The sequence below is a fragment of the Lacticaseibacillus brantae DSM 23927 genome, from assembly GCF_001436115.1.
Classification (GTDB): Bacteria; Bacillota; Bacilli; order Lactobacillales; family Lactobacillaceae; genus Lacticaseibacillus; species Lacticaseibacillus brantae.
Genome location: NZ_AYZQ01000001.1, coordinates 229,733 through 287,403 on the forward strand (window position 1 = coordinate 229,733; position 57,671 = coordinate 287,403).

At 47.4% G+C, this 57,671-nt stretch carries 57 protein-coding genes and 1 riboswitch (2 of these 58 running past the window's edge); of the genes, 46 read left to right on the forward strand and 11 right to left on the reverse strand.

Annotation, left to right across the window (positions count from 1 at the left end; translation table 11 throughout):
• A protein-coding gene (locus FC34_RS01145) for a toxic anion resistance protein (protein WP_057893544.1) crosses the window boundary here: on the reverse strand, positions 1-822 show its 5' portion. The gene continues 336 nt to the left of window position 1, outside the view; 822 of the gene's 1,158 nt are visible here — the first part of the coding sequence; its start codon is at positions 820-822; its stop codon lies beyond the left edge, outside the window.
• The gene (locus FC34_RS01150) at positions 809-1,510 is read right to left on the reverse strand and encodes a 5-bromo-4-chloroindolyl phosphate hydrolysis family protein (RefSeq protein WP_057893545.1); all 702 of its coding nucleotides are present in this window, start codon (positions 1,508-1,510) and stop codon (positions 809-811) included. Before FC34_RS01150 ends, FC34_RS01145 begins: the two co-directional genes overlap by 14 nt.
• 173 nt (positions 1,511-1,683) lie before the next feature.
• Here FC34_RS01150 and FC34_RS01155 point away from each other — a divergent pair, with 173 nt between their 5' ends.
• The 10 genes from FC34_RS01155 to FC34_RS01200 all read left to right on the forward strand — a co-directional run bounded on the left by FC34_RS01155 (position 1,684) and on the right by FC34_RS01200 (position 11,203).
• The gene (locus FC34_RS01155) at positions 1,684-2,229 is read left to right on the forward strand and encodes an NUDIX hydrolase (protein ID WP_235803379.1); all 546 of its coding nucleotides are present in this window, start codon (positions 1,684-1,686) and stop codon (positions 2,227-2,229) included.
• The gene (locus tag FC34_RS01160; RefSeq protein WP_057893547.1) at positions 2,216-2,461 is read left to right on the forward strand and encodes a hypothetical protein; all 246 of its coding nucleotides are present in this window, start codon (positions 2,216-2,218) and stop codon (positions 2,459-2,461) included. The genes FC34_RS01155 and FC34_RS01160 overlap by 14 nt, the downstream gene beginning before the upstream one ends.
• A gap of 89 nt (positions 2,462-2,550) precedes the next feature.
• Positions 2,551-3,243, forward strand: a complete 693-nt coding sequence (locus FC34_RS01165) for a 5'-methylthioadenosine/adenosylhomocysteine nucleosidase (protein WP_057893548.1) — start codon at positions 2,551-2,553, stop codon at positions 3,241-3,243.
• Positions 3,244-3,264: 21 nt separating this feature from the next.
• On the forward strand, positions 3,265-4,425 hold the full coding sequence (locus FC34_RS01170) for a cysteine desulfurase family protein (protein WP_057893549.1): 1,161 nt from the start codon (positions 3,265-3,267) through the stop codon (positions 4,423-4,425).
• A 116-nt stretch (positions 4,426-4,541) separates the two neighbouring features.
• Positions 4,542-4,883, forward strand: a complete 342-nt coding sequence (locus FC34_RS01175) for a DUF1831 domain-containing protein (RefSeq protein WP_057893550.1) — start codon at positions 4,542-4,544, stop codon at positions 4,881-4,883.
• 135 nt (positions 4,884-5,018) lie between these two features.
• Entirely contained in the window at positions 5,019-6,152 is a 1,134-nt protein-coding gene (gene mnmA, locus FC34_RS01180) for a tRNA 2-thiouridine(34) synthase MnmA (protein ID WP_057893551.1), read from the forward strand.
• A 132-nt stretch (positions 6,153-6,284) separates the two neighbouring features.
• Positions 6,285-6,947: a histidine phosphatase family protein gene (locus tag FC34_RS01185; RefSeq protein ID WP_057893552.1), complete on the forward strand. Its 663-nt coding sequence runs from the start codon at positions 6,285-6,287 to the stop codon at positions 6,945-6,947.
• Between the two features lie 8 nt (positions 6,948-6,955).
• Entirely contained in the window at positions 6,956-7,618 is a 663-nt protein-coding gene (locus tag FC34_RS01190) for a tetratricopeptide repeat protein (protein WP_057893553.1), read from the forward strand.
• Positions 7,611-9,995 carry an SF1B family DNA helicase RecD2 gene (gene recD2 / locus FC34_RS01195; RefSeq protein WP_157052199.1) on the forward strand — a complete coding sequence of 795 codons (2,385 nt, stop codon included), beginning with the start codon at positions 7,611-7,613 and terminating at the stop codon, positions 9,993-9,995. The genes FC34_RS01190 and recD2 overlap by 8 nt, the downstream gene beginning before the upstream one ends.
• A complete protein-coding gene (locus tag FC34_RS01200) occupies positions 9,992-11,203 on the forward strand; it encodes a GNAT family N-acetyltransferase (protein ID WP_057893555.1) in 1,212 nt (403 codons plus the stop codon). Before recD2 ends, FC34_RS01200 begins: the two co-directional genes overlap by 4 nt.
• 47 nt (positions 11,204-11,250) lie before the next feature.
• On the opposite strand, the gene FC34_RS01205 is transcribed toward FC34_RS01200, so the two are convergent.
• Positions 11,251-12,228 carry a diacylglycerol/lipid kinase family protein gene (locus FC34_RS01205; RefSeq protein WP_057893556.1) on the reverse strand — a complete coding sequence of 326 codons (978 nt, stop codon included), beginning with the start codon at positions 12,226-12,228 and terminating at the stop codon, positions 11,251-11,253.
• A gap of 143 nt (positions 12,229-12,371) precedes the next feature.
• Between FC34_RS01205 and FC34_RS01210 the strand changes: the two genes are divergently transcribed.
• Positions 12,372-12,770 (forward strand): hypothetical protein, encoded by a 399-nt coding sequence (locus tag FC34_RS01210; RefSeq protein ID WP_057893557.1) that lies wholly within the window; start codon positions 12,372-12,374, stop codon positions 12,768-12,770.
• A gap of 315 nt (positions 12,771-13,085) precedes the next feature.
• On the opposite strand, the gene rnjA is transcribed toward FC34_RS01210, so the two are convergent.
• A complete protein-coding gene (gene rnjA, locus FC34_RS01220; protein WP_057893559.1) occupies positions 13,086-14,768 on the reverse strand; it encodes a ribonuclease J1 in 1,683 nt (560 codons plus the stop codon).
• A 3-nt stretch (positions 14,769-14,771) separates the two neighbouring features.
• Positions 14,772-14,984, reverse strand: coding sequence for a DNA-dependent RNA polymerase subunit epsilon (locus FC34_RS01225; RefSeq protein WP_057893560.1), 213 nt, complete (start codon positions 14,982-14,984; stop codon positions 14,772-14,774).
• A gap of 203 nt (positions 14,985-15,187) precedes the next feature.
• Here FC34_RS01225 and FC34_RS01230 point away from each other — a divergent pair, with 203 nt between their 5' ends.
• From FC34_RS01230 to FC34_RS01240, 3 genes are read left to right on the forward strand one after another with little or no spacing between them, the layout of a single operon-like run.
• The gene (locus tag FC34_RS01230; protein WP_057893561.1) at positions 15,188-15,625 is read left to right on the forward strand and encodes a hypothetical protein; all 438 of its coding nucleotides are present in this window, start codon (positions 15,188-15,190) and stop codon (positions 15,623-15,625) included.
• An 18-nt stretch (positions 15,626-15,643) separates the two neighbouring features.
• The gene (locus FC34_RS01235; protein WP_057893562.1) at positions 15,644-17,377 is read left to right on the forward strand and encodes an ABC transporter ATP-binding protein; all 1,734 of its coding nucleotides are present in this window, start codon (positions 15,644-15,646) and stop codon (positions 17,375-17,377) included.
• Positions 17,374-19,137 (forward strand): ABC transporter ATP-binding protein, encoded by a 1,764-nt coding sequence (locus tag FC34_RS01240; protein ID WP_057893563.1) that lies wholly within the window; start codon positions 17,374-17,376, stop codon positions 19,135-19,137. The genes FC34_RS01235 and FC34_RS01240 overlap by 4 nt, the downstream gene beginning before the upstream one ends.
• A 62-nt stretch (positions 19,138-19,199) precedes the next feature.
• Here the strand turns inward: FC34_RS01240 and def are convergent, their stop codons facing one another.
• Positions 19,200-19,754, reverse strand: coding sequence for a peptide deformylase (def, locus tag FC34_RS01245; protein ID WP_057893564.1), 555 nt, complete (start codon positions 19,752-19,754; stop codon positions 19,200-19,202).
• A gap of 146 nt (positions 19,755-19,900) precedes the next feature.
• Positions 19,901-20,062: riboswitch (M-box (ykoK) riboswitch) on the forward strand.
• A 187-nt stretch (positions 20,063-20,249) separates the two neighbouring features.
• Here def and FC34_RS01250 point away from each other — a divergent pair.
• The 18 genes from FC34_RS01250 (at position 20,250) to holA (ending at position 38,201) form a co-directional block, all read left to right on the forward strand.
• On the forward strand, positions 20,250-21,056 hold the full coding sequence (locus FC34_RS01250; protein ID WP_057893565.1) for a hypothetical protein: 807 nt from the start codon (positions 20,250-20,252) through the stop codon (positions 21,054-21,056).
• Between the two features lie 309 nt (positions 21,057-21,365).
• The gene (pdhA, locus tag FC34_RS01255; RefSeq protein ID WP_057893566.1) at positions 21,366-22,472 is read left to right on the forward strand and encodes a pyruvate dehydrogenase (acetyl-transferring) E1 component subunit alpha; all 1,107 of its coding nucleotides are present in this window, start codon (positions 21,366-21,368) and stop codon (positions 22,470-22,472) included.
• A 1-nt stretch (position 22,473) separates the two neighbouring features.
• Positions 22,474-23,451: an alpha-ketoacid dehydrogenase subunit beta gene (locus FC34_RS01260; protein ID WP_057893567.1), complete on the forward strand. Its 978-nt coding sequence runs from the start codon at positions 22,474-22,476 to the stop codon at positions 23,449-23,451.
• Between the two features lie 18 nt (positions 23,452-23,469).
• Positions 23,470-25,080: a dihydrolipoyllysine-residue acetyltransferase gene (locus FC34_RS01265; RefSeq protein WP_057893568.1), complete on the forward strand. Its 1,611-nt coding sequence runs from the start codon at positions 23,470-23,472 to the stop codon at positions 25,078-25,080.
• 3 nt (positions 25,081-25,083) lie between these two features.
• Entirely contained in the window at positions 25,084-26,487 is a 1,404-nt protein-coding gene (lpdA, locus tag FC34_RS01270; protein ID WP_057893569.1) for a dihydrolipoyl dehydrogenase, read from the forward strand.
• A gap of 161 nt (positions 26,488-26,648) precedes the next feature.
• Positions 26,649-27,536, forward strand: a complete 888-nt coding sequence (locus FC34_RS01275) for a Rossmann-fold NAD(P)-binding domain-containing protein (protein WP_057893570.1) — start codon at positions 26,649-26,651, stop codon at positions 27,534-27,536.
• Between the two features lie 4 nt (positions 27,537-27,540).
• A complete protein-coding gene (locus FC34_RS01280) occupies positions 27,541-27,825 on the forward strand; it encodes a UPF0223 family protein (protein ID WP_057893571.1) in 285 nt (94 codons plus the stop codon).
• The gene (locus FC34_RS01285) at positions 27,822-28,601 is read left to right on the forward strand and encodes an inositol monophosphatase family protein (protein WP_057893572.1); all 780 of its coding nucleotides are present in this window, start codon (positions 27,822-27,824) and stop codon (positions 28,599-28,601) included. Before FC34_RS01280 ends, FC34_RS01285 begins: the two co-directional genes overlap by 4 nt.
• 131 nt (positions 28,602-28,732) lie before the next feature.
• Entirely contained in the window at positions 28,733-30,580 is a 1,848-nt protein-coding gene (typA, locus tag FC34_RS01290; RefSeq protein WP_057893573.1) for a translational GTPase TypA, read from the forward strand.
• A 159-nt stretch (positions 30,581-30,739) separates the two neighbouring features.
• Positions 30,740-31,918, forward strand: coding sequence for an FtsW/RodA/SpoVE family cell cycle protein (locus tag FC34_RS01295; protein ID WP_057893574.1), 1,179 nt, complete (start codon positions 30,740-30,742; stop codon positions 31,916-31,918).
• Positions 31,919-31,941: 23 nt separating this feature from the next.
• Positions 31,942-32,250: a YlbG family protein gene (locus FC34_RS01300; protein ID WP_057893575.1), complete on the forward strand. Its 309-nt coding sequence runs from the start codon at positions 31,942-31,944 to the stop codon at positions 32,248-32,250.
• On the forward strand, positions 32,237-32,800 hold the full coding sequence (rsmD, locus tag FC34_RS01305; protein WP_057893576.1) for a 16S rRNA (guanine(966)-N(2))-methyltransferase RsmD: 564 nt from the start codon (positions 32,237-32,239) through the stop codon (positions 32,798-32,800). Before FC34_RS01300 ends, rsmD begins: the two co-directional genes overlap by 14 nt.
• Positions 32,790-33,290, forward strand: a complete 501-nt coding sequence (gene coaD / locus FC34_RS01310) for a pantetheine-phosphate adenylyltransferase (protein WP_157052201.1) — start codon at positions 32,790-32,792, stop codon at positions 33,288-33,290. The genes rsmD and coaD overlap by 11 nt, the downstream gene beginning before the upstream one ends.
• Positions 33,283-34,329 carry a SepM family pheromone-processing serine protease gene (locus FC34_RS01315; RefSeq protein ID WP_083479195.1) on the forward strand — a complete coding sequence of 349 codons (1,047 nt, stop codon included), beginning with the start codon at positions 33,283-33,285 and terminating at the stop codon, positions 34,327-34,329. The genes coaD and FC34_RS01315 overlap by 8 nt, the downstream gene beginning before the upstream one ends.
• Before the next feature lie 85 nt (positions 34,330-34,414).
• Positions 34,415-35,035 carry a helix-hairpin-helix domain-containing protein gene (locus FC34_RS01320; protein WP_057893579.1) on the forward strand — a complete coding sequence of 207 codons (621 nt, stop codon included), beginning with the start codon at positions 34,415-34,417 and terminating at the stop codon, positions 35,033-35,035.
• Positions 35,032-36,462: a ComEC/Rec2 family competence protein gene (locus tag FC34_RS01325; protein WP_057893580.1), complete on the forward strand. Its 1,431-nt coding sequence runs from the start codon at positions 35,032-35,034 to the stop codon at positions 36,460-36,462. The genes FC34_RS01320 and FC34_RS01325 overlap by 4 nt, the downstream gene beginning before the upstream one ends.
• A gap of 22 nt (positions 36,463-36,484) precedes the next feature.
• A complete protein-coding gene (locus FC34_RS01330; RefSeq protein ID WP_268872374.1) occupies positions 36,485-37,183 on the forward strand; it encodes a ComEC/Rec2 family competence protein in 699 nt (232 codons plus the stop codon).
• A gap of 7 nt (positions 37,184-37,190) precedes the next feature.
• Positions 37,191-38,201 (forward strand): DNA polymerase III subunit delta, encoded by a 1,011-nt coding sequence (holA, locus tag FC34_RS01335; RefSeq protein ID WP_057893582.1) that lies wholly within the window; start codon positions 37,191-37,193, stop codon positions 38,199-38,201.
• 87 nt (positions 38,202-38,288) lie between these two features.
• Here holA and rpsT read toward each other — a convergent pair whose 3' ends face one another.
• Complete coding sequence (gene rpsT, locus FC34_RS01340; RefSeq protein WP_057893583.1) at positions 38,289-38,540, reverse strand: 30S ribosomal protein S20; 252 nt, start codon at positions 38,538-38,540, stop codon at positions 38,289-38,291.
• 194 nt (positions 38,541-38,734) lie between these two features.
• Between rpsT and FC34_RS01345 the strand changes: the two genes are divergently transcribed.
• The 10 genes from FC34_RS01345 (at position 38,735) to FC34_RS01390 (ending at position 49,241) form a co-directional block, all read left to right on the forward strand.
• A complete protein-coding gene (locus tag FC34_RS01345; protein WP_057893584.1) occupies positions 38,735-39,892 on the forward strand; it encodes a low temperature requirement protein A in 1,158 nt (385 codons plus the stop codon).
• A 123-nt stretch (positions 39,893-40,015) separates the two neighbouring features.
• Positions 40,016-40,285, forward strand: coding sequence for a 30S ribosomal protein S15 (gene rpsO / locus FC34_RS01350; RefSeq protein WP_057893585.1), 270 nt, complete (start codon positions 40,016-40,018; stop codon positions 40,283-40,285).
• Between the two features lie 70 nt (positions 40,286-40,355).
• Positions 40,356-41,252, forward strand: coding sequence for a hypothetical protein (locus tag FC34_RS01355; RefSeq protein WP_057893586.1), 897 nt, complete (start codon positions 40,356-40,358; stop codon positions 41,250-41,252).
• 104 nt (positions 41,253-41,356) lie between these two features.
• Complete coding sequence (locus FC34_RS01360; RefSeq protein WP_057893587.1) at positions 41,357-43,045, forward strand: ribonuclease J; 1,689 nt, start codon at positions 41,357-41,359, stop codon at positions 43,043-43,045.
• A gap of 75 nt (positions 43,046-43,120) precedes the next feature.
• Complete coding sequence (locus FC34_RS01365) at positions 43,121-44,017, forward strand: tetratricopeptide repeat protein (protein WP_057893588.1); 897 nt, start codon at positions 43,121-43,123, stop codon at positions 44,015-44,017.
• A 213-nt stretch (positions 44,018-44,230) separates the two neighbouring features.
• Positions 44,231-45,421 (forward strand): elongation factor Tu, encoded by a 1,191-nt coding sequence (gene tuf / locus FC34_RS01370; protein ID WP_057893589.1) that lies wholly within the window; start codon positions 44,231-44,233, stop codon positions 45,419-45,421.
• Positions 45,422-45,564: 143 nt separating this feature from the next.
• A complete protein-coding gene (gene tig, locus FC34_RS01375) occupies positions 45,565-46,848 on the forward strand; it encodes a trigger factor (RefSeq protein WP_057893590.1) in 1,284 nt (427 codons plus the stop codon).
• Between the two features lie 173 nt (positions 46,849-47,021).
• A complete protein-coding gene (clpX, locus tag FC34_RS01380) occupies positions 47,022-48,269 on the forward strand; it encodes an ATP-dependent Clp protease ATP-binding subunit ClpX (RefSeq protein WP_057893591.1) in 1,248 nt (415 codons plus the stop codon).
• 89 nt (positions 48,270-48,358) lie between these two features.
• Positions 48,359-48,970 carry a ribosome biogenesis GTP-binding protein YihA/YsxC gene (gene yihA, locus FC34_RS01385; protein ID WP_057893592.1) on the forward strand — a complete coding sequence of 204 codons (612 nt, stop codon included), beginning with the start codon at positions 48,359-48,361 and terminating at the stop codon, positions 48,968-48,970.
• Positions 48,957-49,241, forward strand: coding sequence for a nucleoside triphosphate pyrophosphohydrolase family protein (locus FC34_RS01390; RefSeq protein WP_057893593.1), 285 nt, complete (start codon positions 48,957-48,959; stop codon positions 49,239-49,241). The genes yihA and FC34_RS01390 overlap by 14 nt, the downstream gene beginning before the upstream one ends.
• 42 nt (positions 49,242-49,283) lie before the next feature.
• Here FC34_RS01390 and FC34_RS09745 read toward each other — a convergent pair whose 3' ends face one another.
• Positions 49,284-49,436, reverse strand: a complete 153-nt coding sequence (locus FC34_RS09745; RefSeq protein WP_169790018.1) for an SPJ_0845 family protein — start codon at positions 49,434-49,436, stop codon at positions 49,284-49,286.
• A 150-nt stretch (positions 49,437-49,586) separates the two neighbouring features.
• Here FC34_RS09745 and FC34_RS01395 point away from each other — a divergent pair, with 150 nt between their 5' ends.
• From FC34_RS01395 to uvrC, 3 genes are all read left to right on the forward strand, one after another.
• Positions 49,587-51,053, forward strand: a complete 1,467-nt coding sequence (locus FC34_RS01395; RefSeq protein WP_420805029.1) for an ABC transporter substrate-binding protein/permease — start codon at positions 49,587-49,589, stop codon at positions 51,051-51,053.
• Positions 51,043-51,789: an amino acid ABC transporter ATP-binding protein gene (locus FC34_RS01400; RefSeq protein ID WP_057893595.1), complete on the forward strand. Its 747-nt coding sequence runs from the start codon at positions 51,043-51,045 to the stop codon at positions 51,787-51,789. Before FC34_RS01395 ends, FC34_RS01400 begins: the two co-directional genes overlap by 11 nt.
• 125 nt (positions 51,790-51,914) lie before the next feature.
• Positions 51,915-53,696, forward strand: coding sequence for an excinuclease ABC subunit UvrC (gene uvrC / locus FC34_RS01405; protein ID WP_057893596.1), 1,782 nt, complete (start codon positions 51,915-51,917; stop codon positions 53,694-53,696).
• Positions 53,697-53,784: 88 nt separating this feature from the next.
• Here the strand turns inward: uvrC and FC34_RS01410 are convergent, their stop codons facing one another.
• Genes FC34_RS01410 through FC34_RS01420 form a run of 3 tightly spaced genes read right to left on the reverse strand, consistent with a single transcriptional unit; the run spans position 53,785 to position 57,411 of the window.
• On the reverse strand, positions 53,785-55,737 hold the full coding sequence (locus tag FC34_RS01410; protein WP_057893597.1) for a fructose-specific PTS transporter subunit EIIC: 1,953 nt from the start codon (positions 55,735-55,737) through the stop codon (positions 53,785-53,787).
• A gap of 13 nt (positions 55,738-55,750) precedes the next feature.
• Positions 55,751-56,665 (reverse strand): 1-phosphofructokinase, encoded by a 915-nt coding sequence (gene pfkB / locus FC34_RS01415; protein ID WP_057893598.1) that lies wholly within the window; start codon positions 56,663-56,665, stop codon positions 55,751-55,753.
• Positions 56,662-57,411: a DeoR/GlpR family DNA-binding transcription regulator gene (locus FC34_RS01420; protein ID WP_057893599.1), complete on the reverse strand. Its 750-nt coding sequence runs from the start codon at positions 57,409-57,411 to the stop codon at positions 56,662-56,664. Before FC34_RS01420 ends, pfkB begins: the two co-directional genes overlap by 4 nt.
• Before the next feature lie 227 nt (positions 57,412-57,638).
• On the opposite strand from FC34_RS01420, the gene FC34_RS01425 reads away from it, so the two are divergent.
• Positions 57,639-57,671, forward strand: partial view of a DUF871 domain-containing protein gene (locus tag FC34_RS01425; RefSeq protein ID WP_057893600.1) — the 5' portion only. 1,059 nt of this gene lie beyond the right edge of the window; the window shows 33 of its 1,092 coding nt (coding positions 1-33); the start codon lies at positions 57,639-57,641; its stop codon lies beyond the right edge, outside the window.

A 57,671-nucleotide genomic window follows, 5' to 3' on the forward strand; every position in this document is an offset into this window, starting at 1 on the left:
CACTTGATTCTTCCAAAGGGGAATAGCTGTATTAATGCTGGCTTGGATTTTTTCGGCCAAGGCTTGATTGGTGTTTTGAATCAAACGAATTTGCGGCGCCTGCTGCAGCGTAATCTGGCGGGCAAGTTCAAGATCGTAAACCCGCTTTTCGAGGCGATTCTGGAACTGTTTGAGGTCGTTGACTTCTTGCACGGCCATTTGATTGCCACTATCTTGAGCTTGCGCCATGGCTTCGGGAATACTCTTTTGGGCCATTTCATCGAGTTTGAGGTGACCGGCTTCAATATAAACGTTCAAGGCATCAAAGTAACCCTTGTTTTGCACATATAGTTCGTCTAACAGCTGATTGTCTTTGAGTAAGCCTTGTTGTTCTTTCTCAAGCCGGCTAGCGATACTGTCAATTTGCGCGCCGATTTTTTGGTACTTGGTGGTGATTTCAAAAATGGAACGTTTGACATGTCCGAAGATTTTGCGGAAGACGTTGCCATCTTCGGCCCGTAATTCGTCTGGATTGGCTTCATTTAAGCGTGTCATCAGGCTGTTGAGAGCGTCCCCAACAGCACCGGTATCCTGGCTTTGAACCTGATTTAACATCGTTTGGGAGAACTGGCCAAGTTGTTTTTGCGCATTAGCCCCGTAATTCAAAACCGCTTCTTGGTTCCGACTATCAATTTGATCAGCCAGTTGTTTGGCTTGTGCTTGTTGCTCGACACTCAAGCGGCTAGGCTGTGCCGTTTGCGCGGGCGCGGTGCTGTCAACAATCGGGTTGACGGCTTCAAATGGATTTTGTAATAAGTCTTTAGTTAAATCACTCTCTGGCATGGTCGAGGGCCTCCGTTTCTTTCAGTGGGACTGGATGGGCGTGTGATTGACTTTGAATTTGTTTCTGTGACAGGGAAACTGAGGCAGCTAAATCTTCTAAGTCGTCAGCAACAAAGGCTTGGTACTGCTCATTAATGGTTTGAGCTTGGGCTGTAATCGCTGTCTCTGCCTGGGTTAAGACTGTGTACGTTTCTTGGGTCTTAACCTCGTGATTGGTAATTGTTTGGTACCGGTCTGTTAAGTGGTTTAAATTCGGTAGAATTTCATAAATAAAGGGTGCCGCCTCAGTGAGTCGCTTTGGGGCCTGGACAATCGCTTTGAAATACGCATGCATAATTGGCAGCAGGTCAGTTTGTAAAGCAAGACTTTTTAATTTGGGCACGGCGTTAATTGTGGCTTCAATGGCGTTGATTTGTTCAGAGGCAGTTTCCATAGTCTCTCTAAACAAAGTGATTTCACTGTCACTCAGTCCGGCTTCCACATAATGGGCCTGTAAACTGGGGGACACTGGCGCTGTTGAAGGTTTGGTCGATGTGCGACCGAGCCACTCACCCATAAACCGTGCTAATCCGAAAACCAGCGCCACTAGGACTGCAAAATCGCCCCGGCCGCTGATGACAAGACCGGCGACGAAACCGAGGCCGATCCACAAAGCAATTCGCGACTTACGAATTTTTTTATTTTTCATTATCATGTCACATCCTCGTTTCATTCATGAGTTCAGTCTAACACAGGCATGCTTGGCCAGTATCCGCCTTGGGATTGAGATTTTGTTTTTTATCAAAAAATTGTAAAGCTTCCCGGCAAAGTCGACAATTGTGTGTTGGTTCGCGTATGATGATTGAAGACAAGGAGTCGGTTATGGAAAAGATTATCAAAACCCAATCGGTCTTCAATGGCCATATTATTCAAGTGGACGTGCTAACGGTCAAACTGCCCTTAGGCGCATTGGCCCAGCGCGAAGTGGTGCATGCGCACGCGGCTGCAGGCGTTTTAGCTGTTGTTGATGGCAAGGCACTGTTTGTCCGACAATGGCGGGCGACTGTGGGTCAAGAGACATTAGAAATCCCTGCCGGTAAGTTAGACGCCCAGGAGACAGCTTTGGCGGCGGCTAAACGGGAATTAAATGAAGAAACAGGCTTAGCTGCTGGCCATTGGCAACAGTTAAGTCACTACTATCAAAGTTTAGGATTTTCAGACGCTGAAATGACGCTTTTTGCAGCCAGTCAGTTGCACTCCCCGACCCACAAACGGGTCCAGGACGCTGATGAGTCGGTGGCTGGCGAGTGGTTGACCTTTGCCCAAGCCAAAAGCGCTATTCAGCAGGGAATCATTTGTGATGCCAAAACGTTGCTGGCAATCCAATACTGGCAACAGATGGAAGGTGAACGGGATGGCGGAAATTAATACACGTAAGGCATACCGGGATGCGCAAGCCAAAGAGGCAGAAGCAGCCAAAGCCCGGGATCAAAAACGTCAGGAAGTTGAAAAAGAGTTCGCCCGTTCTCGCCGTAAAAAAGCGGAATTTGGCCAAACCGGTGAATTGAAGATTCATAGTCTTAAAGTCCGCTTAAACTGGGCGATTGGGATTGTTGTGGTACTTCTGCTGATTGTGACCGGGGTCATGTTCCTCTTGTAATTGATAAGTGAAATCATCTCGTGTAAGATAGTAACGCAAGCGCACCTGCGATTTTTGCAGGTGCTTTTATGATGAGGGGGACTTTTAGCATGAAAATTGGCGTTATTTGTGCCATGGAAGAAGAAATTCGTGAACTTTTAGCCGTGCAAACAGAACAAACAGAAACCGTGATTGGGAATCAACACTATTTTAGTGGCAAGATCAATGGGCAAGATGTCACCCTAGTTGAATCAGGAATTGGTAAGGTCCAAGCGGCAATGACCACAGCAGTTTTACTCGCCACCTTTAAGCCTGATACTGTGATTAACACTGGTAGTGCCGGTGGGATTGGCCAAGGTTTATCAATCGGGGATGTCGTCATTTCAACCGGTGTCGCTTATCATGACGTTAATTCGACAGCTTTTGGTTATTTACCGGGTCAACTACCTGGTCAACCACAAATCTTTGACGCTGATCCAACCTTGGTCCAACAAATCGCCGCAGCCGCAGAATCGGTCGACTTAACGACTCATACTGGGTTAATTGTTACCGGGGATCAATTCATCGCCCAGACCGCAGAAATTGAACGAATTTTGACCATTTATCCTCAAGCCTTAGCCAGTGAAATGGAAGGCGCCGCAATCGGACAAGTGGCTAAGGAATTCAATACGCCGTTTGTTGTGATTCGAGCGATGAGTGATGTTGGTGATGAAAGCGCCAGTGTCAACTTCGATGACTTCATTATTGATGCGGGCAAGCAGAGTGCCCAGATGTTACTTGCATTCTTGGGGCACCTTTCATAGTCGAAAGGAGTTTCGATTTAATTGGAGCATGTTTATTTAGATAATGCGGCGACCACCCCGATGGCTCCGGAAGTCATCACTGAGATGACGACGCAAATGCAAAATGATTTTGGTAATGCTAGCTCGACTCACTGGTTTGGCCGCCAAGCGCATACCGTGATGGATCAGTCACGCTTAATATTGGCCAACAGTATTAATGCCAAACCAAATGACATTATTATTACCAGTGGCGCCACAGAAAGTAACAACACCGCGTTGATGCAAACCGCCCACACGCGCCAAAACCTGGGTAAGCACATCATTACAACGGCCATCGAACATCCATCTATTCTGCGGCCGCTGGAAGCCCTGGAAGCTGAAGGGTTTCGGGTGACGTATTTACCTGTCAATGACCAAGGGGTGATTGATTTGGCAGATTTTGATGCTGCATTGGACGATGACACGATTCTAGTGACCATTATGTTTGGCAATAACGAGGTCGGTAGTCGGATGCCAATCGAAGCTATTGGTGAGCGGTTGATTAATCACCAGGCGTGGTTCCATACTGATGCCACCCAGGCTTATGGATTATTGGATATTGACGTGCAAGCGATGCATATTGATATGTTGTCCGTATCCGCGCACAAGATTAACGGCCCGAAGCAAATAGGGTTCTTGTACCGCGGTCCGAAGATTTATTTCCCATCCTTTATTCGCGGTGGCGAGCAAGAAATGAAGCGGCGCGCGGGGACTGAAAGTGTGGTTCAAGTGGCCGGTTTTGCTAAAGCAGTGAGTCTGATTACGCCAGAGGTGAAAGCTGAGCGACAGGCCCGGTATTTCGCCTTTAAGCAGCAATTAATGGCTCGATTGAATGCAGCAGACATTGAATTTGCAGTTAATGGCAGCTTGAATCCAGATAATTTAAACCATGTGTTTAATTTGTGGTTTAAGGGGATTTCGACCTATGCGCTGCAAACCAATCTTGACTTGGCTGGCTTTGCCATTTCAGGTGGATCGGCCTGCACGGCTGGCAGCTTAGAGCCATCGCACGTCCTGACAGCCATGTTTGGCGAGGCCAGTCCTCGCATTGGGGAATCCATTCGGACTAGCTTTGGGCACGAAACAACAGCTGAACAAATTGATGCGTATGCAGATGCGTTGATTCGAATTATTAATCGTATTAAAACTAAAGCGAATGCTTAATTAGAAGCGACAACTTCATCTTGTGTGGAGTGGTCGCTTTTTTTGTTGGCCAGAGTGTTGTCTGTTGGGTGCTTATGCTAAACTATAAGCAGTAGATTAATGAGGAAGGTGACAATATGGCACTGGCTGCGACAGGTAAGGCTTTAGGCGACAAGAATACGTACGGTATTAGTCCTGAGATTAAACGATATACATTGATGGATTTGGGGTTCACCCAAACCAAGAATGGTAATTTTCAACTCGAACGTTCGCTTGACCCTAATTCACCGTTCACGGCGGCAAACAAACTCAAGGTAACCTTCAGTAAAGACTTGAGTGCGTTCCAAATGAGTGTAACGACCGCAAACGGATTAAAAGCAATCAATATTTTCACCGACAGTAAGTTGGCGGAAAATGTCGAACAATACCAATATTTGGTTGATAATCTCATCGAACGAAATGTGCTTCAGAAGCAGTAAGTAAAACCGGCCAGTTGGCCGGTTTTTTGCTTGGCATTCTTACTTTTTCATAGTGTTGCCAAATCAATTCAGACTGTTATAATTAACGTTACTGGATTTCGACCTTCAAATCGGATAATTCCAGAATCTGATGAAATGATGGTGATAGTTTTGGACAACTCCAATATCCGTGTGGTTGTAGGAATGTCTGGTGGCGTTGATTCGTCCGTGACAGCACTACTCCTCAAGCAACAAGGGTACGACGTGGTTGGCGTGTTCATGAAGAATTGGGACGATACAGATGAGTATGGTGTCTGTACCGCCACTGAGGATTATGAAGACGTGGCCAAGGTAGCCAGTGAGATTGGCATTCCATATTACTCAATTAACTTTGAGAAAGAGTATTGGGATCGCGTTTTCACTTACTTCCTTGACGAGTATAAAGCTGGCCGCACCCCAAATCCTGATGTAATGTGCAACAAAGAGATTAAGTTCAAGGCATTCTTAGACTATGCTGACGAGCTTGACGCTGATTACATCGCCATGGGTCACTATGCACAGGTTGACGTCGACGCTAACGGCGTGGCGCACATGTTGCGTGGTGCGGATGCTAATAAGGATCAGACCTACTTCTTGAGCCAGTTGTCTCAAGAGCAATTAAAGCGGTCTATGTTCCCAATCGGACACATGCAAAAGTCTGAGGTTCGTGCAATTGCTGCTGAGTATGGTTTGGCCACTGCTGCTAAGAAGGACTCCACCGGGATTTGCTTTATTGGCGAGCGTAACTTCAAGCAGTTCTTAGGCACTTATTTGCCAGCACAGCCTGGTAAGATGATGACGCTTGATGGCCAAGAGATGGGCGACCATGATGGGTTAATGTATTACACCATTGGCCAGCGATCTGGTTTGGGCATCGGTGGGAATTCTGACAACTCTGATCCTTGGTTTGTTGTTGGTAAGGACCTCGAGCAAAACATTTTGTATGTGGGTCAAGGCTTTGAGAACCCAGCTTTGTATGCTACGAAGCTTGATGCCACGAACCTAAGCTGGACGACCGGTGCTGCTCGTGGGGATGAGTTCCATGTCACCGCGAAGTTCCGTTACCGTCAGGCTGATACTGGCGTGACCGTTAAGATGACCGGTGACAATACTGCCACCGTAACCTTTGACGAGCCCGTGCGTGCGATTACCCCTGGCCAAGCTGTCGTCTTTTACGATGGCGCAGAGTGCCTCGGTGGTGGGACCATCGACGTGGCGTACAGCGACGCTAAGGTTTTACAATACGTCTAAGTAATTAACAGCAGAACCTGCGGACTTTTTGTTCGTAGGTTCTTTTTGTGTCGGTAGAATTAGGCGCGACTTGATTTCGGCGGCAATAATCGCGATAATAAATAATTAGATGAAAAAGAGGAGGGCAATCGGTTGACACACTTGTATTTTGTTCGCCACGGCAAAACCCAATGGAATTTAGAAGGGCGTTATCAAGGCGCGCACGGGGATTCACCGTTATTGCCCGACAGTTATGCACAAATCACAGCCTTAGCCAAAGATCTGGCGCCAGTGCACTTTGATCATGCTTATGTGAGTCCATTACCTAGAGCTCAAACGACGGCTGAACATCTGATTGCTGAAATGCACCAAAGTATTCCGTTAACAATTGCCCCAGGACTTCAAGAATTCAATTTGGGCAAAATGGAAGGCCTCACGTTTGCCGAGGTAAAAAAACGATATCCTGAGGAATTGCATGGGTTCCGGGAAGCACCGGCTGAGTACGATCCATCAGCAATTGGTGGCGAAACTTTTCCAGAATTAATTGCGCGGATGCAACCAGTCGTCACCCATGCAGTGGCAGCCGATGTCACAGGAGAAGCCAATCTCTTGTTTGTGAGTCACGGGGCCGCGTTGGTGGCGCTTATTCAAAGCCTGCTGGGAACTCCCTTGGCCCAAATGCGCAAAGACGGTGGTTTGACAAATAGCAGTGTGACCATTTTAGCCACGGATCACGCCCAGCCACCCTATGAATTGATTAAATGGAATGACACCCACTTTTTAACGAAGAAACCTGAAGCAACAGATACGATTTAGGAGGAACTATGGCGATTTCAGACAGCTTTAACCAAGGTGACCATGATGCTGCTGTTCACGAGGCGATTGCAGCTGTGGATGCGAATCCCGATGAGCCGGCTCCCTATGCGACCTTAGCAACGCTCTTGACCAGTCTGGGTGACTACGACCAAGCCACTGAATTATTGGTCAAAAGCCTCGGGCGGTTTCCTGATGATGAGGAACTCCAATACAGCTTTGGCGTGCTCGCATTTGCACAAGGGGATGCGCAGTCGGCAATTAACCGGCTCACACCACTGGCCGCCTCCAAAAGCCAGTTGGGCACCGATGCCCAATATATGTTGGGCTTGAGTTATCAGGCCCTGGGCCAGGCCCCTAAGGCCTTGGCATTCGCGCTGACAGCTCATGATCGTCAACCAGACAAGGTCGATGCAGCCTTATTATCCGCAAACTTATTGCTCAGTTTGGGCGCTTTCTCAGAAGCAGAAGCCATGCTGAGACCATTTGTGGCCGACAACAATGCCCAGGTCCTGTTTAATTATGGGTTGGCGCTCAATGCCCAAGACAAAGATGGGACACAGTATCTAGATCAGGCCAAGGCGCTGGATCCCAAAACGTATAATCAACAGTTTGACCAACTCAAAGATATTAGTCGCTTCTTAAATTGGCGAGGGGAGAATGACCATGGCTGACCAAGACAGTGTGAGCGGCCGCGTCAAAAGTATTTTTTTCCAAAACCCCAATAATTTCTATAAAATCCTGTTGCTAGAAATTACCGCAACGACCATTCAGTGGCCGGATGCGGAAATTGTCGTAACGGGTAGTTTTGGTGATATTAAAGAAGATGAAACATACACTTTCACCGGCAAAGTCATCGATCATCCTAAATATGGGAATCAATTTCAGGCTGATAACTATCACGTTGATCGCCCCACGAATAAACAAGGCTTGGTGAAGTATCTTAGCTCGGACAAGTTTCCAGGCATTGGCCCTAAAACTGCCGAGCGAATCGTTGAGGCCCTGGGCGTTGATGCGATTGATCAAATCATTCAAGACCCTAAGTCGCTTCAAGGTTTGGGCTTAAATGCGAATAAACGCGCCGCCTTAATTGAGAACTTGAAAGCTAACATGGGGATGGAGCAGGTCATCATCGGTCTGAATGATTATGGCTTCAGTAGCAACTTGGCAGCTCGAATCTACCAACAGTATCAAACTGATGCCCTTGAGGTGATTCAAGAAAATCCCTACAAACTGATTGGTGATATTGAGGGTATCGGTTTTAAACGGGCTGATCAAATTGCTGCTCATCTAAATATTGCGCCTGATAGTCCGGTCCGGATTGAAGGTGGGATTATCGACACCCTTCAGACGATGACCGATGGCAATGGCGATACCTTCGTCCAATTGGAGCATTTGCTCGACGAAACCATTCGCTTATTGCAAAGCGCCCGGAATGTGGCGATTGCGCCTCAGGCAGTGGCGGATGGCATCGTGCAACTGGCTAAAGCTAATCAGGTCGTCGCTGATGGCAAGAAGGTTTATCCCAAGCGGTTATTCGATGCTGAATGGCAAATTGCCGAGCAGTTGAAAGCCTTGATGGCCGACCAAGAAGCAGTCAGTGATAAGGCGTTTAAGCAGGCCTTAAAGACGGTTGAACACAACAACGATATTACTTATGATGACACCCAAAAAAAGGCCATTGAAACTGCCATGAAAGAACCTTTATTCCTGCTCACTGGGGGACCAGGGACCGGGAAAACAACGGTGATTAATGGTATTGTTCAGGTCTATGCGACGTTAAATGATGTGTCACTCGATGTGAATCATTATACCGACGAGCCTTTTCCAATTATGCTCGCCGCGCCAACTGGGCGGGCGGCTAAACGTATGACTGAAACAACCAGTCTGCCGGCTGGCACCATTCATCGTCTGCTGGGCCTGGCAGTGGATACACAAGATTTTGAACCCAAAGAATTGCCTGATGGCTTACTCATTATTGATGAAATGTCGATGGTGGATACCTACCTGTTTCGAACGCTGTTGAATTCCATTCATGCGCATATCAAAGTGATTTTGGTTGGAGATAAAGACCAGCTGCCAAGCGTTGGGCCGGGTCAAGTCTTTGCGGATCTGCTGCGGAGTGGCGTTTTGCCGAGCCAAGAGCTCACCCATATTCACCGCCAGGATCAAGCCAGTTCAATTATTCCCTTAGCCCATGATGTGAACGCGGGGTATTTACCAGATGATATTCTGACGCCCAAAGTGGATCGGTCTTTCTTTCCCTGTGCGCCGGACCAGATTGGCGATGTGATTACGCAGGTCATTCAGCGGGCAGCAAAGAAGTTTAAGCCAGCAGATATGCAAGTCCTAGCCCCGATGTATCGGGGGATTGCCGGAATTGATGCCTTAAACCCGCTAATCCAGACACTACTTAATCCCAAGAAGTCAGCTCAGACCAAAGAGGTGACGTTTGGCGATAAGGTCTATCGCATTGGCGACAAGGTCTTGCAGCTAGTGAACAATCCTGAACAGAATGTGTTTAATGGTGAAATCGGGATTATTGAAGGGATTAATGACGCTAAGCATGCTGAGAGTAAAACTGATGAGTTAATCATCAGTTTCGACGGTAACGAATTGACCTATAAGCGGTCAGACTGGACTAAATTCACCTTGGCCTATGCAACCTCCATCCATAAGGCGCAGGGGTCAGAATTTGAACTGGTCATCCTGCCTTTAACCATGCAAAGTCAGCGAATGTTGAAACGAAATTTGCTGTACACAGCCATTACGCGGGCAAAACATTTTCTGATTTTGGTTGGGGACCCGCGCGCCTTCTCAGTCGCTGCAGAAGCAGTGGCTGACAATCGGCACACCAGTCTGATTGAACGGCTCCAAGATGTCATTGGCGGCAGTGCTCAGAGTCCACCAGACTCGGCGCCTGAAGTGACGCAGCCACCAACAGATTATCGGTTAACGCCCAGCTTGGTCAGGAGTCAAAGTATTGATCCGTTGATTGGCTTGAACGGGTTAACCCCGATGAAACGGGCAGTCCAGGAGGAAAAAGCATGAGTGATATACGCGACGAGTTAGAGATAAAACCAGTCACGATTGAACATTTAGAGCAATTTAATGATTTATTGAGTTATGTTTTTCAAGTGACAGCCAAAGAAGTCGAAGAATCTGGCTATGAAGAAGGCGAATTGGAACGTGCCAAGCGGCCAGTGTTGGAGAAGTCTGACGTGATTGGGTGGTTCCATGGGGACGACTTAGTCAGCCAGTTAGCTATTTATCCGTGTGTGGTGAATATTCACGGTCAGAAATATCAAATGGCCGGTTTGACTGGGGTCGGAACATATCCTGAATACGCCGGACACGGGTTGATGCATGATTTGATTTCAGTAGGTTTAAACCATATGCGTGAGCATAAACAGTGGATTTCTTACCTGTACCCTTATAGCATTCCGTTTTACCGCAAAAAAGGGTGGGAGATCATGTCAGATCACCTGACTTTTGAAGTCAAGGACACCCAACTACCAAGGCATGAAAATATCGTTGGCCACGTTGAACGATTGGAAATTGATGATCCAGATGTGATTCAAACCTATAATCGATTCGCTGAAGTCAACCACGGGGCGATGATTCGAAACCAATTGAATTGGGATGAATATTGGCGCTGGGAGAACGAAGAAGAGCGCATCGCCGCCGTTTACTATGATGAAGATGATGTGCCTCAAGGGTTTATTCTTTATTGGATTGCGAATGAAGTTTTCCACATTAAAGAAATGGTATACACGACACAAGAAGCTCGAGTAGGACTGTGGAACTTTATTGCGGCCCATTTCTCAATGGTGGACGTGGTGCGTGGCAATATTTATAAGAATGAACCCTTGCACTTTCTTCTTGACGATGGGGACATCAAACAGACGATTCAGCCCTATTTTATGGCCCGGATTGTCGATGTGCGTGAATTCTTGAAGGCTTATCCGTTCGCTGAAGTTGGTAAACCATTCCACTTTATCGTGTCAGATCCAATGGCTGATTGGAATCAAGGGACTTTTGGCGTTTGGTGGGATGAAAATGACCAAGTTCAGATCACTGATCGCCCTGTTGGTGAAGCAGTGACTGTGGACATCCAAACGTTGACCACGATGATGATGAGTTATCGGCGGCCATCCTATTTGGCCAAAATTGAACGCTTGACCGCCTCCAAGGCAGCCTTGAAGAATCTTGAAGCCATCATTCCAATGGATGAACCGTATTTTTCGGATTACTTCTGATCAAAAAAGCACTGGCCACAACCCAGATGGGTTAGGCCAGTGCTTTTTTAGTGCGTGGAAGGCTGATCGGGTACATGGGTGAGATGACTCAACCAGAATGGGTGGGGGACGGTGGTAAATTGCATATCGTAAGTGCGACTGCCGAGTTCTTCACCGTCCATCTGGCCATCTTCAATATCATTCATGCTCAGTTGAATATGGGCACTCCGGAAAACATGGACCGCGTCATATTTCGTGTGTCGACCTAGGAAGACTTGTAACACAAGAAACAGAAAGTAAAGTAGATTTGGTCGTTCCACTACAATCAAATCAAGTTTACCATCAGTCGGGACTGCGTCCGGCAGAATTTTGACGCCTCCGCCAAAGTAGGGATGATTGGAAGTGGTCACGAGAAATGCTTTTGAGATGTACGTTGGCTTCCCATCAACCGTCACAGTGAGGGGGAAGGCCGCTTGCCGAAAAAAGACACCAATAACATTGATAATGTAAGCCAATTGGCCCATGTGGATTTTGTTGAGCCAATTTTTGGCCTTACTGTGGTTAGCCGCTGAAACAATGGCTGCGTCAAAGCCAATCCCAATATTATTAACGAAGAAGCCATGCTGATGATGATTAGTTTCAGTAAATTCCCCAACATCAATATTGACGGGTTGACTTGTTTCCAGAATCTGAGCTAAAGCTTCTTTAGGTTTGGGACTGAGACCAATGCCGCGGGCGAAGTCGTTACCTGATCCCGCGGGAATATAAGCCAATGGCATGTCTGGATGGATGGTCGAGCGAACCCCAGTTAATGCCTGATTTAGCGTACCGTCACCGCCGATGACCAGAATAGCCGCTGGTGATTCGGCAGCAAAGTTACCAATTTGCTGTGCAAGTTGAACCGCATGCCCGGAAAATTGAGACACTTTCACTTGATAGTCGATTCGTCGTGCATCGAGCTCCGTTTGGATTTCCTGCCATACGCGTAACCCATTCCCGCCACCGGAAACAGGGTTCACAATGACGTAAAAAAATGGCACAGGCATGGTGAATTTCCTCTCTTTCAATGTTTAAAATTATACGCACGGATTTTAGAAAAAACAACGAAAATGTTTAGCTCAGGGCCTTATCTGACCAATTTCTTGGAATCTTCGCTATAATGAACTCAAAATTATAAGGAGTTGTCATTATGAGTTTAGACTTAGGAAGTTATGATTACGTTCAACGGGTATATAACCAGAATATGCGAATTGCCAAATATCGCCTCCCCAAAACCCTGGCCGATGGGATTCAAACGCCAATCGACGATGGCTTGATTAAGTTGACGCTGGATATTCAGAATCAGCGCGTGATTAAGGCAACGATTGTCACGACTAACCCACAATCTACTGAGTACATGCAGACATTCGAAGGGTTCGAATTTGGGTTCAATGCAGTCTCCACTTGGATTCAGAATTATGAAGAATCAACGAGCACTCATGGGCCATCAAAGGGGATTGTGAAGGGAATGTTGGCTGACTACAATACAACGCCTGACAATGTCTTGACTGTCTCTCTCACACGAGTATCCGGCAGTCCTGAAGAATAGCTGCATTCTGGTTAACAGGAATGAGGTCATGGGATGACTTTTCAAACTAGGTTATCTGATTTTCTGGTTGAATTCTTTCTGCTCCTCACGGCGTTTGGATTTCCAGTGATTGGCGTCCTGTCTGCTTTGGCCTTAGGTCATCGAGCGAGCAAGATCGTTAGTCCAACTGGGCAAAGACGTTTTATGGTTATGGCCCTATGGGTGCAATTCATATACATGCTCCTGCTTCTAGTAGGAACCTTGTTCTTTTACTAATTCTTTCCACAAAAAAAGAGTCGTTCCAGATGAATAATCTGGGGCGACTCTTTTGTTTGCTTAAAGCATGACTAGCATTGGTAAAATCATTGGGTGGCGTTCAGTTTGATCAAAAAGGAATTCCTGCAAGTTGCTGGTAATCGCATCTTTGAGCATTGCCTCAGTGACTTTATCATTGCCCGAGAAAGTATTCTTAATCGTGCGATAGACGCGCCGTTGGGCTTGATTGATCAATTCGCCGGATTCACGCATGTAGACGAATCCACGAGATAATAGATCAGGGCCAGCCAAAACGGCTTGTTTCTGCATGTTGATGGTCGCAACGACAACGACAAGGCCTTCTTCAGACAACATGCGCCGATCACGAATGACGGCGTTGCCGATATCGCCAATCCCGTTACCATCGATGTAAACATCGCCAGCAGGGAAGTGGCCAGCTCGACGTGCGGAGTGATCCGTCAGCGCGAGAACATCACCATTTTCCATGATGAAGCAGTTCTCAGCGGGAACCCCACATTGCTGAGCGAGTTCTGTGTGAATCTTTTGCATCCGGTATTCACCATGGCAAGGCATGAAGAACTTTGGTTTAATCAAGCGTAACATTAATTTCTGTTCTTCTTGACCACCGTGTCCAGAAGTATGGATATTGTTGACTTTACCATGAATGACTTCCGCGCCAGCTTCACTCAGTTGATTAATCACGTGGTTAACACTGGTTGTGTTCCCAGGAATTGGGTTCGACGAGAAGATGACGGTATCACCAGGTTGAATACTAATCTGGCGGTGCGTTCCGTTGGCAATCCGAGAAAGGGCAGCCATTGGTTCACCTTGTGAGCCGGTACATAAAATCATGACTTCATTGGCTGGCAAGCGATTCAGTTCGTGTGCATCAATCAGCACATCATCGGGAATATCTAAATAACCTAATTCCCGGCCATTCACAATTGCCGTTTCCATTGAGCGACCAAAGACAGCAATTTTGCGCCCGTGGGCCATAGCTGCTTCGGCGGCTTGAGCGACACGGGAAATGTTTGAGGCGAAGGTCGCAAAAATAATCCGGCCTTCAATGCCATCAAAAATGTGACGAATAGAGTTACCGACGAACCGTTCCGACTTGGTGAAGTTAGGGATTTCGGCATTGGTACTGTCAGACATCAATAATAAGACGCCTTCTTGGCCTAATGCTGCCATCCGTTGCAAGTTGGGAGCGGGTTGGTCACCAACAGGGGTCAAGTCGAACTTAAAGTCCCCAGTTTCAACAATCACACCTTGAGGGGTATGCACGGCAATCCCTAAGGTATCAGGAATACTGTGCGTGGTCCGGAAGAAGTCGACCTTGGTTTTGCGGAACTTTAAGACGGTATCTTCATCGATGACTGTCAAATTGGTACTACGCAACAAGCCGTGTTCTTCCAGTTTCCCGCGAATCAGGGCTGCTGCCAAGGGCCCAGCGTAAACAGGCACATTTGGCAATTGCTTGAGGAAGTAAGGAATCCCACCAATGTGGTCTTCATGCCCGTGAGTAATTACGAGGCCTTTAATCTTGCTTTGGTTTTGGACCAAATAGGAGTAATCAGAAATAACATAGTCAATCCCAAGTAAATCATCTTCGGGGAACTTAATCCCGGCATCGATCACAATGATTTCATCTTGGAATTGAATCCCATACATGTTCTTCCCAATTTCGCCTAAACCACCAATCGCAAAGACGGCGGTTTCATTGTTCTTAACATTAAGTTTCATTGGTTAGAACTCCGTTAGTTTAAAGTCAGGTGACTTTTGCTCGTAATCAAGGAAGTTCCCAGAAAGTTCTTGAATGAATTCAATGTTGTATGGGGCATTTGCTTCAATCAATGCACGAGCAGCCACCGCTGAATCTGCCTCAACATAGAGGGTTTGTGTGGTTTCGCGTTTTGGGTTTTTCACCTTGTCTTCTTGATATAATACTTTGTAAATCATAGTAAGCTCCTTTCAGTGTACACAAAGATGACCCCACTTTTGGGGAAAGGTTTGCGTATTACCGGTCAGTTTGTTGATTGCTCAACGATTAAAAACAGTTTAGCATACGTTGGCTTTAATGTATAGAAAGGGGCGATTCTGAGCTAAGCTTTCATCCCTTTGAATAAGTACGGTATACTGAAATGAATGTAGGAGGTGCCAGCATGGTCATTGGAATTATCGTGCTTTTACTTATGGTCATTGGCGTTGTTTGGTGGCGGCTCACACGCCGAAAGCGGGCCATGACTGTCTTATTACGGCATAGTCAACGGGTGACGGATCGCGTTGTGACACAGGCCCTGGCCCAATTGAATTTAGAAGCGCCGGCAAGCTCTCAAGCCGTGGCTGATGTTTGGGGACATGGGGTGATGGCGTTCTCCTATCACGTGCCTGCACCTGAATCGATCAGTGAAGAGACGCTAAACGCTGCTTTGGCGACAGTTGCGGATGATGAAACCATCGCCAGTTCTGATATCAGCTATCCCGCCTTTGTTGTCACAGACTTGTGGCATCGCGACAATAAATTGAATTTCGATGTCGCTTTCATTACAAACCAGGCGACTATTGATTATGTTGAAGACCTCAGTCGTTTGACTGAATAAACCTTTGGAGGTCCAAAATTGAAACTGATGTGGCAATACACCAAGCGCTATCCCAAACTTCTAGCGCTGAATTTCTTCTTTGTATTTGGCTTTATCCTGATTGAACTAGGATTGCCAACATTATTAGGTCAGTTGATTGACCATGGGGTGGAACCCAAAGATTTGAACCGCATTTATCATTATGGTTGGTTAATGGTCGCAATTAACCTCATTGGCCTGATTGGCTTGATTGGTCTGGCTTATACTGGATCGAAACTCAGCACCGCCATCATTCGCGATATGCGTGATGATATTTTTAAACATGTCGTCCGGTTCTCGCACACCGAATACGGTGATTTTGGGGTCAGTTCTTTAATCACACGGACAACTAATGATGCTTTTCAAGTGATGACGTTCTTACAAATGGTCTTGCGCACCGGCTTTATGACACCTTTGATGTTCATTGCTAGTGGGGTGATGATTGTCAGAACCGCGCCCCAGTTGTCTTGGGTTGTGTTCTTAGCCGTCCCGGTGCTGTTACTCGGCGTTGTGGTGATTGGCCGGTTCTCAGAACCACTGTCTGATCAGCAGCAGGCAAATCTCGACGGGGTCAATCTGACCTTACGGGAAATTCTATCGGGTATTCGGGTGATTCGGGCGTTTGTGAGAGAGAAGTTCTTTGCTAACCGCTTCGCCAAAGCAAATGACCAGTACGCGAATAGTTCAATTAAATTATTCACTCTTATGGCAGTGGCTCAACCGGGATTTTCTTTCATCTTTAACATTGTTTTTGCTATTATTCTTTGGCTCGGCGCCGTCCAAATTGATGCTGGCCATTTGGATGTCGGGTCGCTGATTGCCTTCATTGAGTATATTTTTCACGTTCTCTTTAGTTTCATGCTTTTTGCGAGCGTCTTCATGATGTACCCCAGAGCGGCGGTGTCTGCCTACCGGATTCAAAAAGTACTCGCGGCGCAAAGTGAAATCGACGAAAATGTCGGTGGCGTCACCGTGACGCAACAGCGTGGAGAAATTAGTTTTGATCACGTCACGTTTGCCTATCCTGGCCACAGCGAAGCACCAATTCTGCGAGATGTCAGCTTTTCGGCCCATCAAGGCGAAACCGTTGCCTTTATCGGCAGTACCGGGAGCGGGAAGTCGACCCTTATCCAGTTACTACCGCGGTTCTTTGATGTGAATGAAGGCCAAATCACAATTGATGGCGTGGCCGTGCCGGATTTCCAATTGCGCAATCTGAGGCAGCGAATTGGCTTTATCCCACAAAAAGCGCTGTTGTTTACTGGCACCATTGCTGACAATCTGCGCTATGGTAACCCTGAGGCAACTGAAGACCAATTATGGGCGGCCCTAAACATTGCCGAAGCGGCGGATTTCGTGGCGGAACTTCCTGATCAGTTGAATACGTATTTGAGCGAAGGTGGGAGCAACCTTTCAGGCGGGCAAAAACAACGCCTCGCAATTGCGCGGGCTATTGTTCGGGAACCAGAAATCTTCATTTTTGACGACAGTTTCTCTGCGCTTGATTATGCGACTGATGCGCGTTTGCGCAAGAACTTGGCGCCAATAACGCGCGATAAGACGACGCTGATTGTGGCCCAGCGCGTGGGAACGATTATGCACGCCGATCGCATTGTGGTCCTTAATGAAGGTCATGTGGCCGCGATTGGCACCCACAGGGAATTGTTGGCTAACAGCCCGTTGTACCGCGATATCGCAGAATCGCAATTATCTAAGGAGGAGTTGGCAGAATGAAACAATGGCGACAATTTGCACAATTGCTCCGTTACTTGAGACCTTATCGACGCTTGTTCTATGGTGCCCTCCTGGCAACGGTAATTTCGGTCGGCTTAAACGCTTTATGGCCAGTGATTATGGGCTTGGCCATCACTGAAATAGGGAATAACTTGGCCGCTCACGTCGCAATCAATTTTGACTATATTCAAAAGGTCATTGTCCTCATTATTTTGGAAGCACTAGGCTATCAAATCACATTGTTCTTGTCATCGTGGTGGATGACCTTGGCTGTCCAACGGGCAATGCGCGATTTGCGGGCGGCACTCACAGATAAAATTGACCGATTGCCGGTGAGCTATTTTGATGCCCATCAGCAAGGAAATCTGCTTTCACGCGTGACCAATGATGTGGATGCGATTACTAATGCCTTTCAACAAAGCTTTATTCAAATTGTCACCTCGATTGTTGGTATTATTTCGGCCGTGATTATGATGGTGTTGATTAATCCGTTGATGACACTGTTATCGCTTATCATGATTCCTTTGTCATTAGGCATTTCTCGAGCGATTGTCCATTATTCACAGCCTTACTTTAAAGGCCAGCAAAACGCTCTCGGGGATTTAAATGGTTATATTCAAGAGAATTACACTGGCTTTACGGTTTTGAAGGTGTTTGGGCAAGAGAATCAGGCCATTGAGAAGTTCAGAACGGTTAACCACGCCTTAGCAGATCAAGGCTTTAAGGCAGCCTTTATTTCTGGCCTGATGATGCCTTTAGTAGGGATGACGGCCAATATGACTTATGCGGCTATGGCGATGCTCGGCGGATACAATGTGGTCGCTGGCATCATTTCGCTAGGTAATTTACAGGCGTTCATCCAATATATTTGGCAGGTTAATCAGCCGCTCTCGAGCTTGACGCAATTGGCCGGCGTGATGCAAAGTGCAGGGGCGGCGACAGCCCGGGTGTTTGAAGTTCTCAATGCCTCCGATGCGCCGCAACAAAGGACCAGTGCTCAGTTGCCAACGCCAGTGTTGGGCCGAGTCAGTTTCAATGATGTGAGTTTTGCTTACCATCAGGACCAGCCTTTGATCAAGCATCTTAGTTTCGTGGCCAACCCGGGTGACACAGTCGCGATTGTCGGCCCAACTGGGGCCGGGAAAACAACACTCATCAATTTGCTGATGCGCTTTTATGATGTGGATGCTGGCGCGATTGAGATTGATGGGGTGAACACCCAATCGCTCACCGCCGATGTTGTTCGCAAACAATTTGGGATGGTGCTGCAAGATGCTTGGTTGTACCATACAACCATCGCGGATAATATTCGCCTGGGCCGCATAGACGCGACGGATTATGAAGTCGTCGATGCCGCTAAAACAGCCAATGTGGACCATTTTATTCGGACACTACCTGATGGCTATCAAATGGTCATCGACGAAGAAGCGCAGAATGTTTCCCTCGGCCAAAAGCAGCTTTTAACCATTGCCCGGGCCGTGATTGCGGATCCAAAGATTCTGATTCTCGATGAGGCCACCAGTTCTGTGGATACACGCTTGGAAGGCCTTTTGCAGACAGCCATGGATCGCGTCATGCAAGGGCGAACGAGTTTTGTCATTGCCCACAGGCTCTCAACCATACGAAATGCCGATTTGATTCTCGTGATGAATCACGGTGAGATTATTGAGCAAGGGACCCATACGAGCTTGCTTGCCGATAATGGCTTCTATGCCAAGCTGTACCAAAGCCAGTTTGGCGATGCAGACGATCCGGTTTAATCCAAAAAAAGACCTGCGATTCCTCAAAAAAGGAATTCGCAGGTCTTTTTAATTAGGTGATGTTATTCGATAATGACGGCATCGGGTTCAATCGTGAATGGTTTTTCTTGATTAATGTGGTCGTAAAACAGGATGCCATTAAGATGATCGATTTCATGCTGGGCAACGATGGCGGGGTAGTTCTTGAGTCGCACTTTGACAGTTTCGCCGGCCATATTCTGATACCGAACGGTAATTCGGTCATGGCGAACGACATAGCCGGGGATGTCTTTATCCACTGACAGGCAACCTTCGCCTTCGGCCAGTGCAGCGGGCTGCACACTGTGGCTGATAATCCGGGGGTTGATGAGGACATCTTTAAACAGAATCTCGTCTTCAGCACCGGGAACTAACACTGCAGCCATTGCTTTACCAACACCGACTTGAGGGGCAGCTAGGCCAACGCCTGGACGTAAATGATACTTCTCATTTTCGGTTTCATTTTGACTGATTTCCAGATATTCCATCATGTCATGTGCCAATTGTTGATCGGCTTCAGATAAAGGAAAATTCACTGGTTCGGCGATGTCGCGCAAGACCGAAGCACCGTCACGCGTAATATCTTTCATTAAATACACACTACTGACCTCCGTAATTTCGATTCTAAATAAGCTTACCACAGGATTTTTTTTGCGCAACTTGCCCTAAGGCCATTTTCCTTGTAATATCACGCTTTTCTTGACACATCGTATTAATCCTGCTACGTTAATAAAGAATACTAATAGATGCTTTCCGTTAGGTGAGGCTCCTATACGTACAACGCTGCTGCTCAGAAACATCGAGAGATGCCAATTGAGTCAACTGGAACTGCCCATCAAGGCTTTTTCTAATGTAGCTGAGTAACCTCTAGGCGTATAGTGCTAAAACTAAACGATTGGGATGCGAAACTTTTGCGCGCACTCAATCAGTGGGCCTTTTTTGCATCTATTAAAGAAAGAGGGTGGCATAATGGAACAAACAGCAATTGGTGGTAGTAGTGATAAACCGGATCCCGGAAGGTTTGTCATTATGCCGCCGCAACATCTAAAATAGGTGGCATCGCAAGCCTCTCGGGTTTAGAGAGGAGATTGACGATGTTGAAAATTACAAGTGGGTTAACACGTTTAGAAATTCAAAAAGCGCGTTTAACGCAAGTACCACAAACTTTCGATGGTGCGTTGCGTTTCCGGTTGTTGCCAATCTTACTCCTCGGTTTAGGAGGAAGTTTGGTCACAATTGGTGAGTTTGATCAATGGGTCGTCGCCGGCTTGATTATGGTGCTGGCTGCAATCGTTGGCTTGGGTGCGCATCTGGCTTTGGTTCACTATCTGACCCAATTGCAAGATCGTGAAGCCAACGTGTCAGTGATTCGTGATGGCCTGGCATTCATTGTGCCTGTTGGTGAATTAGTTGCAGGTGATTTGGTTGTCGTTCACGCTGGTGAGCGCACAGCGATTGATCTTCTGGCAGATCGGCAGAAGTTTGTGGTGGCACCAGTATTGAACTGGCTGCTCGGCCACAAAGCGCAAACTGTCGTGCCTGCCGGTGCGATTGCCGTTGAGAACTTGACTGCCACAGTGGCAGGCCATAATGGTCGGGTTGCTGATCAAGTCGTTCAAGATTTCAATGCTCAAGCACCAATGCCTCAGGCTGCCACATTAATGAATACTGTCACTGCAGTTATCGCAGGTTTGCGGATGGCTGCCGTGACACAAGTTGCTGGTGTTTTGCCTCGGCTAGGCGACATGTCTAAGCAAATTTTGCGTGAACAACAAGGACTATTGAAAGTCCTGTCCGGGTTCTTCAACCGGATGTCCCTGGTTGGCCAAGTGCGTCATCATGTGAGTGAGAGCGCCTTTCGATACAACCAGGACCCAGTCTCGTGGCCCTTGCCTAATTGAGATTTTGATGATTAATAAGAACTCGTCTTCTGGCGAGTTCTTTTTTTGTGCCTGAAAAGTGGCTATTGATTTCGATTTGATTTTCACAAGCTGCCCTTTTTTAGGTGTATTAATCGGCCTATTCCTGTTTTAATCACATTGGAAATGAAGTGAATGAAAGCTTGATAATACAACGATTAAAGCTGTGATTCAGCTTAGTAAAACGCTTGCAAAACTTATCTGCTTCTGTTACGCTCTAATTGTGAGAGAAGAAACTAATACAGTTTTTTTGCGGCAGTATAACAGAATGAGTGAAAAGAGGTTCTGAATATGGCAAAGCAACAAGCAGTCAACTTCGACCAGTTGTTAAAGCAACCGGCTGAAATGTTTTCAACCGTCCAAATTCTTGATGAGGTGGGGAAAGTCGTCAATCCGGATATCATGCCAGATTTAACGGATGAACAACTGGTTGAACTGATGTCCCAAATGGTGTGGTCACGAGTCCTTGATCAACGGGCCACAGCCCTCAATCGCCAGGGTCGTCTCGGTTTTTATGCGCCAACGGCCGGTGAAGAAGCCAGCCAATTGGGCAGTAATTTTGCGATGAAACAAAGTGATTGGCTTCTGCCTGGCTATCGAGATGTGCCTGAACTCATTCAACACGGCCTGCCCCTTGATAAGGCCTTTTTGTGGTCACGGGGACATGTTGAAGGCAATGTGTACCCAGAGGATTTCCATGCCTTGCCACCACAAATCATTATCGGCGCCCAGTATGTCCAGACGGCTGGAGTTGCCTTGGGCTTGAAGAAGAACGGTGCCGATGAAGTTGCCTACACGTACACCGGTGATGGCGGGACCTCTCAGGGTGACTTCTATGAAGGCATTAACTTTGCTGGGGCCTTTAAAGCACCTGCCATTTTCGTTGTCCAGAATAATGGTTATGCGATTTCCGTCCCCCGCGAAAAGCAGACTGCGGCACCAACATTAGCGCAAAAGGCAGTGGCTGCCGGCGTCCCAGGGATTCAAGTCGATGGGATGGACGCATTAGCTGTCTACGAAGTCATGCATGAGGCTCGCGAGTTCGTAGCGGCAGGCAATGGTCCAGTGTTAATTGAAACGCTGACGTATCGTTATGGGCCGCACACGTTATCTGGGGATGACCCAACGCGTTATCGGAGCAAGGAAACCGATGATTTGTGGCAAAAACGTGATCCGCTGATTCGGATGCGCAATTACCTGACTGACAAAGGTATCTGGAGGCAAGAGCAAGAAGGTGCCCTGATTGAACAAACGAAAGATGAAATTAAGACGGCGATTAACAAAGCCGACCAAGCACCAAAACAAACCGTTTCTCGTTTCTTGAAAGATACGTACGAAGTTGCCCCACAAAATGTGGCCGAACAACTCGCAAAATTTACCACCAAGGAGGCCAACTAACATGACGCAAAAGACAATGATTCAGGCGATTACTGATGCCCTGGATTTGGAGCTGGCCAATGACCCTAAGACCCTGATTTTTGGGGAAGACGTTGGGAAAAATGGTGGTGTATTCCGGGCCACAGATGGCTTACAAGCAAAGCATGGCGAGGATCGCGTTTTTGATACGCCACTGGCTGAGTCCGGAATTGGTGGCTTAGCGATTGGGTTAGCTCTGACAGGCTGGCGGCCAATCCCTGAAATTCAATTCTATGGTTTCATTTTTGAAGTGATGGATAGTATCGGCGGTCAAATGTCACGGATGCGCTACAAAATGGGCGGCACGCGCCAAATGCCAATCACCATTCGCGCGCCGTTTGGTGGGGGCGTGCACACGCCAGAAATGCACAGTGATAACTTTGAAGGCCTTGTGAGCCAATTTCCTGGCATGCGGGTCGTGGTACCAAGCAACCCCTATGATGCTAAAGGCCTGCTGATCAGCGCGATTCGCAGCAATGATCCTGTTTTATATTTGGAGCACATGAAGCTCTATCGGTCATTCCGTGAAGAAGTTCCTGATGAAGCCTATGAAGTGCCATTGGACAAAGCCAGTGTCACGCGTGAAGGCTCAGACGTGACGATTATTACTTATGGGGCCATGGTCAGAGAAGCGGCCAAGGCAGCGGAAGCCTTAGCAAAAGATAATATTGATGTTGAAATTATTGACTTACGGACAATTGCACCACTTGATGTTGAGACCCTGATTGCCTCGGTTAAGAAGACGCACAAAGTTGTCGTCGTGCAAGAAGCTCAACGGATGGGTGGCGTTGCCGCGAGTGTGATTAGCGAAATTTCCCAACGGGCTATTCTCTCATTAGACGCGCCCATCGGATTAGTGGCAGCACCAGATACGCCATTCCCATTTGGGGAAGCCGAAAGCATCTGGCTACCAAACGCGGCTGATATTGAAGCCAAGGTTCGTGAAACAGTCGATTTTTAAGAGAAGGGGAACGCAAACATGGCCTATGAATTCAAACTCCCTGATATTGGTGAAGGGATTGCAGAAGGTGAAATCGTTAAATGGTTCGTCAAACCGGGCGATACCATTAAAGAGGATGACACCCTTTTAGAAGTTCAAAATGACAAATCCGTCGAAGAAATTCCATCTCCGGTGACGGGGACGATTCTTAACATTTTGGTGGCTGAAGGCGAAACAGCCACGGTCGGCCAGACATTAGTTGAAGTTGACGACGGCAGTGGTGCGGGTGCTGCACAGCCAGAGGCCACAGCAGCGTCTACAACTGCTCCCGCCAATACTTCAGCCCCTGCTGGGGTCTATCAATTTAAGTTGCCAGACATTGGCGAAGGGATTGCAGAAGGTGAAATCGTCAAGTGGTTCGTTAAGCCAGGGGATTCCATTAACGAAGATGACACCTTACTTGAAGTCCAAAACGACAAATCCGTTGAAGAAATTCCATCCCCAGTGACCGGTAAAGTTGTCTCGATCCTGGTCGACGAAGGCGTGACGGCCACTGTTGGTCAGCCACTGGTTGAAATTGATGCTCCTGGGCATAATGATGCAGTCAGTGCCGCACCTGCCGCTCCGGCTGCTGACACCACCGAAGCGGCGGCCCCTGCAGCTGGTCCTGCCGTCGTGGCGGTCAGTGATCCGAATCGCGAAATTTTGGCGATGCCATCCGTGCGTCAATATGCGCGGGAGCAGGGTGTCGATATTTCTCAAGTCCCAGCCACTGGGAAACATGGTCGGATTACCAAAGCCGATATTGACCAATTTAAAGCTGGGAACACTGCGTCACCTCAAGTGACTGGGTCAAGTGCCACGCCAACTGCTACACCTGCACCAGCGGCACCACAACCTGCCGCTCAACCAGTCGCCCCATATCAACCAAGTGCTGATGTGGCCGCATTAGAAACCCGCGAGAAGATGTCACCAACGCGCAAAGCCATTGCTAAAGCGATGTTGAATTCTAAACAAACGTCGCCACATGTGACGAGTTTCGATGAGGTTGAAGTGAGTGCCATGATGACCCATCGTAAGAAGTACAAGGAAGTTGCCGCTGATAAGGGCATCAAGTTGACCTTCCTGCCTTACATTGTCAAGGCTTTAGTGGTGGTGCTGCGTGACTTCCCTGAACTGAATGCCTCAATTGACAACACGACTGATGAAATCGTGTATAAGCATTACTTCAATATTGGGATTGCCACCAACACTGAACATGGGCTGTACGTCCCAGTGATTAAGGATGCGAATACCAAGTCAATGTTTGAAATTGCCAAAGAAATTAGTGAAAATGCGCAAAAAGCCTATGACGGCAAGCTTTCGATGAAAGAAATGTCCGGCGGCTCTATGACCATCAGTAACGTGGGTTCGATTGGCGGTGGCTGGTTCACACCAGTCATCAATCAGCCTGAAGTCGCGATTCTGGGGGTCGGTAAGATTGCCAAGGAACCGTATGTCAATCCTGACGGTGAAATCGTTGTGGGTAACATGCTCAAGCTTTCAATGAGCTATGATCATCGACTGATTGATGGGGCGTTAGCTCAGACAGCTTTGAATGAATTGAAACAATTGTTAGCAGATCCAGATCTGCTGCTGATGGAGGGATAACACATGGTCGTTGGAGATTTTGCCATTGATTTAGATACCGTTGTAATCGGCTCGGGCCCTGGCGGCTATGTGGCTGCCATTCGGGCGGCTGAAATGGGTCAAAAGGTCACCGTAATTGAACGAGAGTTTATTGGCGGCGTGTGTTTAAACGTCGGTTGTATTCCTTCAAAAGCCCTCATTTCGGCCGGCCATCGTTATCAAGATGCGCTAGACAGTACTGTTTTCGGCGTCCAATCCAAGGGCGCCACGCTTGACTTCGCGGTCACCCAAGATTGGAAGCAGCATCAAGTGGTCGACAAATTAACTGGTGGGGTATCAATGTTGTTTAAGAAACACAAGATTGAAACCATCATGGGCGAAGCTTTCTTAAAAGATGATCACAGTTTACGGGTAATGCAGAAAGATTCTGCCCAAACGTATAACTTCAAGCATCTCATCATTGCCACTGGTAGCCGGCCAATCGAGATTCCTGGTTTTAAGTTTGGTGATCGGGTTCTAGACTCCACCGGTGGCTTGGGGTTGCAGGCGGTCCCTAAAGAGTTTGTGGTCATTGGTGGCGGGTATATTGGCTCAGAGTTGGCCAGTGCTTATGCTAATCTAGGGGCACATGTGACAATCCTTGAAGGGACACCATCCATTCTGCCGAATTTCGAAAAAGATATGGTGCAGTTAGTGCTCAAGTCTTTCAAGAATCGTAATATTGATGTGATTACTAATGCGATGGCTAAAAATACTGAAGAAACAAACGACGGTGTTAAGGTGACTTATACCGTTGACGGTGCAGATCAGGTGATTGCGGCCGACTACGTCATGGTCACGGTTGGTCGGCGTCCGAATACTAATGATATGGGACTTGAAATCGCCGGTATCGAGATGAGTGACCGCGGCCTTATCAAAGTTGACAACCAAGGACGGACAAATCTGCCTAATATTTATGCGATTGGCGATGTGGTCGCAGGGGCGGCTCTGGCCCACAAAGCGAGCTATGAAGGTAAGATTGCCGCTGAAGCCATCAGCGGTAAAGCTAGTGCTGTTGATTACAAGGCAATGCCGGCAGTTTGCTACACGGATCCCGAACTTGCCACCACCGGTTTGACAGTTCAAGCAGCCAAGGATCAAGGCATTGATGCTAAAGGGGCTAAGTTCCCATTTGCCGCAAATGGCCGGGCGTTGAGTCTAGCAAACACTGACGGGTTCGTGCGGTTAGTGACGAATGCTGATAATACACTGATTGGCGCGCAAGTAGCCGGCCCGGGGGCATCTGATTTGATTTCAGAGCTCACTTTGGCAGTTGAATCTGGGATGAACGCTGAAGATTTGGCCTTAACGATTCATCCACATCCGACATTAAGTGAAGCCATTATGGATGATGCTGAACTGGCCTTAGGATTACCAGTTAACATCTAAACAATTTTGAAATGATGCAAAGCCTGAGGCAAGAACCCTATTGCCGCAGGCTTTTGTCATGTGCAAATGGTTTGTGTGTGTTTTTGTGCGAAATAAACTTTTTTTGTGTTTGTTAGAGTGATTCGCTACAATCAATGCAAGAGAAACTTGGGAGGGTATGTATGCAAAAAGTTGTGGTATGTGGTCATCAAGCAGTGACGCAAGCCGTGTTGGTTGAACTATTGACGGTGCCGGGGGCAAGCGACGTCGTGGTTTACGAGCCTGACCCGCAAGTGATTGATTTGGAGAGCTTGACTGCACTTGCAAGTATGGGGCAACACGAATTCCGGCGAGGCGGCGTCAAACAATTAGCCGACGCTGATGTGGTTATTTTGACTGACTTTGCGGATCCAACTGCAGACGACTATCTTGAAGTCAGTCTGGCGGCGATGCGCAAAATTATCAACGAAGCCATGAGCGAATCGTTTTCTGGTAAGTTGCTGGTGACAAATCATCGCGACGAAATTCTGACTTATTTTGCCCAACGGTTTTCCGGTCTTCCGCGGCAACAAGTGCTCGGGGTGGGCACCTTTGGCCTCACGCGGATTGCCAAAGAAATGACCGCCCAAGCATTAGAAGTGCCGTCGGAAGTGGTCACTGCTTATGTGATTGGCAGCACCACTCAGATGGTTCCTATCTGGAGTCGATCATATGTTGCCTCAACCCCGTTGCTAAGTCTTTTGACTGGCGAGCATGCCGCCAGTGACTTCTTGCCGCGGGTGCAAGAATCCTTACAAGGTTTCGTCGATAGTGATGCAGCAATCACGCTGCCAGCTCTGGTACCGCCCTTATTGGCGGCCATGAGCGGTCAAAAGCCCTTGATTGCCCCTCTGACGCAATTACTTGACGTCGACTCCGATGTCGTGGCTTATTCGCGGCCTGTCCTCTTACGGGCAGACGGCTTGGTAACCTTGTCAGTTGTGAATGGTTCCGAAGCCGAGGAAGCGCAGTTAAACGACTTTGTGGCCGACTTCTTGACCACGGTGCAAACAATCGAATCCCAGGAGTGAACAAATGAAACCAAATTATCAGTATCCGCTCGACTTTGACTGGACCAAAGCTGAGATGATTAAAGTAACAACATTTTATCAATTAGTGGAAGACGCGTATGAAAAAGGTGTCGATCGTGACAACTTGCTGGCTGCTTACAATGGGTTTAAGCAGGTTGTGCCGGACAAAGGGACCGAACGGCAATATGATCGCGACTTTGAAGATCAGTCCGGCTATTCGATTTATCAGACTGTGAAGGCCGCGCGCAGTGCCAAGCAGAAAATTCTGAAAATGGTGGTGAAATCATGACCGTTGATGTCTATCGCTTACATGCTCAGGTGACGGCTTGGCTGCAAGCTAGTCGTATTCACGTTCAAGATGCCATGCGGCAGCCATTGGATGTGGCCACCAAGTCAAATCGCAATGATTTAGTGACGAATGTGGATCAGCAGAACCAGATTTTCTTGGCTGAACAAATTCAAACAGCCTACCCCAACGCCCATATTGAGGGGGAAGAGGGGACCGCTGACAAGATCAATCGCTTAGACGGCCTCGTGTTCTTTGTGGATCCCATCGATGGCACCATGAATTTCGTGAAGCAACGGGCACATTTTGCCATTATGATTGGCGTCTATGAAGATGGCCAACCTGTTTATGGGGCGATTATGGATGTCATGCAGAATGCGATTGTAGCCGGCGGACCAGAGCTTCCCGCTCGCGTGAATGACGTCTTGTTGCCTGCCTTACCTGACTTAGCTTTAGCGGATGGCTTAATCGGGGTCAATGGTCCAATGCATGCCCATAACCGCCTGCACATTGCTGACATTGCGTTGGCAAGTTCGGGTGCGCGCATGTCTGGTAGTGCCGGGATGGAATTCATGGAAATTGCGCAGAACCGGCAGCTGGGGTACATTTCTTTTCTTAAACCGTGGGACGTCGCTGCCGGCATGGCCATCGTTTCTGGTCAGGGCGTAGTGGTGACCCGGCCCGATGGCGGCCCGATTGATTTACTCAACGCAGGACTCGTGGTGGCAGCGACACCAAAAGCCCATCAGGAAATCTTGACTTGGATGCAAACTAACTAAGTTTGACACCGATTTTCTGAAAATAAAGACAAGCTTAGTTTGTTGTGTTATAATTTCAATTCGAGTGCTGTGTCGTCCTGACGCAGCTTTTAATTGCCTGAAAAAGCGTTATGCGAAAGGAAGTAGACAATTTGAATACACGTGACGATATTCGAAACATTGCGATTATTGCCCACGTCGACCACGGTAAGACCACCTTGGTTAACGAAATGCTTAAACAATCTGATACTTTAGATGAACACATCAACCTGCAAGACCGCGCGATGGATACCAATGCCATTGAAAAGGAACGTGGGATCACGATTCTTTCCAAGAATACGGCGGTTCGTTTTGGTGACACCACGATTAACATCTTGGACACACCAGGACACGCGGACTTCGGTGGTGAAGTTGAACGGATCATGAAGATGGTTGACGGTGTGCTGTTGGTTGTGGATGCCTTTGAAGGTACGATGCCACAGACCCGGTTCGTTCTGAAAAAGGCTTTGGAACAACACTTAGTGCCAATCGTTGTGATTAACAAGATTGACCGTCCAGGCGCTCGCCCTGAAGAAGTTGTTGACGAAGTCTTAGAACTCTTCATCGAACTTGGTGCTGATGACTCTCAACTTGAATTCCCAGTTGTGTACGCAAGTGCGATTAATGGGACAACCAGCATGGATTCCGATCCTGCTGAACAAAAGCACACCATGGATCCATTGTTCAAGACAATCATCGAAACAATTCCCGCCCCAATTGATAACTCTGACGAACCTTTACAATTCCAAGTGTCCATGTTGGACTATAACGACTATGTTGGTCGGATTGGGATTGGCCGTGTGTTCCGGGGTCAAATTAAGATTGGTGACAACGTTTCAGTTATGAAACTTGACGGTTCTAAGAAGAACTTCCGGGTGACGAAGTTGTTTGGTTTCTTCGGTTTAAACCGAGTTGAAATCAACGAAGCCAAAGCCGGCGATTTAATTGCGGTTTCTGGGATGGATGACATCTTCGTTGGTGAAACTGTGACCGCAGCTGACACCCCTGAAGCATTGCCAATCTTACGGATTGACGAACCAACCTTGCAGATGCTCTTTGCCGCTAACGACAGTCCTTTTGCTGGTCGTGAAGGTAAGAACGTCACTGCTCGTAAGTTGGAAGACCGTTTGAAGTCACAATTGCAAACGGATGTCTCATTACGAGTTGAAGATACCGATCAAGCTGGTGCTTGGTTAGTTTCTGGTCGTGGTGAATTGCATTTGTCCATCTTGGTGGAAGAAATGCGTCGTGAAGGCTTTGAACTCCAATTGGGTCGTCCTGAAGTTATCTACCGCGAAATTGATGGCGTATTGATGGAACCTTTCGAAATGGTTCAAATCGATACTCCTGAAGAATATACCGGTACGGTGATTGATGCGATGTCACAACGTAAGGGTGAAATGCAGAACATGGAAAATGAAGGTAACGGCCAAACTCGGTTGACCTTCTTGGCCCCTGCTCGTGGTCTCATCGGTTATTCAACCGAATTCCTTTCCGCTACCGGTGGTTATGGGATTATGAACCACACCTTTGAGAAGTACATGCCAGTGATTAAGAACTGGGAACCAGGCCGTCAAAACGGGGCTTTGGTTTCAATTAACTCTGGGTCTGCCACCACTTATAGCCTGCAAAGCATCGAAGATCGGGGTCAATTATTCATTGACGCTGGTGTCGAAGTGTACGAAGGTATGATTGTTGGACAAAACTCCCGTGAAAACGACATCGCGGTTAATGCAACGAAGGGTAAGAACTTAACCAACACCCGTGCGTCTGGTAAAGACCATGCGGCTGCCATTAAGACCCCTAAGCACTTAACCCTTGAAGAATCCATTGAATTCTTGAATGATGACGAATATTGCGAAGTAACGCCTGAAAACATCCGGTTACGGAAGAAGATTCTTGATACCAACGAACGGCAAAAGGCGCAAAAGCGTAAGAAGATTGCCGCAAACAAAGACTAATTTTTAGTTAAAAAACAGCCCTGCCAAGATGGCGAGGCTGTTTTTTTGTGTCGTAACCGTGAGTGGGCGCGGCGTATGCTATAATGGAATAAATTTGTGGCCCAGTGATCAGTAACTGGTGTGAAGGGAGTCAGCGCAGTCAAGCTTGCGTGAATTACCGTGAAAAAACGACATTACTTAGATTTCTATATTCTGGTTCCGACCTTAATTCTCATGGCCATCGGACTTGTCATGGTGTATTCAGCCAGTTCTTATTGGATTGTTAATATGTATCATTGGAGTGAAACGGCCGTCCTGGTGAAACAGGGAATTTTCGCGGTGCTGGGGGCTATTCTAGTCGTGGTGTTCTTCCATTTGCGCATCAGGGTGCTGCGAAATAAATGGTTCCTGTTGGTCAGCGTCCTGGTCACCATAGGCTTGCTTGCTTTGCTGATGGTGAAAGGCCATTTGGACCCGAGTTCAGCCGTCAATGGGGCGTCTTCATGGATTCCAATTGGACCGTTTAATTTGCAACCATCTGAATTTGCTAAATTAGTGATTATTTTGTTTTTGGCCAACTTGTTAACCAACCGCCAAGATCAATTGGCAACCTGGACCCGCAGTGATTTAGCCCATCAATGGGTGAGTCTCTTGTTCGTTTTGGCCATTATCGGACTGGTTTTCTTACAACCTGATACCGGTGGGGCCGCGATTTTGCTGCTAATCACCTTGGTTATGATTGCCAGCTCCGGGATTTCTGTTCGGATTGGTTTGGAGATGACCTTAGGGACTGGTGCGATTGTCGGGGCCGGTTACTATTTTCTGACTCATACGACCATTAAAGGCTTCGAGAAATACTACCAGTATCGCCGGATTCTGGCCGTCGCCCATCCCTTCGCTTGGCAAGCCAAGGAAGGGAACCAGATTGTCAATTCACTCTACGCCATCAATCACGGCGGTTTCTTCGGAGTGGGGCTGGGTATGAGTAGTCAGAAATTGGGCTACATCCCTGAACCGTATACTGATATGATTTTAGCCATTATTGCAGAGGAACTCGGCTTTATCGGCGCTGCACTTGTGGTAGGCTTACTCTTCTTCCTGATTATGCGCTTCTATCTAATCGGAATTCGCAGTCGGGATGCCTACCACAGTCTGTTGGCATACGGGATTGCGACAATGCTCCTGGTCCAAACTTTCTTTAATGTTGGGGCCGTCTTAGGACTCATTCCCATCACAGGGGTGACTTTACCGCTGATTAGTTATGGGGGCTCAAGTCTGTTTGTCGTTGCCATTGCGATTGGGATTATGTTGAATATTAGTGCGTCTGAACGAAAACAAAAAGAGAGCCAACTGAATTAGTGGTTGGTTATTGAGGTGGAGCCATGTTTGAAGTTGTCCCGCGCCAAGGTTTAGTTGTTTGGGTCTATTCGCTCAAACAAATTAAGCAGTTGCGCCACTATGGAACGGTTTTGTATGTTTCAAAGAAAATGAAGTATGTTTATTTATATTTGGACGCCGATAGTTTGGAAGCAACGGCAGCCCGCATTCAAAAGCTGCGGTTTGTAAAAGCAGTGGAACCCTCACATCGGGGTGAATTAGCGACGACTTTTGGCGATCAACGCACTGCGTTCACGCCAACAGAAGAAGATGAAGAAGAAAAGAAGCGAGGTGCCGAACGTGCGCGTCATTAGCGGACAATATGGTGGTCGCAGGCTTCAAGCGGTCCCTAGTGATCAAACTCGGCCGACAGCGGACAAAGTTAAGGAATCAATGTTTAACATGCTCGGACCATACTTTGATGGTGGTCGAGCCCTCGATTTATATGCGGGTACCGGCGCCCTCGGGATTGAGGCTGTGTCTCGGGGGATGGATCATGCCACTTTAGTGGACCGGCAGTTTCAGGCCATTAAAACCATTCATGCAAACCTGGAAATCACCAAGGAAGTCGACAAGTTCACTGTCATCAAGGCGCCGGTGGCCAAAGCATTGGCGCAGCTGAGTGCAAATGAGGACCAGTTTGACTTAATTATGCTTGATCCACCGTATGCCAAACAGGAGGCTTTAGCCCAATTAGCAGACTTTTTGGCGTTGCATTTATTGACGCCGACTGGACGCGTTATGATTGAAACAGGTTTAGATGTGGATTATCCTGAAACCATTCCAGGTTATACAATTTTGCGGCACCAGACCTATGGGGTCGCCCAAGTGCTGATTTTGGAAAGGACTGACCTTGATGGCTAGAATTGCCTTGTTCCCAGGGAGTTTTGATCCCTTTACCAATGGGCACCTCGACACGGTGGTGCGTGCCAGTCAACTGTTTGATGAAGTCGTCATTGCGGCGATGACCAATACGGCTAAAAAGGCGCTTTTTGCACCCGACGAGAAAGTGACACTCATCGAGGCCGCGACAGCACACTTAGATAATGTCCGGGTCGTCGCACAGGCCAATGGCTTGACCATCGACCTTGCACACAAATTAGACGCGCATTTCATTGTCCGCGGGCTACGCAACGCCAACGATTTAGCTTATGAGTCGGATATTGCCCGCGTGAATCAGAGTCTCGACGCTTCAATTGAGACAGTTTTCCTTTTGGCTAGCTCGCAGTATTTGGCTGTATCGTCTAGCATGATTAAAGAAGTGGCGCAATTTGGCGGTGACGTCTCAACATTAGTCCCTATGAATGTGGCCCAAGCACTACAGGCCAAGTTTGCTGAGGCCCAACATGACTAGGCGCCATCCTTGGCGGTGGGCCGCCAGTGTCATTGCTGTGCTCTTCTTGGGGTGGGCATTGTTTGTGCCGACGAATCAGTATATCGAACAACCTGGTGATGCCACTGCCTTAGCGCCATTGGTGAAGGTGAATAAGCATCCTGATCGAGCTGATGGCCATTATTACTTAATGACAGTTGGGATTGCCGGTCCAGCCACCCCAGCAATGCTAGCTTGGAGTTACCTGCGGCCATTCACGGATCGCATTTCTGCTAGTGAGTTGATGGGAGATTCATCAACCACAGAATACGATAATTTGCAGCATTTCTACATCACAAGCGCTGCCAACGCTGCAGTGGTTTCCGCCTTTAATGCCGCTAAGAAACCAGTTACGATTAAGCACAATGGCATTTACGTGATGTCTGTGTTGAAGAATTCACCCTTCGCAGGGGTTTTAAAGGTTGGGGATACAATCACCGCGATTAATGGTGAACATTACACTGCGGCAGATGCTTTTGTTGCGGCGATTAAGGCCAAAAAGGTTGGAAGTTCTGTCACAGTTACGTATGAGCGTAATGGTAAGACCCATGAGGCCGCGGGCAAGTTGATCCGGTTGCCTGGGACCACTAAGGCCGGGATAGGGATTACCTTGACTGAGAATACCTCAGTGACCAGCACGCCGACGGTCAAAATTGATGCTGGCAAGATTGGCGGTCCCAGTGCTGGGCTAATGTTTGCCCTGGAAACTTACGACGTGGTCAGTGGGAAGAATGTTCGGGCCGGACGCGAAGTCGCCGGGACAGGTGAAATCAATACCGAAGGCGACGTTGGTCAAATTGGTGGTATCGATAAAAAAGTCTACGCGGCTAATCAACAAGGGGCGTCAATCTTCTTTGCGCCCAATCAACCAGCCACAGCAGCCATTAAGAAGCTCGATCCGACTTATGAAAATAATTACACGGTAGCTAAGCGCGCCGCTAAACAACTCAAAACAAAAATGAAAATCGTGCCCGTCAAGACGTTACAGGATGCGATTGACTATCTTGAACGCACGAAATAATTCTTGCCCCTTCCAAAATCCTGACACCAATGAGCTGGAGTCAGGATTTTTTTTGCGTAATTTTTAGGCAAAGGGAGGCGGTTTCATGGATCAGATCAAGGTATGGGTGAGGCAATATTGGTATCTGTGTATTCTTGGTGTCTTCGGATTAGGCCTTGGCTGGTGGTGGTTTGGCCGCGGTAATGGGCCAGAACTTGCTGTCGGGTCCCCAGCGGTGGCCAGTGTGTCTCAATCCATGAGTAGCAGTCAGAATAGCGCCAGCAGCACGACAAGCAAGGCGGGGTTCGTCCATCTCAAGGGGGCAGTTAAGAAGCCGGGCTTGTACCCGGTCACCGAATCGACGCGTTGGGATGCGGTTGTGAAAGCCGCCGGTGGCTTACTACCTGATGCGGATCTCACTCAAGTTAATCTCGCTAAGATTGCCAGTGATCAAGAAACACTCAATATCCCAATTATCGGGCAGTCATCCCAAGCGTCGGGCCAAGCAAGCGTGACCTCGACAAGTGGCGGGAGCATCAACCTTAATAGTGCCACTGCCGAGCAACTGCAAACATTGAGTGGTGTCGGCCCGAAGAAGGCGCAAGACATTATTGCTTACCGTGATGCCCATGGGGGCTTCAAGACCTTAGATGAACTCAAATCGGTACCCGGTATTGGGGACAAAACATTTCAAAAGTTTGCGCCACAATTAACGCTGGGCCCATGACCAATCGCTGGTTATTTGCGGCAACTGGGATGATTGCCGGGCTATTGCTCATCTTGGGTCCGCAGTGGCTAGGTACCATTCTATTCGGTTGGGTATTGATTAAATTGTGGCGTCATTGGGTCTCAATTGTGCTGACCATGAGTTTCGGCCTAATGGTTGGCGTGGCCGAACTGCAACAAATGTCACATCCACCCATACCGACTGGGACCGCCATTGTGCAGCCCTCAGCCTGGCAAGTCCATGATGGACTTGCATCGTGGACTGGTGAAAGTCGCGGCATTGTTGTCGGTGGGCTAGCGAGCATTTCAGCACAAGAAGCCAAAGCAATTATGCAACTGCGTAAACCGGTGGCGGTTGAACTGACACAGCTAGCGCCACTAAAGCCAGCGACTAATCTGTATGAGTTTGATTTTGCCCGGTATGCTTGGCAGCAACAACACCAGGCTTTTCAAAATACAGGCCCACTACGGTATCGCCTCTTACCAGTGACTTCAATTGTTGATTGGTTGCATCAAACTCGGGCCTCAATGATGGCCAGACTGAACCAGCTGCCTGACCGAGTTCGTCGTTACGCTAAAGGTCTCTTGCTGGGAGAGTTAGACCAAGACTTTGCGGATATCCGTCAAACACTCGCGAATCTTGGAATTATTCATCTCTTTAGCGTCTCTGGATTACACGTCTTTGCGCTGATTGCGGGGATTTTATGGTTAACGGATCGATTGCGAATCCCTAAAGAGTGGGTGGAGATTGGCTTGGCTATTTTGTTACCCAGCCTTCTCATCTTAATTCCTGCTGGAGTTGGGATTTGGCGAGCAGTGTGGTTAAAAATCGCGACCCAAATTAATCACTGGCTGCGCTTGCAACTCAGTGGATTGGACTGTTTGAGTATTGTCTTAATGGTGAATTTATGTTTTCAACCCTGGCTCTTGCATAGCTTGGCTGGCCAGCTGACCTATGGGATGACTTTCTTGTTAATGGTGTGGCAAGATATTGGCCCACTGCAGCGGGCTGTGCGGTTGGCAATTAGTAGTTGGCCGATTCTCGTTAGTCAAACGTTCAAGGTTCATTTGTTCAGCGGCTTCTTCAATTTCTTACTGATGCCAATCTTTGAATTAGCCTTAATGCCCGCCCTCCTAATTGTCAGTTTTTGGCCGGAAGAGCATTTCGTGAGTCTGCTTGAACACTTACTGATGCAATTTGAAAATGTACTTGGTTGGCTGAATCAATGGCCGGGACTCATTGTGTTTGGGGCACTCCCAGGGTGGTTGGTGGTTAGTGGCCTGGTAATTTGGTTATCTCAATTCGTTCGGCGGCGACTATGGTTGTTGGGACTGTGGGCGGTGATGGCAATTGGGGTCGTCTGGTGGCAGCCTGATTATCGCGTCAGTCTGTTTGATGTAGGGCAAGGGGATTCAAATTCTGATTGAAGCGCCATTTCATCAAGGGGCGATTCTGATTGACACAGGCGGAATTGCCTTTGGCCGACCGCGGGCCAACCCGCCGGCGAAACGGGTGGTGGCCAATTACTTAGCTGCTCGGGGCGTGAGTCATCTGGACATGTTGGTGTTGACTCACCCGGATATGGATCATGTGGGTGATGCTGGTGTTTTGATGAGCCAGGTGCCAGTTCGGCTCTTGGTGACCACGCCAATGGCTGGTGAGACCACGATTGTCAAAAGTCTTACTGCAAACGTTGCGCGTTGGCAAGCTGTGATGGCGCCGAATCACCTTCGGGTTGGGCCGCTGAAGTTTGATGTCGTGGCTCCTGCCAGCGCAAGTGGCGAAACCAACGCAGAATCGCTGGTGCTTTATGGTAAAATAGGGGACAGCCAATGGCTTTTTACAGGAGATACTACTAAAGAGGTTGAGCAAGCACAACTTGTGCCGCAGCATCTGCAGGCGGACTTTTTAAAAGTGAGTCATCATGGGTCCAAAACCGCCAGTGATTTCGCTTTTATCCAAGCGCTCAACCCACAATTAGCCTTAATCTCGGCTGGCCGGAATAATCGCTACGGCCATCCGCATCAAGAAACGCTCGCGACTTTGCAAGCCTTGCACATTCCTGCCTTGAATACGGCGACTAGTGGGATGATTTGGGTGGATGCAACGCCAAAAGCGCATGTTGTTAATACGTTTATTAGAAAGTAAGGATAATATGGACATTCAAGCATTTCAAAAACTGACACCGCTACCGCCAGTGCTGCTGGTATTAGGCACTGAAGCAGCCTTACAAACGCAAGTGCTTGATCGCGTGAAGGCCATTGTTCCTGAAGATCAACAGGCGATGAACTTTTCGCAGTACGATTTGAGTCAAACACCGCTGGCCGTCGCACTCGATGATGCCATGTCTGCCCCTTTTTTTGGAGATTACCGGGTTGTGGTTGTCAATAACCCTAGTTTTCTGACCGGGGAGACTAAGGTAGCCAAAATTGATCATGACATTGATGGCCTGATTCAATACGTTGAAGCGCCCTTGGCATCCACCATTTTGGTTATTATAGCGAATTATCCGAAGTTGGACGAACGCAAACGTGTCACCAAGGCCGTCAAAAAAGCGGCGACCTTGGTCGATGTTGCCCCATTGGATGAACGGGCTGCCCGCAAACAGATTGCGCAGATGTTCAAAACTCATCATCTAACGATTACCCCAGACGCATTGAACTTACTGGTTCAGCGCACAAATGGCGATTATTCATTGATGATGAGTGAAGTGCAAAAATTATTGACCTACTCGGCAAACGGCGCGCCTTTGGATGCTGGGGCAATTGAAGCTTTAGTGCCTAAGCAGTTGAGCGATCGGGTGTTTGATCTGGTTGGAGCGGTGGTGGCTAAAGACTCTGCTAAGTCGTTACGCTTATATCGCGACTTACTTGCTCAGAATGAAGAGCCGATTCGTCTGAATGCACTCTTAGTAAATCAGTTTCGTTTATTGCTTCAAGTTCAGATCCTGGCGAAAAAGGGTTATACCCAAGGTAGTTTAGCCGAAGTAATTAAGGTTCATCCTTACCGGATTAAGCTGGCCTGGCAGCAGAGCCAACGCATCCCTGCTCGGGAATTACACCAGGCCTATATCGGCTTAGTAGACGCGGAAGCCCAGATGAAACAGGGTGTCATTGACAAAGCGTTAGCCTTTGAACTCTTCGTCTTGCAATATACCCGCCAATAAAAAAAGCGGTGCGAACAACTCCGGATTGGAGTGTTCACACCGCTTTTAAATTAAAAAAACCACGACCAGCGTAGTTTTTAACTCAAGCTATTTGATTAAAGCTGAGAGACGGCTCTTATCGCGGCCGGCCTTGTTCTTGTGAATGAGGCCCTTGCTGTTAGCCATGTCAATGGCACGTGTTGCGGCTTTGAATAAGTCTTGTGCATTGTCGGCGCCGTTTTCAGCAGCAACCTTGAATTTCTTGATTGCTGTACGCATTGAACTCATTTGAGTCATGTTGTTTTGGCGAGAAGCTTCTTGGGTCTTAACCCGCTTAATTGCTGATTTGATTTGTGGCATATCTTTCACCTCCTGGTTAGTTTCAACAGTCGTTATTATACAGAAGCCCAAACCCGAATGCAATAAAAAGTTGTAAAGGCAAAAAGCTTGATAGGCCAATGCCGGTGTTTAAGGTTCGATTCCGGATACGCTTGACTTGTCGAGGTCAGAATCTATCGCTATGATAGTGGATGAAGTTAGAAAGGGGTGGGCTGATGCGTAATCTTTCTTGGTGGACTGGGCCTAGAGCTATTACACAAGAAGTGCGAGATCGCCGAATTTCGTGGCTAGAACTCTTATCGGATTTAGTATACGTCACGATTATTCACCAACTAACCAGCGGGGTGATTGCCACCTTAACCTGGCCGCGCTTTGGAATTTTTACGTTATTGTTTCTTGTTATTTTCCGTAATTGGGTCAGCATGGTTCAGTACTTTGATCGCCATGGTGATGAAAGCTTGCGAACTATGTTTTTCACACTGGCCCATGTGATTGCCATTACGGTCGTGGCAATCTTTATTCCGGCCGTTTATGCGGGCCACTTAACAGCATTCTTAGTGGCGTATCTTGTTAATCAATTCCTATTAACTTATATCTGGTTGTCAACTGGGATTTATGACCGGGGCCATCGCCGAGCCGCTTGGACTTACAATATCGCCCATGATCTCGGCTTAGTTGTCATTGCTGTGGGCTTATTCTGGCCCAAACCTGTCATCCAGTATGGCGTTTTAATTGCTTGGGTGCTGATTGATATGCTGACAGATTTATTCATGGTGCCAATTGAAGATCAAGAGCACCGGGTCAGACATTTAGATTACGAAATTTCAGATTCGGTCATCGAACGCTACGGTCAGTTCACGATGATTATTCTGGGCGAAGCGTTTGCGACATTAGTTGAGTTGGCCGAGGGCCATTTCTCGATGGCCTTTTTCTTGAGTCTTGTTGATATTCTTTGCATCTGGGGGATTTACTACACGTCTATGGGTAATTTACGCTTGGTTATTAGCCATTACGTTGACACCTTGAAGTACGCGTATTACAACCTACTGATTGTGTTCAGCCTTTTTATCCACGTGTTATTTGTCAGTCGCTTGTTGGAAGGCGATACGGCCATCAACCGTTTAGGCCTGAGCTTGAGCATTTTGATGTTGATTGCCCTTTTGTATGGGTTTAATGTCTTCTTGAATCAGAACTTTTCGGCCAATTTGGCTCGAGCTTTTGGTTGGACTGACGGCATTGCCCTAATGATTCTGCTGTTAGCGTTGCTGCTACCCGTGGGCTGGTACATGCCGGTCGTGATTGTGACTTTATTAGTCTTAACAAGTACCAAATTGATGTGGCAAGAACGGCGACGGGAGCAGGGGTCAAATTAAACTTGCAACCAACCAATAGATTCGGTATAGTGGTTAAGTACTTTTGAACCTTCTACTTGGCCTATCGATCCACCGTCGATTCGCCCAGTTCAAGGCAATACTCATAGAAAGGTGGAATTTAGCATGGCTATTTCACAAACACAAAAGAACGAAATTATCGAAAAGTATGCCCGTCATGAAGGGGATACTGGTTCACCAGAAGTCCAAATTGCTGTTTTAACAGCCGACATTTTGGCCTTGAACGATCACTTATCTGTACACAAGAAGGACCACCATTCATATGTTGGTCTGATGAAGAAGATTGGTCACCGTCGTAACCTTTTGGCTTACTTACGGAAGACTGATGTTGTGCGTTACCGTGAATTAATCCAAAGCTTAGGCTTGCGTCGTTAATTCACATTGGGCTGCCTGCGGGTGGCCTTTTTTTGTGCCCTGGGGTATTCTGCCATTAGGAGGCGAAGATATGACGCCAAATTACAACCTAGCCGTCGGCAACACGCGCCTGACGGTCACGCAATTACAGCTAACGCTAACTCAAGCGACACTGGCAATGACATATGGTGATACCACGCTGATTTATAGTGGTCAGCACACTAAAAGTGGTTTGGTGGACCGGGTTGTCAAGACAGTCGGACAACCTATTCAAGCCTTGGCCCCACTAGCTGAATTGGCCCGTCAAATTGTGGCAGGACAATTGGATCGGCGGGTACGCCCCCAGGTGAGTCTTTCGGCGATACCGACGGCCGGTATCTGGCAGCCAAGTCTGAGGACGAAAAGTCCCACATTAACCTTTAACGCGACAGGGCTGACCAATGTCACTGGTTACGGCCAAAACTGGCTACCAGCTGATTGGCAGAATTTAGTCGCGACAATTCAACCTGCGGCGAATGCGGTGTTAGATTTAGTCGCGGCGATGCAAAATCGCGTGCTCGAACCCAGCCAGCAAGGATTTAATCCGGTAGCACTGCCGGTTACTGTCGCTCAAGGACTTGACCATAAAGCTCTGGATTGGTGGCAAGTGGGTGCAGGCGGCTGGCTTGCCGTCGATCAACCCATAGCGTTATCACAGCCTTCAGATCAATTATTGGCCTGGACCAAAGCGGCTATCCCGCAGGCTGTGGGTCAAGTGGTCGGCGAAAGTTTAGGCGGTTTGACTGCGGCAGCTTTATCTCAAGGCCGACAAGCGGCTTTGGTTCAATTTGAGGCCGGGCAGATGATGACAATTGGTCAACATAATCAGATTAACGGCTTATGGCTTGACAGCCAGGGGCTGACGCAAGCCCAGGTTAGTCAATTGCTTGTCCTCGCTCAGCAGGCTGGCCTGGTCAATCAGCGTCAGATCAAGGCACTACGCAGCTGACCGCAGCCATGCAATAGGCATTGCTGCAAGCTTGTGGTACACTAATTGCAGATGCAAAACGGACAAGCTGCACAGGTAGCTTGAATTTATATTGAGGTGAAAGTATGACCAAATTAAATCTGGTGGCGCTTGGTGGCGTACGCGAAAATGGTAAGAATATGTACGCAATCGAAGTGGACGACCAAATTTTTGTTGCCGATTTCGGCTTGAAGTATCCTGATAATGAACTTTTGGGGATTGATATTGTCATCCCTGATTTAACCTATTTAGAAGATAATGCTGACCGCATTGCCGGTATTTTCTTGTCACATGGCCACGCTGATGCCATTGGAGCCCTGCCATATTTCTTGGCGGAGCATCCAGTGCCAGTATTTGGGTCTGAATTGACAGTTGCTTTAGCAAAGTTAGTCACGGCTAATGATCCACGGTCAAAGAAATTTAAAGATTTCCATGTCATCGACGACAAGTCTGTCATCGATTTTGGGAATGTGTCAGTTTCATTCTTTAAAACCACGCACAGCATTCCTGGCTCTTTGGGGATGACTTTTGAAACACCTGTTGGCCAAATCGTTTATACCGGCGATTTCAAATTCGATCAAAGTGCCTCACCAATGTATCAAACTGATTTGAGTCGCATTGCTCATATCGGAGATAAAAAGGTGTTAGCATTGCTCGAAGATTCGGCTAATGCTGAAGAAACCCAACAGACGGCCACTGAAAAGGCCATTTACGATTACATTGATGAAGCCTTTAAGTACCACGAAGGTCGCATTATTGTGGCTGGGGTTGCCAGCAACATTGCTCGGATTCAGCAAGTGCTAAACGCTGCCGCAGCGAACGGCCGCAAGATTGTGTTGACGGGTAAAGACGTCGAAAAGATTGTTAAAACTGCCATCAAACTCAACTATTTGGTTTTACCAAGTGAAGACTTGTTAGTAAAAGCCAAGGATATGAAGACGCTGACGCCAGAAGAAACAGTCTTATTGGAAACGGGTCGGATGGGCGAACCATTGAAGTCCTTGCAGAAAATGGCCACCAATCGCCATCGGTTAGTTCACATTAGCGAAGGCGATTTAGTCTTTATTACCACAACCACGTCCCACGCAATGGAAACTATGGTGGCTAAGACCAAAGATATGATTTATCGCGCTGGTGGTGAAGTCAAGGCCATTAGCGATGATCTGAAGTCTTCAGGCCATGCGAACAAAGGCGATTTGCAACTGATGATGAATCTGTTGCATCCAGAATACTTGATTCCGGTACAAGGCGAATATCGGCAATTAGATGCCAATGCGCAAGCTGGGGTCGAAGTTGGTATTCCTGAAAGTAACATCTTTATTCCTGGTTTAGGCGATATTTTAAGCTACGATAATGATAAGAAGATTCTGTATGCGGCGGGACATGTTGACGCTGGTAATACCATGATTGATGGGATTGGCGTCGGCGACATTGGTAACATTGTCCTACGCGATCGCAAGATGCTCGCTGAAGACGGGATTTTCGTGGCTGTGGTCACGATTGACCGCAAGAAGAAGAAGATTGTCTCAACACCGAAATTGACGAGTCGGGGCTTCGTTTATATGAAAACGAGTCGCGATTTGATTGAAGAAAGTGGCGAGTTGGTCACTAAGACCGTTCAAAAGAACCTTGATAACAAGGAATTCGACTGGGGACATTTAAAACAAGATGTACGCGATGAACTGTCGCATTTCTTATTTGATCAGACCAAGCGTCGGCCAGTCATCTTGCCTGTCATTATGGAAGTTAATCAAAATAGTGCCAAGCGCCAATAGAATCTAAACAAGCAAGGACTGTGGACATTGTTCACAGTCCTTGCTTGTCCACTTGCCGATTAAGGAGGATGGATTATGGGAGATGTCGTTGCTTTTCCAGGTAATGCAGACCGCCACTTGAGCGTTGGCCAACAGGCATTGGCAGCTAAAGATTATGCTAGTGCAGTCGCACATTTGGATAAAGCTTATGAAGCTAGTCCCGACTTCGATCACGCCAAAGTATTGGTTGAAGCCCTCGTTGGGTTGAACGCTGCTAGTGAAGCGCTACCCTATATTGGCCGCTATATCGAAGACTTTCTCAAACAACCTAAAGATCGCGACCTGATGTTGTCGACTTTGCTGGCCGTGCCAGATTATCGCAGTGCTTGGGCGGTGACGCACTATTTTGCCCGTGAAGATCGGGCCGCTGCTGAACAAACGATTAGCGCAGCTGAGCAGGCAGATTTAGCGAAGAATGAGACTGCGATTGAGACTTTACGTAAACAGTTAAGCCATATGGGCGGATTGGCGTTTCACGAACAAGAAGCCTTGATGTCTCAGTTGGGGCGTTTGCCAAAGTCGGTTGCCTTGCAAGCTATTCCACCTGTGCTCGCTGATGGGGACGTACACCCGGCCATTCGCGTGAGCATGTTGGATGCGCTCACAGCAGTAGGCGACAGTGCCGCCGTCACATTTTTGAGTTACAACGGCAACCGGTCGGTGGTGCCGGATGATTTGCCTGGGGTTTTGAATGACCCCGCGATTCAAAAGATGGTTCATTTGGCCAGTCGTCAAATCAACGATCCGGATGAACGCGAGGCCACCCTCGAAATGTTACGATTGCAATTGGGATTTTTATATCCGTTTGTTGGCGAAAGCATCAGTGACCAAGATGGGTTCGTCGCTGCCTTTGTGGCCCACCAACCGAGTCCAGAACCTGAAGTCGCCGCTTGGTTGGAAACTCAGATTGCAGCCTTGGTTAATCAAGCGTAATTACGGGATTTTGGCGTCAATGAAAAATTCTTGACGGTTGCTGTTTACAAACGGTTAGTTTCTCGTTATAATCATCTTCGGAAATCATTTCCAGCGGTAAATATTTGTTTTGGTATTTCCGCTCAAATGTAGTACACTAAAACGTAAAGGATTCTCAGGATTGACCCATTATTCTGAATTCTTGCGAAAAATACACAGGAGGTTCGTTTTTTCATGGCTGAAAAAGAACACTATGAACGCACAAAGCCCCACGTAAACATTGGTACGATTGGGCACGTTGACCACGGTAAGACTACTTTAACCGCGGCTATCACAAAGGTTTTATCAGAAAAGGGTCTCGCTAAGGCGCAAGACTATGCATCAATCGATGCCGCTCCTGAAGAAAAGGAACGTGGTATCACAATCAACACCGCTCACGTTGAATACGAAACCGAAAAGCGTCACTATGCGCATATCGATGCCCCAGGGCACGCGGATTACGTTAAGAACATGATCACCGGTGCTGCTCAAATGGACGGTGCTATCTTAGTTGTTGCGGCAACTGATGGTCCTATGCCACAAACTCGTGAACACATCCTCTTGGCTCGCCAGGTTGGTGTTGATTACTTGGTTGTCTTCTTAAACAAGACAGACTTAGTTGACGATGACGAATTAGTTGACTTGGTTGAAATGGAAGTTCGGGAATTACTTTCTGAATACGATTTCCCTGGTGACGACATTCCTGTTCTCCGTGGTTCAGCTCTCAAGGCTCTTGAAGGCGACCCAGAACAAGAAAAGGTTGTTCAAGAATTAATGGACACTGTTGACGAATACATCCCAACACCAGTTCGTGACACCGACAAGCCTTTCTTAATGCCTGTTGAAGATGTCTTCACAATTACTGGTCGTGGTACTGTTGCTTCCGGTCGTATCGATCGTGGTGAAGTTCACGTTGGTGATGAAGTTGAAATCATCGGTTTGAAGCCAGAAGTATTGAAGTCAACTGTTACGGGTCTTGAAATGTTCCGTAAGACACTTGACCTTGGTGAAGCCGGCGATAACGTTGGTGTATTGCTTCGTGGTGTTAACCGTGATCAAGTTGAACGTGGCCAAGTTTTGGCAAAGCCAGGTTCAATCCAAACTCACAACAAGTTTAAGGGCGAAGTTTATATCTTAACAAAGGATGAAGGTGGCCGTCATACACCATTCTTCTCCAACTACCGTCCTCAATTCTACTTCCATACCACCGATGTTACCGGTGTTATCGAATTGCCAGATGGCGTAGAAATGGTTATGCCTGGTGATAACGTCACTTTTGAAGTTGACTTGATTGCACCAGTTGCTATCGAAAAGGGTACCAAGTTCACCGTGCGTGAAGGTGGCCGTACTGTTGGTGCCGGGGTTGTTTCTGAAATCCTCGACTAATTAACAGTTTTCAAAAAACACCCAGCCTAGGCTGGGTGTTTTTTTGTGAAAACCGTCAATTCGCGTTTACAATTATTGGCTTTTCAGGTATGATGGTCAAGTATGCAATGGATAATTGCAAGACCAATAGTCGGAGGTTTATTATGTCTGCAAAATGGGAAAAACAAGGCACCAATGATGGTGAATTAACATTCGAAATCGATCTTGATAAAATTAATCAGGGGTTAAACCAAGCGTTTGAACGTGTGCGTAAGAATTTAACTGTTCCTGGTTTCCGTAAGGGGAAAGTAACCCGGACCATCTTTAACAAGATGTATGGTGAAAGTGCGCTGTATGAAGACGCTTTGAACATTCTCTTACCTGATGCTTATGAAGCAGCAGTCAAGGAAGCAGGAATCGATCCTGTTGATCAACCTCAAATTGATATCCAAAAGATGGAAAGCAATGAACCTTGGGTTGTTGTGGCTAAAGTCACAGTTAAGCCTGAAGTGAAGCTTGGCGAATACAAAGGTCTCACTGTGCCTAAGCAAGATCGCACTGTGACCGATGAAGACGTTGAAAAGGCACTTGAAACTCGTCAACAACAACAAGCTGAATTAGTTGTTCAAGATGACGCAGCTGCTGAAAACGGCGATACCGTGGTCATTGACTACGTTGGGACTGTTGATGGCAAGGAATTTGATGGCGGTTCTGCTAAGAACTACAGCCTCGAATTAGGTTCAGGCTCATTCATTCCTGGTTTTGAAGACCAATTGGTCGGCCACAAGTCAGGCGACGAAGTAACTGTTAAGGTTACTTTCCCTGAAGATTACCAAGCAAGTGATTTAGCTGGTAAAGAAGCCGAATTCCAAACCACTTTACATGAAGTTAAGCGCAAGGAATTACCCGCTCTTGATGACGACTTTGCTAAAGATTTAGACGAAGGTGTTGATACCTTAGACGAATTGAAGGCTAAGTTAAAGGAAGACTTGCAAAAGCAAAAGGACACCGCCGCTGAAGACGCTGTTCAAGACGCTGCTATCCGCGCTGCCGTTGACAACGCTGAAATCAAGGACTTACCAGAAGCCATGATTGATCAAGAAGTCCACAACCAAATGGACCAATATCTTGGGAATATGCAACGCCAAGGCATCTCACCACAAATGTACTATCAATTGACTGGTACATCTGAAGATGACTTGCACAAACAATTTGAATCCGATGCTGACACGCGCGTCAAGACTAACTTAGTCCTTGAAGCCATCGTCGATGCAGAAAAGATTGTTCCTACCGAAGACCAAGTCCAACAAGAAGTGAAAGACTTAGCTGGCGAATATAACATGGATGAAGCTGCTGTTCGTCAAGCCTTGACTGACGACATGCTTAAGCATGATATCGCTGTTAAGGAAGCAATTAAGTTAGTGACTGACTCAGCTAAAGAAGCTTAAGGACTGTCACAGGAGTAACAGGGTGGTGATGAAGCGGCCAACGCTTTACCGCCACCCTGTTTTTCTTTGGTCTGGCGGTTGGTTGGTGAACTTGCTTGCCTGTAGTAACTGTGGTAAATTAGCGACTAGAGCCACAATTGGCGTGGCTGGATAAAGAAAGGGTTGACGAATGTATGTTTGACAACGTTGAAACTACTGGTCCAGTGACTTGTTCGTTTTGTGGTAAGTCGCAAAACCAAGTAAAGAAAATCGTTGCTGGCCCTGGTGTCTATATTTGTAATGAATGTATTGATTTATGTAAAGAAATCATCGATGAAGAGTTCAAGGAAGAAGCCTTCGAGAATCTCCTGGAAGTGCCAAAGCCACTTGAAATTCTGAACATTTTGAACGACTATGTCATCGGTCAAGACGCCGCAAAGCGTGCTTTAGCTGTGGCTGTTTATAACCACTACAAGCGGGTTAACCAAATGGAAGTGGCTGAAAAGAATGATACCGAACTTCAAAAGAGTAATATTTCTCTAATCGGCCCAACGGGTTCAGGGAAAACCTTCTTAGCGCAGACATTGGCTCGGATTCTAAATGTCCCATTTGCGATTGCGGATGCGACGACATTAACCGAAGCCGGTTATGTCGGTGAAGATGTCGAGAACATTTTGCTGAAGCTATTGCAAAATGCTGATTACGATGTTGAGCGGGCCCAAAAAGGGATCATCTACATCGATGAAATTGATAAGATTGCCAAGAAGAGTGAGAATGTCTCTATCACCCGTGATGTCTCTGGTGAAGGGGTTCAACAAGCTTTACTGAAAATTCTTGAAGGGACGATTGCCTCTGTCCCACCTCAAGGCGGTCGCAAGCATCCTCAACAAGAATTCATTCAGATCGATACGACCAACATCTTATTCATCGTTGGTGGGGCCTTTGACGGGATTGAACAAATTGTTAAGAATCGCATTGGTGAGAAGACGATTGGCTTTGGGACGGATTCGCTCCGTGCCCCTGAAGATAAGAGTCTGATGCAGCAAATTATTCCTGAAGACTTGATGAAGTTTGGGATTATTCCTGAATTCATCGGCCGGATTCCAATCATGGCTGCTCTTGAGAAATTGACCGAAGATGATCTGGTCCGGATTCTGACCGAACCAAAGAATGCTTTAGTCAAGCAATATCAGAAGCTCTTAGCCCTGGATGACACTGAGCTCGAATTCACCCCAGCGGCCTTACATGCGATTGCGCATCTGGCCATTGAACGTGATACCGGCGCCCGGGGACTGCGGTCCATTCTGGAATCAGTGATGCAAGACACCATGTTTGAATTGCCAAGTCGAGAAGACGTTGTTAAAGCAGTGGTAACTAAAGCCGCCGTTGACGGTACGGCAAAACCACGCTTGGTCTTGGAAGATGGCGAACAAGCGTCATAGGCATAATGAAAATAGATCAGCTGCGGCTGGTCTATTTTTTTAGGGTGAAAATATGCTACACTTAGTTGATTGAAAGCGAGGATTACCTAATGAAGGTCAATGATGTAAGTTTGACAATTAGTGCCGTCCAAAAGGCACAATATCCCGATGACGCCCGCCCCGAAATTGCGTTCGTCGGCCGCAGTAACGTGGGCAAGTCATCTCTGATTAATCGGTTGATTAATCGCAAGGCGATGGCGCGTACCTCAAGTGTACCCGGCAAGACCCAGACGCTTAACTTTTATAATATTGAATCGCAACTTTATTTCGTGGATGTACCGGGCTATGGCTATGCCAAAGTCAGCAAGACAGCGCGCGCTAAATTCGCAACGATGATTGAAGAATATTTAACCACGCGCGCTCAGTTACGCGGCGTGGTCCAGCTGGTTGATAGTCGCCACGAACCTAGCGATGATGATATCAGTATGTATCAATACTTGAAATACTATAAATTACCGGTGCTGGTAGTGGGCACTAAGGTCGATAAGGTCGCTAAGACCCGCAGAAATTCTGTAGAACGAATGCTTAAGCAGGGATTAGACTTTAATCCGGCTGATACCTTGCAGCTGTTTAGTGCTGAGACCGGTTTTGGGAAAGACGAAGTATGGGCTTGGCTTGACGCCCACACAGAAGTAGGGGGAACTGAAGATGGAACTGAATGATTACCAACAATTAGCCAATCGGACTTTGATGGGCAATGAACAGGTGTTAACGAACTTGTCATTGGGCTTGGCCAGTGAATCTGGTGAAGTGATTGACTTGGTTAAAAAGTACACCTTCCAGGGTCAAGATTTGGATCGGGAAATCCTCACCCGAGAACTTGGTGACGCCTTATGGTATCTGTCTCAGATTGCTTTATGGGCCAACATTCCATTTGACGAAGTCGGTCAGATGAACATTGATTCGTTGGCCAAACGTTACTCACAAGATTAGATCACACAAAAAGCGCCGCGATTGATTCGCGACGCTTTTTGTTTAGTCTTTTTTGTCTTCAGTTGTCTTCTTCTGTGCTTCTTTTTTAGGATCTTTGACTTCGTCGGTGACAGGTTTTTGTTTTGGTTCTGGGACGCTCGCAAACTTGTCGAACATTTCATTCAAATCATTTTGGACGTTAATCTTTAATGCCATACCAAACGCCTCCTTTACCCAGTGAGTATAGCATTCAAACGAAGACGACTGCAAGCGGCTGCATACTTTCTGCATAAACTATGAATAAAATTTGCATAAGTATGAATTTTGATGTATAGTGCTTACATAAGCAATTGAGGAGGAATGACAATGAAGAAATGGGTGCAAGCATTTGGTGCACTGTTGGTCACGCTGATTGCCTTCAGCGGGCTCATCGGCCTCGGCCATTCGGTCCACGCGGCTGATGACAGCCTAGCAAAGGTCAAATCGCGAGGCGTACTAGTGATGGGGACAAGTCCTGACTATGCGCCGTACGAATTTATCATCAATAAAGATGGTAAGAATGAAGTTGTCGGCATGGATGTTGAGGTCGGTAAGGCCATCGCTAAGAAGATGGGCGTCAAGCTTGAAATCAAGCAAATGGATTTCGACTCCTTACTCGTTGCCCTCCAAACCGGCAAGGTCGATATGGTGTTGTCAGCAATGACGCCCACTGCCTCCCGGGCTAAATCTGTCGCCTTCTCTAATGTGTATTACAAAGCGAAACAATACATCATTGTAAACAAGAACGAGAAAGATCTGTATAAGGATAAGAGTTCCTTTGCCGGCAAAAAGCTTGGTGTGCAGACTGGGAGTTTGCAGGCGGATATTGCCAAGTCACAGATTCCAACGTCAACTCAATTGGGCCTCGCCAAGGTGCCGGACTTAATTCTCGCGTTGAAATCCCATAAGGTTGATGGGATTGTCGCTGAAGACCCAGTGGCGTCTGCTTATGTTCAGAACGATTCCAGCTTGGCTGCTATTGATGGCAAGTTCAATTTAGCCGGGGATGATTTAGGGAGTGCCATTGGCTTTCCTAAGGGAGCTACTAGCTTAGTCAAGGTGGCCAACGAAACCATTGCTGAGATCAAACAAAAGAATCTTTTTCCAACCTACTTGAAGACTGCCGGCAAGGATATGGCTGGCAACGTTCAGAACACCAGCATGCTGCATTACTGGTCATACTTCGCCAAAGGGGTTGGCTATACCTTATTGATTACGCTGTTAGCCATTTTGATTGGGATTCCGATTGGGACACTCTTTGCATTGATGCGCTTGGCGAAGAACAAAGTCGTTCATTTGATTGCGGTGTCCTATATTGAATTTGTCCGGGGCACACCATTGATGATTCAAATCATGTTCGTTTACTTCGGAATCGGCTTGTTGGTTGACATTCCAGCGTTAGTCGCTGGGGTGATCGCGGTCTCTTTGAATTCAGCTGCTTATGTCGCTGAAATCATTCGGGGCGGGATTGATAGTATTCCTGTTGGCCAGACTGAAGCGGCCCGTTCACTGGGCTTGTCTCAGCGCCAAACGATGCAGAGTGTGATTTTTCCACAGGCCTTGAAGAATATCTGGCCAGCATTGGGGAATGAATTTATCTCCTTGATTAAGGAAAGTTCCATTGTCTCCATCATTGGGGTCACCGATTTGATTTATCAACTCAAGGTGGTGCAGACAGCCACGTATAAGGGTGTGCAGCCAATTGTTGTGGCCATGTTCTTGTACTTCATCATGACCTTTAGTCTCTCGAAACTTCTGAATCATTATGAAAGGAAGATGCAGCATGACAACTAGCCCACTAATGCAAATTAACCATCTCGTCAAAAAGTTCGGCGACAATGTTGTGCTGAATGATATCACAGAAACCATCAATCAAGGCGATGTCATTGTCGTGATTGGCGCCTCTGGTGGTGGGAAGAGTACCTTTTTGCGCAGCCTGAACCGCTTAAATTCCGTGACAAGCGGCCAGATTCTTTTTGAGAACACGGACTTGGTCGGTTTGTCCGAGAAACAACTCGATAAGATTCGCGAAAAAATGGGTATGGTTTTCCAAAACTTCAATCTTTTTCCTAATATGACCGTCTTAGAAAACCTGATGTTAGCGCCAATGAAAGTTAAAGGCGAAACTGAAGCTCAGGCCAAAGAAACAGCTAAAGGCTTACTGGATCGTGTTGGTTTAGCCGATAAGGCGGATGTCTATCCAGCCAGCCTCTCTGGGGGCCAGCAACAGCGGGTAGCCATCGCTCGGGCCTTGGCAATGTCTCCGGATGTGATGCTGTTTGATGAGCCTACGAGCGCCCTTGATCCAGAGATGGTCGGGGAAGTCTTGAAAGTGATGCAAGACCTGGCGAAGTCAGGGATGACCATGGTCGTGGTCACGCATGAAATGGGCTTTGCTCGGGAAGTCGCTGACCAAGTCTGGTTCATGGATGGTGGCCAAATCGCCGAAAAGGGCACCCCAGAACAGATATTCACCAACCCACAAGAAGCGCGGACGAAGGATTTCTTGTCCAAGATTCTCAGTCAATAATCCAACAAAAACTGCTTACCGTCTGTCCGAGGGTAGGCAGTTTTTGTTTGGACGGCGCTGACTTGCCGAAAGGCGTTCGAATGCTTACAATATAAAAAGCGAACAAATGTTTTAGGAGGGATTAGATGGCCTCAGAACATATTGAACATAAATTGGCACTCCTTCCTGATGAGCCTGGCTGTTATCAGATGAAAGATATTACCGGCAAAATCATCTATGTGGGGAAGGCCAAGAACTTGAAGAATCGGGTGCGCTCTTATTTCAAGAGTAGCCACGATGGTAAGACTGCCCGGTTGGTGTCTGAAATTGCGGACTTTGACTTCATTGTCACCTCAACTGACAAAGAAGCCTTTCTGCTTGAAATTACCCTGATTCAGAAGTATCAACCGTATTACAATATTAAGCTAAAAAAGGGGACCGGTTATCCGTACATCAAGATTACCAATGAACGGGATCCCAAGATTATGATTACTGGCGATATCAAGAAGGATGACGCCTATTATTTTGGCCCTTATCCGAATGTGTATGCCGCTCAAGAAACCATGCAGTTTATTCAACGCGTCTATCCTTTGCGTCGCTGCAATGGCTATCAAGGCCGGCCATGCTTGTATTACCACATGGGTCAGTGCCTGGGCGCGTGTTTTCGTGAGGTTCCAGAACAGGAATACGCCGAGCAAATCGAACGAATTAAGCGCTTCTTAAACGGTAACGTCGGCAAGGTGAAGCAACAACTGACGGCCAAGATGCAGAAGGCCTCTGAAGAATTGCAATTTGAACGCGCTGGTGAAATTCGCGATCAATTACACTATATTGAAGCTACGGTTGAAAAGCAGAAAATTATTTCTACCGACAGCACCACGCGGGATTTGTTCAATTTCTATATGGACAAAGGCTGGATTTCCATCCAGGTCTTCTTCATTCGCCAAGCGCGGTTAATGAAGCGTGAAACCCGATTGTTCCCAGTGGTTAATTCAGCTGAAGAAGAGTTTGAATCCTTTATTCTGCAATTTTATGATCGGAAGAATAACGTTAAACCGCGGGAAGTCTTGGTGCCTAAAGGCTTGGACAACGATGTCCTTGCGCAAGTTTTGGACGTGCCCGTCCGCACCCCTCAACGCGGCGAGAAACGGGCGCTCTTAGAGTTGGCGGCTAAGAACAGTCGGATTAAACTCGAAGAGAAGTTCCGGTTACTGGAATTAGATAATCGCTCTACGGTTGGCGCCCAACAAGAGATTATGCGGGCGTTGAATTTGCCTGAAAATGGCCATGTGATTGAGGCTTTTGACCATAGTCATATTCAGGGGAGCGATCCGGTCTCAGCCATGGTGCAGTTTGTTGATGGTCAAGCGGAGAAGAGCAACTATCGCAAGTACAAGTTGGCCGCTGATGAGGATAATCACAGTGCTAATGAAGATGCCAACACCCGTGAAGTCATTTTTCGACGGTACAGTCGCTTACTGAAAGAGCATGCGCCCTTGCCTGACCTGATTCTGATGGATGGCGGCGCGATTGAAATGAATGCCGCCAAAGATGTCCTTGAAAATGAATTGAATCTGGATATTCCTGTGGCAGGGATGGTGAAGAACAATAAGCATAAAACGGCCGCTTTATTGTATGGTCAAAGTGATCAGATGATTAATCTTGATCCCAAAAGCCAGGGCTTCTATCTTTTGGAACGGATTCAAGAAGAAGTTCATCGTTTTGCAATTACCTTCCACCGGCAATTGCGGGGTAAGAATTCATTATCAAGTAAGCTTGAAGCTATCAAAGGCGTGGGCCCAAAGACCCGGACAAAGTTAATGCGTGAGTTTAAAACTATCAATCACATTAAAGAAGCTAGCGTCGAAGATTTACAGGCAGTGGGGATTTCCAAAACCACTGCCCAAATGATTAAGTTATCGCTGTAAATCACGACCTGGTTTGGCTTCTGATGGTTATCATGCTTTGGACAATAAAAGAGGTTGAGACGAAAGTCTCAACCTCTTTTATTAATTTCTAATCGTTAGCTGGTTGCTTAGGCCGCCAGAAGCCAAGAATCAGACCGGCGACTAAAGTCCCAACAACTAGAGCAATTAAGAAACCTAATTTTTGATTGGTTAAAGCCAAGGCGACAATCCCACCATGAGGGGCAGGGACATTAACGTGCCAAAGCTGTGATAAGGCACCACCGATAACGGATCCAATCACAGAAGAACCAATGATGTGCAGGGGATCAGTGGCAGCAAATGGGATGGCCCCTTCAGTAATGAAGGTTAAGCCTAATACCCAGTTGGAAAGACCAGATTGTCGTTCTTGTGGGGTGAACTTTTGTGGGAAGAATGTGGAAGCAAAGGCGATTGCCAATGGTGGAATCATCCCACCAATCATGACAGCAGCCATCCAACGACCGTCAGTTTGACCAGAAGCAGAGAAGACCCCAATTGCAAAGGTGTAAGCGGCCTTGTTAAAGGGACCACCCATATCGATACTCATCATCCCAGCGAGGATGGCACCAACCAGCACGGCATTACCTGTGCCCATGTTTTCCAGGAAGTTGATTAACGCGCCGTTGACAGCAGCAAAGATTGGATTGACCACAAAGTACATGATGAGACCGATCCCGGCTAGTCCCAGGACTGGATAAACTAGAATAGTTTTCAGGCCATCGAGAGAGTGTGGCATGCCGGCGAGCATCTTCTTGAAGCCGACAATCATCCAACCAGCGATGAAACCAGCAGCGAGCCCACCGATGAATCCGGCTGGATTGCTAGCTTTCACAAAGGACGCGGCGGCGATGGTTGCCATCCAACCACCAACGAACCCAGGCATGAGGGCAGGTCGGTCACCGATTGAAACGGCGATATAAGCTGCCAACACAGGAACCAAGAAGCTAAAGGCATAATTCCCCAAGTTGTTTGTGAATAAGAAGACAGGGGACTTAGCGCCAACAAACTGTTCAAAGATGAAGGAGATGGCCATAATAATCCCACCACCGACAACGAATGGTAACATGTTGGACACACCATTCATCAAATCTTGATAGATTTTGCTCCAAACACCTTTAGATTCAGCTGCGCCATTATCACTGCTGTCAGAAGCACCACTTGCATGATAGACGGCCCCTTTACCTTCAAGAGTTTCATCAATCAGTTCTTGTGGCTTCTTAATACCATCAATCACTGGCCGGTTGAGGAGTTTCTTACCATCGAACCGGTCCATTTCGACTTTCTTGTCCGCTGCGACAATGACGCCGGCAGCGCGTTGAATATCATCGTCAGTGAGTTTGTGCTTAATTCCTTCGGAGCCATTGGTTTCGACTTTGATGTCCACACCCATCTTGTCAGCCATTTCTTTCAAAGCAGCTTCAGCCATATAAGTGTGGGCAATCCCTGTTGGGCAGGCCGTAACAGCCACGATGAAGGGGCGTTCTTCACGTTTTTCTTGCTTAAATGCAGCCTGTTCTTTGGCCTTTTGTTGTTCGGCTTCTTCATCTGCCTTGTCCTTGGCTTCTTTTTCGGCTTCAGCGGAGGCAAACAATTGTTGAACATCATCAGGGGTTTGGGCCTGCTTGAGGGCGGTTACGAGGTCTGGATTAATGAGCAGTGAAGATAAGGCAGCCAGCGCTTGCAAATGCGTATCATTGGCGCCTTCTGGGGCTGCAATCATAAAGAACAGAAAGACGGGTTGGCCGTCAAGGGCGTCATAATCAACGCCATTAGCGCTCTTAGCGAAGAGCACTGTCGCGCGTTGGACAGCCTTATCTTTGGCATGGGGCATGGCAATGCCGTCGCCAATCCCAGTGGTCGACAGCGCTTCACGTTTTTTAATATCGTCTCGGTACAGATCTAAATCGTTGATAATACCAGCGTCAAAATACTTTTGTGTCATTTCATCGATGGCGGCTTCTTTAGTTGTCGCCTTCAAGTCCATGATCATGACATCTTTAAGTAATAATTCACGAATATCCATGGGGACTGTCCTCCTATAATTCCGTAATCGTAATGGTTGATTTTACTTCAGCAATTTTTGCGGCCGAGGCCAGGTCGGTTGAGAATGCCGTGGCACTGCCACAAGCGATGGCGACTTGGAAACTCGCTAATGGATCGTGAGTGGTGGCAAATGTTCCGGTGAAACCAGCGAGCATACTGTCGCCGGCCCCAACTGAGTTCTGAACTTTGCCAGCTGGCACGGTGCCGTGCCAAGCCTTGTCAGCGGTAATCATTAAGGCACCTGCGCCGGCCATAGAGACCAGCACATGTTGGGCACCGAGATCGAGCAATTTGCGGCCAGCTGTGACGATTTCATCAAGGCTGGTGTATTCAGGATCACCAAACAGTTCAGCTAGTTCATGATGATTTGGTTTCACCACGAGAGGGTGGTCAGGTAGCGTATCCAGCAAGGCTTGGCCCGTGGTATCAATGACGAAATCAGCACCATGTTCATGAATCAATGGGATTAAGTCACGATAGAAACTTTCGGGTAAACCGTTTGGGAGACTCCCAGCCATGACGACGACGTCACCGGACTGCAACTGATCTAGCTGGCCTTTAAAGGCTGCGATTTCCTCGGCGCTGATTTGCGGACCGGGTGCATTGAGTTCAGTTTCGTCTTCAGCTTTTAGCTTCACATTAATGCGCGTATTGTCGTGAATTTCCGTGAAGGCGCAGGGGAGGTCTAACTTCGCTAATTGGTCAGTGATGAACTGGCCAGTGAATCCGCCAATGAAACCTAAGGCAGTAGTTGGCAAGTCGAGGGCTTTTAAGATGCGCGAAACGTTGATGCCCTTGCCCCCCGGCAGCAAGACGCTGTTGTCGAGGCGGTTGACCCGCCCAAGGGTAAGGTTATTCAATCCAACCACATAATCAATTGAAGGATTGAGTGTCACAGAATAAATCATTGCGGTGCCTCCTCAATATTGGTAAAACGTGCGTACTCAGTGCCCAAGGCACCAAGCTCTGGTGTGAGAATTGTCAAAGCAGTCATATCGGCAAACTTCGTGGCGCTAATTTGATCAAACTTGGACGCGTCTGCGAGGACGAGACTGGTTTTGGCCTGGGCAATCGCCACATGTTTAATGGCAGCTTCCTCCGGGTCAGGCGTGGTCAACCCGAAATCTGGGTGAATGCCATTAGTCCCGATAAAGGCAAAGTCAAACCGATATTGGCGCAGGCTTTCAGCAGTCGCAGCGCCGACCAGCGCTTTGGTCGCCGATTTAAGTAATCCACCAACGACGTAGGTCTTCACTTGGTAATCCGCCAGTAATGAGGCGTTATCCACCCCAGTGGTGACGACCGTTATTGACCGGTTGGCCAAAAGAGGAATCATTTGTGCCGTCGTCGTGCCAGCATCTAGAAAAATCAAACTGTCTGCGGGGATGCGCGCAACCGCTGCTCTAGCGAGTTGTCGCTTGGCTGCCAAGTTCTGATTAGCCTTCTCAGACACATTTCGTTCTTCCGTCAGACTATTCAAAGCACGCGCGCCGCCATGAATGCGTTGCAAGCGGCCAGCTTGTTCCAGATCATCAAGATCTCGGCGAATAGTAGACTCAGAAGCTTGGAGCTGATGCATTAAATCTCTGGTCTTAACGATTTCTTGATCTTTGACTGCAGCCAGAATAAGTTGTTGCCGTTCTTCTGTAAGCACTTTCTCACACCTCCTTTTAGGATTATAACCCATTAACGTTCAGAATCAATACAAAACGGTCAAAAACATTCAAACTAATTTTGACCTCAGTATAGACCAATTAAATTTTAATGAAAGCGGTTTGTTCAAATGCTTGATAATCCTGACATAGCCATCTTGTAATCCCTTTATTTTGGGCGGTTGGCTATGGTACGCTGGAGACAACACATAAGGGAGGTTCTAACAGTATGGGGAAATTAGGTGTCTCAGTTTATCCAGAA

Bases quoted from the DNA above. Each gene is read 5' to 3' on its own strand.
- FC34_RS01300 (WP_057893575.1), top strand. From the start codon at position 31,942: ATGTTTGAAGTTGTCCCGCGCCAAGGTTTAGTTGTTTGGGTCTATTCG.
- FC34_RS01205 (WP_057893556.1), bottom strand. From the start codon at position 12,228: ATGCCTGTGCCATTTTTTTACGTCATTGTGAACCCTGTTTCCGGTGGC.
- FC34_RS01160 (WP_057893547.1), top strand. From the start codon at position 2,216: ATGGCGGAAATTAATACACGTAAGGCATACCGGGATGCGCAAGCCAAA.
- tig (WP_057893590.1), top strand. From the start codon at position 45,565: ATGTCTGCAAAATGGGAAAAACAAGGCACCAATGATGGTGAATTAACA.
- uvrC (WP_057893596.1), top strand. From the start codon at position 51,915: ATGGCCTCAGAACATATTGAACATAAATTGGCACTCCTTCCTGATGAG.
- pdhA (WP_057893566.1), top strand. From the start codon at position 21,366: ATGGCAAAGCAACAAGCAGTCAACTTCGACCAGTTGTTAAAGCAACCG.
- FC34_RS01190 (WP_057893553.1), top strand. From the start codon at position 6,956: ATGGCGATTTCAGACAGCTTTAACCAAGGTGACCATGATGCTGCTGTT.
- FC34_RS01230 (WP_057893561.1), top strand. From the start codon at position 15,188: ATGGTCATTGGAATTATCGTGCTTTTACTTATGGTCATTGGCGTTGTT.
- FC34_RS01395 (WP_420805029.1), top strand. From the start codon at position 49,587: ATGAAGAAATGGGTGCAAGCATTTGGTGCACTGTTGGTCACGCTGATT.
- FC34_RS01260 (WP_057893567.1), top strand. From the start codon at position 22,474: ATGACGCAAAAGACAATGATTCAGGCGATTACTGATGCCCTGGATTTG.
- FC34_RS01365 (WP_057893588.1), top strand. From the start codon at position 43,121: ATGGGAGATGTCGTTGCTTTTCCAGGTAATGCAGACCGCCACTTGAGC.
- FC34_RS01355 (WP_057893586.1), top strand. From the start codon at position 40,356: ATGACGCCAAATTACAACCTAGCCGTCGGCAACACGCGCCTGACGGTC.
- rpsO (WP_057893585.1), top strand. From the start codon at position 40,016: ATGGCTATTTCACAAACACAAAAGAACGAAATTATCGAAAAGTATGCC.
- lpdA (WP_057893569.1), top strand. From the start codon at position 25,084: ATGGTCGTTGGAGATTTTGCCATTGATTTAGATACCGTTGTAATCGGC.
- FC34_RS01240 (WP_057893563.1), top strand. From the start codon at position 17,374: ATGAAACAATGGCGACAATTTGCACAATTGCTCCGTTACTTGAGACCT.
- FC34_RS01225 (WP_057893560.1), bottom strand. From the start codon at position 14,984: ATGATTTACAAAGTATTATATCAAGAAGACAAGGTGAAAAACCCAAAA.
- FC34_RS01315 (WP_083479195.1), top strand. From the start codon at position 33,283: ATGACTAGGCGCCATCCTTGGCGGTGGGCCGCCAGTGTCATTGCTGTG.
- FC34_RS01275 (WP_057893570.1), top strand. From the start codon at position 26,649: ATGCAAAAAGTTGTGGTATGTGGTCATCAAGCAGTGACGCAAGCCGTG.
- FC34_RS01155 (WP_235803379.1), top strand. From the start codon at position 1,684: ATGGAAAAGATTATCAAAACCCAATCGGTCTTCAATGGCCATATTATT.
- pfkB (WP_057893598.1), bottom strand. From the start codon at position 56,665: ATGATTTATTCTGTGACACTCAATCCTTCAATTGATTATGTGGTTGGA.
- rpsT (WP_057893583.1), bottom strand. From the start codon at position 38,540: ATGCCACAAATCAAATCAGCAATTAAGCGGGTTAAGACCCAAGAAGCT.
- FC34_RS01150 (WP_057893545.1), bottom strand. From the start codon at position 1,510: ATGAAAAATAAAAAAATTCGTAAGTCGCGAATTGCTTTGTGGATCGGC.
- mnmA (WP_057893551.1), top strand. From the start codon at position 5,019: ATGATGGTGATAGTTTTGGACAACTCCAATATCCGTGTGGTTGTAGGA.
- FC34_RS01165 (WP_057893548.1), top strand. From the start codon at position 2,551: ATGAAAATTGGCGTTATTTGTGCCATGGAAGAAGAAATTCGTGAACTT.
- FC34_RS09745 (WP_169790018.1), bottom strand. From the start codon at position 49,436: ATGGCATTAAAGATTAACGTCCAAAATGATTTGAATGAAATGTTCGAC.
- FC34_RS01250 (WP_057893565.1), top strand. From the start codon at position 20,250: ATGTTGAAAATTACAAGTGGGTTAACACGTTTAGAAATTCAAAAAGCG.
- FC34_RS01265 (WP_057893568.1), top strand. From the start codon at position 23,470: ATGGCCTATGAATTCAAACTCCCTGATATTGGTGAAGGGATTGCAGAA.
- FC34_RS01320 (WP_057893579.1), top strand. From the start codon at position 34,415: ATGGATCAGATCAAGGTATGGGTGAGGCAATATTGGTATCTGTGTATT.
- FC34_RS01345 (WP_057893584.1), top strand. From the start codon at position 38,735: ATGCGTAATCTTTCTTGGTGGACTGGGCCTAGAGCTATTACACAAGAA.
- FC34_RS01400 (WP_057893595.1), top strand. From the start codon at position 51,043: ATGACAACTAGCCCACTAATGCAAATTAACCATCTCGTCAAAAAGTTC.
- yihA (WP_057893592.1), top strand. From the start codon at position 48,359: ATGAAGGTCAATGATGTAAGTTTGACAATTAGTGCCGTCCAAAAGGCA.
- FC34_RS01390 (WP_057893593.1), top strand. From the start codon at position 48,957: ATGGAACTGAATGATTACCAACAATTAGCCAATCGGACTTTGATGGGC.
- FC34_RS01175 (WP_057893550.1), top strand. From the start codon at position 4,542: ATGGCACTGGCTGCGACAGGTAAGGCTTTAGGCGACAAGAATACGTAC.
- FC34_RS01325 (WP_057893580.1), top strand. From the start codon at position 35,032: ATGACCAATCGCTGGTTATTTGCGGCAACTGGGATGATTGCCGGGCTA.
- clpX (WP_057893591.1), top strand. From the start codon at position 47,022: ATGTTTGACAACGTTGAAACTACTGGTCCAGTGACTTGTTCGTTTTGT.
- FC34_RS01280 (WP_057893571.1), top strand. From the start codon at position 27,541: ATGAAACCAAATTATCAGTATCCGCTCGACTTTGACTGGACCAAAGCT.
- FC34_RS01285 (WP_057893572.1), top strand. From the start codon at position 27,822: ATGACCGTTGATGTCTATCGCTTACATGCTCAGGTGACGGCTTGGCTG.
- FC34_RS01410 (WP_057893597.1), bottom strand. From the start codon at position 55,737: ATGGATATTCGTGAATTATTACTTAAAGATGTCATGATCATGGACTTG.
- holA (WP_057893582.1), top strand. From the start codon at position 37,191: ATGGACATTCAAGCATTTCAAAAACTGACACCGCTACCGCCAGTGCTG.
- FC34_RS01210 (WP_057893557.1), top strand. From the start codon at position 12,372: ATGAGTTTAGACTTAGGAAGTTATGATTACGTTCAACGGGTATATAAC.
- tuf (WP_057893589.1), top strand. From the start codon at position 44,231: ATGGCTGAAAAAGAACACTATGAACGCACAAAGCCCCACGTAAACATT.
- FC34_RS01200 (WP_057893555.1), top strand. From the start codon at position 9,992: ATGAGTGATATACGCGACGAGTTAGAGATAAAACCAGTCACGATTGAA.
- FC34_RS01360 (WP_057893587.1), top strand. From the start codon at position 41,357: ATGACCAAATTAAATCTGGTGGCGCTTGGTGGCGTACGCGAAAATGGT.
- recD2 (WP_157052199.1), top strand. From the start codon at position 7,611: ATGGCTGACCAAGACAGTGTGAGCGGCCGCGTCAAAAGTATTTTTTTC.
- rnjA (WP_057893559.1), bottom strand. From the start codon at position 14,768: ATGAAACTTAATGTTAAGAACAATGAAACCGCCGTCTTTGCGATTGGT.